The organism is Micromonospora sp. DT178 (genome assembly GCF_049841695.1).
Lineage (GTDB): Bacteria > Actinomycetota > Actinomycetes > Mycobacteriales > Micromonosporaceae > Micromonospora.
The window spans coordinates 161,590-218,093 of record NZ_JBNCKV010000011.1 but is presented as its reverse complement, the minus strand read 5'-3'; the positions used below and the strand labels follow the sequence as shown (position 1 = coordinate 218,093).

General features: G+C 73.6%; 53 protein-coding genes (1 of these 53 running past the window's edge). 29 read left to right on the top strand and 24 right to left on the bottom strand.

Annotation, left to right across the window (positions count from 1 at the left end; translation table 11 throughout):
• The 3 genes from ACLQ22_RS21870 to ACLQ22_RS21860 form a co-directional block, all read right to left on the bottom strand.
• On the bottom strand, positions 1–1,239 hold the 5' portion of the coding sequence (locus ACLQ22_RS21870) for a DUF4127 family protein (protein ID WP_425693936.1). It extends 1,185 nt beyond the left edge of the window; only the first 1,239 of its 2,424 coding nucleotides appear in the window; the start codon lies at positions 1,237–1,239; its stop codon lies beyond the left edge, outside the window.
• Positions 1,240–1,338: 99 nt separating this feature from the next.
• On the bottom strand, positions 1,339–2,931 hold the full coding sequence (locus tag ACLQ22_RS21865) for a hypothetical protein (protein WP_425693935.1): 1,593 nt from the start codon (positions 2,929–2,931) through the stop codon (positions 1,339–1,341).
• Positions 2,928–4,631, bottom strand: a complete 1,704-nt coding sequence (locus ACLQ22_RS21860; protein WP_425693934.1) for a DUF4127 family protein — start codon at positions 4,629–4,631, stop codon at positions 2,928–2,930. Before ACLQ22_RS21860 ends, ACLQ22_RS21865 begins: the two co-directional genes overlap by 4 nt.
• A 185-nt stretch (positions 4,632–4,816) precedes the next feature.
• On the opposite strand from ACLQ22_RS21860, the gene ACLQ22_RS21855 reads away from it, so the two are divergent.
• Positions 4,817–5,881, top strand: a complete 1,065-nt coding sequence (locus ACLQ22_RS21855) for a LacI family DNA-binding transcriptional regulator (protein ID WP_425693933.1) — start codon at positions 4,817–4,819, stop codon at positions 5,879–5,881.
• A 102-nt stretch (positions 5,882–5,983) separates the two neighbouring features.
• Here the strand turns inward: ACLQ22_RS21855 and ACLQ22_RS21850 are convergent, their stop codons facing one another.
• The 4 genes from ACLQ22_RS21850 to ACLQ22_RS21835 form a co-directional block, all read right to left on the bottom strand.
• Entirely contained in the window at positions 5,984–7,255 is a 1,272-nt protein-coding gene (locus ACLQ22_RS21850) for a glycoside hydrolase domain-containing protein (RefSeq protein ID WP_425693932.1), read from the bottom strand.
• 103 nt (positions 7,256–7,358) lie between these two features.
• Complete coding sequence (locus ACLQ22_RS21845) at positions 7,359–8,819, bottom strand: SDR family NAD(P)-dependent oxidoreductase (protein ID WP_425693931.1); 1,461 nt, start codon at positions 8,817–8,819, stop codon at positions 7,359–7,361.
• A gap of 259 nt (positions 8,820–9,078) precedes the next feature.
• Positions 9,079–10,122, bottom strand: a complete 1,044-nt coding sequence (locus ACLQ22_RS21840; protein ID WP_425693930.1) for a fatty acid desaturase family protein — start codon at positions 10,120–10,122, stop codon at positions 9,079–9,081.
• Between the two features lie 339 nt (positions 10,123–10,461).
• Positions 10,462–10,662 (bottom strand): hypothetical protein, encoded by a 201-nt coding sequence (locus tag ACLQ22_RS21835; protein WP_121398217.1) that lies wholly within the window; start codon positions 10,660–10,662, stop codon positions 10,462–10,464.
• 374 nt (positions 10,663–11,036) lie between these two features.
• Here ACLQ22_RS21835 and ACLQ22_RS21830 point away from each other — a divergent pair, with 374 nt between their 5' ends.
• On the top strand, positions 11,037–12,119 hold the full coding sequence (locus tag ACLQ22_RS21830) for an ice-binding family protein (protein ID WP_425693929.1): 1,083 nt from the start codon (positions 11,037–11,039) through the stop codon (positions 12,117–12,119).
• Positions 12,120–12,270: 151 nt separating this feature from the next.
• Here ACLQ22_RS21830 and ACLQ22_RS21825 read toward each other — a convergent pair whose 3' ends face one another.
• From ACLQ22_RS21825 to ACLQ22_RS21805, 5 genes are all read right to left on the bottom strand, one after another.
• Positions 12,271–13,749 (bottom strand): glycoside hydrolase family 130 protein, encoded by a 1,479-nt coding sequence (locus ACLQ22_RS21825; RefSeq protein WP_425693928.1) that lies wholly within the window; start codon positions 13,747–13,749, stop codon positions 12,271–12,273.
• On the bottom strand, positions 13,746–14,750 hold the full coding sequence (locus tag ACLQ22_RS21820; protein WP_425693960.1) for a glycosyltransferase: 1,005 nt from the start codon (positions 14,748–14,750) through the stop codon (positions 13,746–13,748). The genes ACLQ22_RS21825 and ACLQ22_RS21820 overlap by 4 nt, the downstream gene beginning before the upstream one ends.
• Positions 14,751–14,794: 44 nt before the next feature.
• On the bottom strand, positions 14,795–15,934 hold the full coding sequence (locus ACLQ22_RS21815; protein WP_425693927.1) for a glycosyltransferase: 1,140 nt from the start codon (positions 15,932–15,934) through the stop codon (positions 14,795–14,797).
• Positions 15,935–16,135: 201 nt separating this feature from the next.
• The gene (locus tag ACLQ22_RS21810; RefSeq protein ID WP_425693926.1) at positions 16,136–17,149 is read right to left on the bottom strand and encodes a glycosyltransferase family 4 protein; all 1,014 of its coding nucleotides are present in this window, start codon (positions 17,147–17,149) and stop codon (positions 16,136–16,138) included.
• Positions 17,146–17,964 carry a DUF5994 family protein gene (locus ACLQ22_RS21805; protein ID WP_425693925.1) on the bottom strand — a complete coding sequence of 273 codons (819 nt, stop codon included), beginning with the start codon at positions 17,962–17,964 and terminating at the stop codon, positions 17,146–17,148. Before ACLQ22_RS21805 ends, ACLQ22_RS21810 begins: the two co-directional genes overlap by 4 nt.
• Before the next feature lie 543 nt (positions 17,965–18,507).
• Between ACLQ22_RS21805 and ACLQ22_RS21800 the strand changes: the two genes are divergently transcribed.
• From ACLQ22_RS21800 to ACLQ22_RS21785, 4 genes are all read left to right on the top strand, one after another.
• Positions 18,508–19,056 (top strand): TetR/AcrR family transcriptional regulator, encoded by a 549-nt coding sequence (locus tag ACLQ22_RS21800; protein ID WP_425693924.1) that lies wholly within the window; start codon positions 18,508–18,510, stop codon positions 19,054–19,056.
• Positions 19,053–19,430 (top strand): DMT family transporter, encoded by a 378-nt coding sequence (locus ACLQ22_RS21795; RefSeq protein WP_425693923.1) that lies wholly within the window; start codon positions 19,053–19,055, stop codon positions 19,428–19,430. The genes ACLQ22_RS21800 and ACLQ22_RS21795 overlap by 4 nt, the downstream gene beginning before the upstream one ends.
• Positions 19,427–19,756 carry a DMT family transporter gene (locus ACLQ22_RS21790; protein ID WP_425693922.1) on the top strand — a complete coding sequence of 110 codons (330 nt, stop codon included), beginning with the start codon at positions 19,427–19,429 and terminating at the stop codon, positions 19,754–19,756. Before ACLQ22_RS21795 ends, ACLQ22_RS21790 begins: the two co-directional genes overlap by 4 nt.
• A 138-nt stretch (positions 19,757–19,894) precedes the next feature.
• Positions 19,895–20,638, top strand: coding sequence for a glyoxalase (locus ACLQ22_RS21785; protein WP_425693921.1), 744 nt, complete (start codon positions 19,895–19,897; stop codon positions 20,636–20,638).
• A gap of 159 nt (positions 20,639–20,797) precedes the next feature.
• Here ACLQ22_RS21785 and ACLQ22_RS21780 read toward each other — a convergent pair whose 3' ends face one another.
• A complete protein-coding gene (locus tag ACLQ22_RS21780) occupies positions 20,798–21,814 on the bottom strand; it encodes a methyltransferase (protein ID WP_425693920.1) in 1,017 nt (338 codons plus the stop codon).
• A 239-nt stretch (positions 21,815–22,053) separates the two neighbouring features.
• On the opposite strand from ACLQ22_RS21780, the gene ACLQ22_RS21775 reads away from it, so the two are divergent.
• Positions 22,054–23,154: a calcium:proton antiporter gene (locus ACLQ22_RS21775; protein WP_425693919.1), complete on the top strand. Its 1,101-nt coding sequence runs from the start codon at positions 22,054–22,056 to the stop codon at positions 23,152–23,154.
• A 154-nt stretch (positions 23,155–23,308) separates the two neighbouring features.
• A complete protein-coding gene (locus ACLQ22_RS21770) occupies positions 23,309–24,058 on the top strand; it encodes a neutral zinc metallopeptidase (RefSeq protein ID WP_425693918.1) in 750 nt (249 codons plus the stop codon).
• Positions 24,059–24,073: 15 nt separating this feature from the next.
• On the opposite strand, the gene ACLQ22_RS21765 is transcribed toward ACLQ22_RS21770, so the two are convergent.
• A complete protein-coding gene (locus ACLQ22_RS21765; RefSeq protein WP_425693917.1) occupies positions 24,074–24,622 on the bottom strand; it encodes a hypothetical protein in 549 nt (182 codons plus the stop codon).
• 184 nt (positions 24,623–24,806) lie between these two features.
• On the opposite strand from ACLQ22_RS21765, the gene ACLQ22_RS21760 reads away from it, so the two are divergent.
• Positions 24,807–25,460, top strand: a complete 654-nt coding sequence (locus ACLQ22_RS21760) for an HAD family hydrolase (RefSeq protein ID WP_425693916.1) — start codon at positions 24,807–24,809, stop codon at positions 25,458–25,460.
• A gap of 48 nt (positions 25,461–25,508) precedes the next feature.
• Here the strand turns inward: ACLQ22_RS21760 and ACLQ22_RS21755 are convergent, their stop codons facing one another.
• From ACLQ22_RS21755 to ACLQ22_RS21735, 5 genes are all read right to left on the bottom strand, one after another.
• Positions 25,509–28,058: an ABC transporter permease gene (locus ACLQ22_RS21755; protein WP_425693915.1), complete on the bottom strand. Its 2,550-nt coding sequence runs from the start codon at positions 28,056–28,058 to the stop codon at positions 25,509–25,511.
• Positions 28,058–28,825, bottom strand: a complete 768-nt coding sequence (locus ACLQ22_RS21750) for an ABC transporter ATP-binding protein (RefSeq protein ID WP_121398229.1) — start codon at positions 28,823–28,825, stop codon at positions 28,058–28,060. Before ACLQ22_RS21750 ends, ACLQ22_RS21755 begins: the two co-directional genes overlap by 1 nt.
• Positions 28,826–29,166: 341 nt before the next feature.
• Entirely contained in the window at positions 29,167–29,853 is a 687-nt protein-coding gene (locus ACLQ22_RS21745) for a response regulator (protein ID WP_425693914.1), read from the bottom strand.
• A gap of 25 nt (positions 29,854–29,878) precedes the next feature.
• On the bottom strand, positions 29,879–31,075 hold the full coding sequence (locus ACLQ22_RS21740; protein ID WP_425693913.1) for a sensor histidine kinase: 1,197 nt from the start codon (positions 31,073–31,075) through the stop codon (positions 29,879–29,881).
• A gap of 281 nt (positions 31,076–31,356) precedes the next feature.
• Positions 31,357–32,268 (bottom strand): RecB family exonuclease, encoded by a 912-nt coding sequence (locus ACLQ22_RS21735; RefSeq protein ID WP_425693912.1) that lies wholly within the window; start codon positions 32,266–32,268, stop codon positions 31,357–31,359.
• A 225-nt stretch (positions 32,269–32,493) separates the two neighbouring features.
• Here ACLQ22_RS21735 and ACLQ22_RS21730 point away from each other — a divergent pair, with 225 nt between their 5' ends.
• The 3 genes from ACLQ22_RS21730 (at position 32,494) to ACLQ22_RS21720 (ending at position 35,213) form a co-directional block, all read left to right on the top strand.
• The gene (locus ACLQ22_RS21730; protein ID WP_425693959.1) at positions 32,494–33,552 is read left to right on the top strand and encodes a site-2 protease family protein; all 1,059 of its coding nucleotides are present in this window, start codon (positions 32,494–32,496) and stop codon (positions 33,550–33,552) included.
• A 41-nt stretch (positions 33,553–33,593) separates the two neighbouring features.
• Positions 33,594–34,559: a tRNA (adenine-N1)-methyltransferase gene (locus ACLQ22_RS21725; protein WP_121399290.1), complete on the top strand. Its 966-nt coding sequence runs from the start codon at positions 33,594–33,596 to the stop codon at positions 34,557–34,559.
• An 81-nt stretch (positions 34,560–34,640) separates the two neighbouring features.
• Entirely contained in the window at positions 34,641–35,213 is a 573-nt protein-coding gene (locus tag ACLQ22_RS21720) for a hypothetical protein (protein WP_121398234.1), read from the top strand.
• A gap of 85 nt (positions 35,214–35,298) precedes the next feature.
• Here ACLQ22_RS21720 and ACLQ22_RS21715 read toward each other — a convergent pair whose 3' ends face one another.
• The gene (locus ACLQ22_RS21715; RefSeq protein ID WP_366643547.1) at positions 35,299–35,595 is read right to left on the bottom strand and encodes a ferredoxin; all 297 of its coding nucleotides are present in this window, start codon (positions 35,593–35,595) and stop codon (positions 35,299–35,301) included.
• Between the two features lie 177 nt (positions 35,596–35,772).
• On the opposite strand from ACLQ22_RS21715, the gene arc reads away from it, so the two are divergent.
• The 9 genes from arc (at position 35,773) to ACLQ22_RS21670 (ending at position 44,674) form a co-directional block, all read left to right on the top strand.
• Positions 35,773–37,554: a proteasome ATPase gene (gene arc / locus ACLQ22_RS21710; RefSeq protein WP_366643546.1), complete on the top strand. Its 1,782-nt coding sequence runs from the start codon at positions 35,773–35,775 to the stop codon at positions 37,552–37,554.
• 166 nt (positions 37,555–37,720) lie between these two features.
• On the top strand, positions 37,721–39,238 hold the full coding sequence (gene dop, locus ACLQ22_RS21705; RefSeq protein WP_121398237.1) for a depupylase/deamidase Dop: 1,518 nt from the start codon (positions 37,721–37,723) through the stop codon (positions 39,236–39,238).
• A gap of 106 nt (positions 39,239–39,344) precedes the next feature.
• Positions 39,345–39,560, top strand: a complete 216-nt coding sequence (locus tag ACLQ22_RS21700; protein WP_067366797.1) for a ubiquitin-like protein Pup — start codon at positions 39,345–39,347, stop codon at positions 39,558–39,560.
• A 267-nt stretch (positions 39,561–39,827) separates the two neighbouring features.
• Positions 39,828–40,268 carry an endonuclease VII domain-containing protein gene (locus ACLQ22_RS21695; protein ID WP_425693911.1) on the top strand — a complete coding sequence of 147 codons (441 nt, stop codon included), beginning with the start codon at positions 39,828–39,830 and terminating at the stop codon, positions 40,266–40,268.
• Entirely contained in the window at positions 40,187–41,026 is an 840-nt protein-coding gene (prcB, locus tag ACLQ22_RS21690) for a proteasome subunit beta (RefSeq protein ID WP_199729334.1), read from the top strand. The genes ACLQ22_RS21695 and prcB overlap by 82 nt, the downstream gene beginning before the upstream one ends.
• Before the next feature lie 61 nt (positions 41,027–41,087).
• A complete protein-coding gene (prcA, locus tag ACLQ22_RS21685) occupies positions 41,088–41,909 on the top strand; it encodes a proteasome subunit alpha (protein WP_121398240.1) in 822 nt (273 codons plus the stop codon).
• A 455-nt stretch (positions 41,910–42,364) separates the two neighbouring features.
• Positions 42,365–43,723 carry a Pup--protein ligase gene (gene pafA / locus ACLQ22_RS21680; protein WP_121398241.1) on the top strand — a complete coding sequence of 453 codons (1,359 nt, stop codon included), beginning with the start codon at positions 42,365–42,367 and terminating at the stop codon, positions 43,721–43,723.
• Between the two features lie 68 nt (positions 43,724–43,791).
• Entirely contained in the window at positions 43,792–43,977 is a 186-nt protein-coding gene (locus ACLQ22_RS21675) for a hypothetical protein (RefSeq protein ID WP_121398242.1), read from the top strand.
• A 148-nt stretch (positions 43,978–44,125) separates the two neighbouring features.
• Entirely contained in the window at positions 44,126–44,674 is a 549-nt protein-coding gene (locus ACLQ22_RS21670) for a carboxymuconolactone decarboxylase family protein (RefSeq protein WP_425693910.1), read from the top strand.
• A 120-nt stretch (positions 44,675–44,794) separates the two neighbouring features.
• On the opposite strand, the gene ACLQ22_RS21665 is transcribed toward ACLQ22_RS21670, so the two are convergent.
• Both ACLQ22_RS21665 and ACLQ22_RS21660 read right to left on the bottom strand, forming a co-directional pair.
• Entirely contained in the window at positions 44,795–45,880 is a 1,086-nt protein-coding gene (locus ACLQ22_RS21665; protein WP_425693909.1) for a DUF3866 family protein, read from the bottom strand.
• A gap of 63 nt (positions 45,881–45,943) precedes the next feature.
• Entirely contained in the window at positions 45,944–46,900 is a 957-nt protein-coding gene (locus tag ACLQ22_RS21660; protein ID WP_425693908.1) for a cation diffusion facilitator family transporter, read from the bottom strand.
• 126 nt (positions 46,901–47,026) lie between these two features.
• Here ACLQ22_RS21660 and ACLQ22_RS21655 point away from each other — a divergent pair, with 126 nt between their 5' ends.
• The 8 genes from ACLQ22_RS21655 (at position 47,027) to ACLQ22_RS21620 (ending at position 52,821) form a co-directional block, all read left to right on the top strand.
• A complete protein-coding gene (locus ACLQ22_RS21655; RefSeq protein WP_425693907.1) occupies positions 47,027–48,025 on the top strand; it encodes a helix-turn-helix transcriptional regulator in 999 nt (332 codons plus the stop codon).
• Positions 48,022–49,077: a helix-turn-helix transcriptional regulator gene (locus ACLQ22_RS21650; protein WP_425693906.1), complete on the top strand. Its 1,056-nt coding sequence runs from the start codon at positions 48,022–48,024 to the stop codon at positions 49,075–49,077. Before ACLQ22_RS21655 ends, ACLQ22_RS21650 begins: the two co-directional genes overlap by 4 nt.
• A gap of 10 nt (positions 49,078–49,087) precedes the next feature.
• Positions 49,088–49,336 (top strand): DUF5320 domain-containing protein, encoded by a 249-nt coding sequence (locus ACLQ22_RS21645; RefSeq protein WP_121398246.1) that lies wholly within the window; start codon positions 49,088–49,090, stop codon positions 49,334–49,336.
• A gap of 208 nt (positions 49,337–49,544) precedes the next feature.
• Positions 49,545–49,871, top strand: coding sequence for a Sec-independent protein translocase subunit TatA (gene tatA, locus ACLQ22_RS21640; protein WP_425693905.1), 327 nt, complete (start codon positions 49,545–49,547; stop codon positions 49,869–49,871).
• Between the two features lie 17 nt (positions 49,872–49,888).
• Positions 49,889–50,839, top strand: coding sequence for a twin-arginine translocase subunit TatC (gene tatC, locus ACLQ22_RS21635; RefSeq protein ID WP_425693904.1), 951 nt, complete (start codon positions 49,889–49,891; stop codon positions 50,837–50,839).
• A 335-nt stretch (positions 50,840–51,174) separates the two neighbouring features.
• Positions 51,175–51,300 carry a hypothetical protein gene (locus tag ACLQ22_RS21630; protein ID WP_425693903.1) on the top strand — a complete coding sequence of 42 codons (126 nt, stop codon included), beginning with the start codon at positions 51,175–51,177 and terminating at the stop codon, positions 51,298–51,300.
• 180 nt (positions 51,301–51,480) lie between these two features.
• Positions 51,481–52,086, top strand: coding sequence for a response regulator transcription factor (locus ACLQ22_RS21625; RefSeq protein ID WP_425693902.1), 606 nt, complete (start codon positions 51,481–51,483; stop codon positions 52,084–52,086).
• A gap of 156 nt (positions 52,087–52,242) precedes the next feature.
• Entirely contained in the window at positions 52,243–52,821 is a 579-nt protein-coding gene (locus ACLQ22_RS21620; RefSeq protein ID WP_425693901.1) for a response regulator transcription factor, read from the top strand.
• Positions 52,822–52,844: 23 nt separating this feature from the next.
• Here ACLQ22_RS21620 and ACLQ22_RS21615 read toward each other — a convergent pair whose 3' ends face one another.
• The gene (locus ACLQ22_RS21615) at positions 52,845–54,656 is read right to left on the bottom strand and encodes an ATP-binding cassette domain-containing protein (protein WP_425693900.1); all 1,812 of its coding nucleotides are present in this window, start codon (positions 54,654–54,656) and stop codon (positions 52,845–52,847) included.
• On the bottom strand, positions 54,653–56,383 hold the full coding sequence (locus ACLQ22_RS21610; protein WP_425693899.1) for an ABC transporter ATP-binding protein: 1,731 nt from the start codon (positions 56,381–56,383) through the stop codon (positions 54,653–54,655). The genes ACLQ22_RS21615 and ACLQ22_RS21610 overlap by 4 nt, the downstream gene beginning before the upstream one ends.
• Positions 56,384–56,504 lie beyond the last annotated feature (121 nt).

Sequence of the window (56,504 nt, the reverse complement as noted above, 5' to 3'; positions counted from 1 at the left end):
GGTCCGGCTCGCCTGCAACAGCGCCGCGCGGACCACCGACTGGGAGATCGACAGACCGATGTTCCAGCCGGACCACCCGGCCAGTTCCCCGAAGCGGACCCGGGGGGCGAGCAGCGTACGTAGCTCGCCGTCCACCTTTCCGGCCAGCGCGTCGTCACCGACCGCGACGAGCCGGCCCCGGGCCACCGCGTCGTGGATCCGGTCGGCGAAGGGTTCCAGGTCTCCGCCGCCGGCGGTGTTCGCCATCAGCAGGATGTCGGCGTCGGGACCGTCCGAGCGTCGGGCGCCGAGGGTACGCACGTACTCGTCGACCAGGGTGGCGTAGGGGACGTCCTGGTAGGGCGCCACCCACTTCTCGCCCGGGGTGCGGGACCACTCGACGTCGACCGTCGGGGCGGCGCCGAGCCGCTCGGTGACGTGCTTGGCTACCAGCAGCGCGCCGAGGATGTCCGCGCCCGGATAGATCCTGACCCGGTCCTCGACCCCGAGCTTCGCCGCGAGCGCCGCCAGGGCCGCCTTCTCCAGGCGGTGCGGGCCGTGCTCGGTGGCGTCGTCCTGGCCCAGGATCAGGTAGTCGATGGTGCCGTCGGCGACCCGCTGGACCATGTCCCGGTTGATCTGGTGGTCCCGGGCCCGGGCGCAGAGGAAGTCCGCCTTGATCTCCTCGGGGATCTCGCTGGCGACCTGCTCGTACTCGGCCCGGCGCTCCTCCTGGCCGAGGTTCTCCACCTGGTCCATCAAGACGGCCCAGCGCCGGATCGGGCCGGAGTGGACGCCCGGGTAGCTGCTGGTCGGCTCGATGGTGAGGCGCATGATCACGTCGAACGCGTACAGGGGCTTGTCGGGGTTGCTCCGCTTCACCTCGTCGAGCACGGAGAGCCGCCGCCGGGCGTCGGCCAGGCTGGTCTGGCAGGTCCGGGAGGCGACCAGGCCGCCGTAGGCGAGCATCGGGGCCGCGACGACCGAGCCGTCCGCGTCGGCGGCGGCCTTGCGCCACCAGGCGCCGACCGCGTCGGCCTGACCGTAGGTGAAGTACTCGCCGAGCAGGTCCTTCGGGGGTGTCAGCGCCTCGTGCCCGCCGGCCTCGGCGACCGCCACCGGCGTGTGCGCGGTGAACGGCCGGTCGTCCAGCGGTACGACGGCGAGCCGGCCCAGGTTCGCCGGCGCCGCGGCGGCCGCGGCCGGGGAGCCCGGTGGGGCGACCGCGAGGGTGAGGGTCACCGCGGTCGTGGTGATCATGCTGAGGGCGCGGGATGTCAGTCGTCTGTCGCGACGCATCGGTTCACTTTCGTCGTGGTGGTGGTGCACGGGGTCATCGGACGGCGCTCGGTGGCGCGGTCACCGGGTGCCGGCGTATCCGACCGCCTTGAGGATGCCGAGGCCGTTGTGGGCGACGGGGAGGGTGCCCCGGGTGCCCTTGCACAGCTGTTCGGTGGTGTCGCTGTCACCGTCGAGGTCGTCGGCGTCCCGGGCGGGCAGGAACATCGCGGCCAGCGAACGGTCGAGCAGGGCGTAGAGGGCGTCCTGACGGTCCGCCTGCTGCAACCGTTGGTAACCCGCGGCGAACTTGGCTGGCACCACCTGTTTGCGCAGCTCGGCGAGGATGCCGAAGCCGACGATGTCGTAGTACTTGGCCTCGGCGTTCTCGTTGGGCGGGGTGAGGCGGAAGAAGCCGCCGAAGGACAGGTGCGGGTCGTAGTCCCGCGCGTCACCCGACGGCGTCGGACCCTGGTTGTCCGGCGGGTAGTACGGGTCCACGGCGCCGGCCGCGGTGTCGTCGACGCAGTCGAGCGGGTCGCTGGCCGAGGCGGTGTGCCAGCCCGGGAGGCTGGTGTACGTGGTGTAGAGGCTTGTCACGGCGGCAGCCGCGGCACTGGCGCCGTGGAGCTGGCGTTCGTGGTCGTAGAGTCCGGCCAGCCCGTACTCGATCATGTCGGTGCCCAGGGTCCCGCCCGCGATCTGGCCGTCGGTGTAGGCGCAGGAGCCCTTGCGGTGCCACCGGTTGTCGCGGCAGTCCGCGCTGTACGCGCTCTGCGCGACCACCCGGTTCTGGCTGGTGGTGGGGGAGTCGAAGTCGAAGGTGTACCAGTCCGCGCCGAGTTGGAGTCCCGTGCCGAGGAACTGCCGGGCGGTGGCGGCCGACTGGCCGTACCGGTCGTCGGGCGGCGCCACGGCCGTCTCCAGCCGTTGCAGGAACGCGATCGCGGTGAGGTTCCAGGTGGACATCGTCGAGTAGAGGTTGCTCCAGCTGGAGATCTGGTCGACGTAGCCGCCCGGCGGGGTGGTGGGCTGGCCGAGCCCGTCGACGAACGGATGCACGCCGTAGGCCTGGTAGTAGGCGCGCGGGTCCTGCATCCGCAGCAGGAACTCGCCGATGCCGGTGGCGGCGTCGAGGTAGGCGGCGGCGCCGGTCGCCTCGTGGGCGGCCAGCAGCGCCTCTCCGCACGCCGCGTTGCCGAACGAGGTGAAGTAGCGGATCTGGCCGTCCGGGGTGCTCGCCACCGCGTCGTCGAAGATCTTCGGCGCGTTCGGGTCCTTGGGTAGCCGGTGGGCGAGCACCGCGCCGGCGAACTCGTCGACCAGCCCGGTCTCCACGCTCGACAGCGACCGCTGCTCGTACGCCGCCCGTTGGTCCAGATAGACCGAGATGAACTGCAGCGAGGTGCAGGCGGCGGTGCTCTGCCGCGGTCCGCCGATGGTGCACGGACTCGCCGTGGTGCACGCCCGGCCGGCTATCACGAGTTGGTCGCCGTGGACGTGTTCGATGTCCCGGCGCAACCCGTTGCGGACCCCGTCGTACGACGCCACGAGCCAGTCGAAGTAGCTGTCGACGAGGGGGACGGCAGCGGAGGCGGCGGCCGGCGCGGTCGGGACCGGCAGCGCGACGCCGACGACGAGCGCGGCCAGCAGCGCGGCCGCCCGCGCCCTCACCGTGGCCCCCCGTCCGGGGTCAGGACGATCCGGGGCTCGGCGGCGATCTCGCCGGTGCGGTTCCACGGCAGGTGGAGGTGCCAGGCGTCGAGCCGGTCCACGCGGGCCGTCACCGGCGCCCGTCCGTCGCTGCCCAGGGCGAGCGTGGCCCCGGCGAACTCGTCGGCGAACAGCTTCTGCGCGTGCGGGGTGGTGTTGTCGACCGCGTACGCGTTGATCTCTTGGAAGTGCGTCGCGATGTTCTGCGGGTCCGGCTCGCCCAGCGCGGACGCGTAGGCGGTGGTGGCCGCGCGGACGTCGTTGCGGTACGAATCGGTCTGCACCAGTTCCGAGACGGACAGTTCGATGCTGGCTCGGGCCGCGTCGTGCAGGAGGGCCCGCCGGGCGGCCAGGACCGGCTCGCCGAGGGTGCCGGGCGCACCGGGCGGCAGGTCGCCGCGGACCGAGCGCTGCCGCAGCGCCCAGCGGGACGTCGCCTGGGCAAGGCTGATCCCGACGTTCCAGCCGGAGTAGCCGGCCAGCTCGACGTACCGGATCCGGCCATTGAGCAGGGACAGCAGACGCCGGTCGGAGTGCCCGGCGACCGCGTCGTCGCCCAGGGCCACGGGGCGTCCGGCCCGCACGTGGGCGACCAGGCGGTCGGCGAACGGCGCCACCGACGCGGAACTGCCACCCGTGTTGGCCATCAGGACCAGGTCGGCGTGCTCCGGCCGGTCCACGACCGTGCCACCGAGGATGTCGACGTAGCCCTGGATGAGCCGGGCGTACGGGATGTTCTGGTAGGGGGCGGTCCAGGTCTCGCCCGGCGCCCGGGAGTACTCGACGCTCACCCGGGGGCGCACGTCGGCGTCCCGGACGGCGATCTTGGCGATGAGCAGGGCGGCCACCACGTCGGCACCCGGATAGATCACCACCCGGTCGCCGACGCCCAGCTCGGCGATGCGGGCGGCGAGTGCCTGGGACTCGGGTCGGTGCAGGCCGTGGCCGGTGGCGTCGTCCTGGCCCACCACGAGGAAGTCGAAGATCCCTTCGGCCGCCCATTCGATCATCGTCAGGTTGAGCCGGTGGTTGCGCGCCCGGGTGGCCAGGTAGTCGTCGCGCACGTCGGCCGGGATCTGGGACTCCAACGCGTCGAGTTGCGGGCGCTTCTCCACCATGGCGAGGTTGTCGACCTCGTCCTTCACCGTGGCCCACGCCCGCAGCTCGTTGCGCCACGGCCCCTCGGGGGTGAGCCGCATGATGGTGTCGAAGGCGTAGAGCCGCCGGTGCGGGCGGCGCCGCCGGACGGCCCGTACCGCCGCCAGCCGGGCGAACGCCTCGGCCTCCGGTACCGAGCTGTTGCGGGAGTTGAGCAGTCCACCGTAGGCGAGCATCGGTAGGGCGACGACCAGCGCGTCGGCCTGGGTGGTGGACGAGGTCAACCACCGGCCGACGGCGCGGCCGTCGCCGGGGGTGAAGTGCCGACCCAGGGCCTCCCGGGGCGGTAGCACGGTGTCGTAGCCGGCGCCGGTGGCGATCTGTTGCGGGGCGTACCAGGTGTAGGGCCGGTCGTCGAGCGGGACCAGGGCGATCCGGCCGAGCCGGGGGGTCTTCGGCCGGGCGTGCGCCGGGGATCCGAGGGCGGCGAGGCCGGTGAGGCCGGCGACGGTGAGGCCGGCTGCCCGAAGAAGGCCGCGGCGGGACAGGGGGTGATCAGGCATGTCGGCTCCTTGCGTTGCCGGGGGATGCGCTGAGTCTTGGATCAACAAGAACCCCGGGTCAAGACCGCCGGAGCCCGTAATACGTATTACTCTCGCTGGTCGCCCTTGACACCGGTTCTGCGGGCCGGGCAGCATCCACGGCGACAATCCTCGATACGCGACGCTTCAGAAGGTGGCCGATATCCGTGTCCGCAGGGCGGGGCAGGCTGACGCAGCACGAGATCGCGCGGATGGCCGGGGTCAGCCAGACGACCGTGTCACTCGTGCTCAACGACCGGTGTGAGGCGGCCTGGCGGATCGCCCCGGAGACCCGGGAACGGGTGCTGCGCGTCATCCGCGAGACGGGCTACGTCGCCGACCCGCTCGCCCGGCGGCTGCTGCGACAGCACAACCAGATCCTGGGCGTGTTCACCTACGAGTCGGTGTTCCCGAGCACCAGCGCGAACTTCTACCACCCGTTCCTGTCCGGCATCGAGGCGTGCGCGGAGAGCATCGGGTGCGACCTGCTGCTGTTCACCAGCGCCCCCGTGAGCGGCGGCAGCCGGCGGATCTTCCACGACAACAACCGCATCCGGCTCGCCGACGGATGCGTACTGCTCGGTCGGGAGATTCCCCGCGACGAGCTGGCCCGGATGGTCGCCGGCGACATGCCCTTCGTGTCCGTCGGTCGACGCGACGACGCCCATCTACCCTCCGGTGAGGGGGGTCCGGTGCCCTACGTGGGCGCGGACTACGCCCAGGCCACCGCCGCCCTCGTCCGCCGCGCCGTCGACCTCGGACACCGGGTGCTGGCGTACGTCGGCGCCGGTGCGGGCGCGGAATCCGCCACCGACCGGCTCGCCGGCTTCACCGCCGCGGTCCGGGAGACCGGAGTGGACGGTCGACACGAGCAGGTCGGCGGCAGGACCTCGGCGGAACTGCTCGACGCACTGCGCCCGACCGGAGTCACCGCCGTCTTCTGCGAGGAACTGGTCGAGGCGGCGGCGGTGGCCGAGGCGGCGCGGGCCCGAGGCCTGTCCGTGCCCGGTGACCTGTCCCTGGTGGCCCTCGGTGATCCCACCCGTCAGGCCGATACCGACCTCGACTTCACGGGCTTCCACATCGCGCGCAGGGAGATGGGCTGGCAGGCCATCGAGGTGCTCGACGACATCCTGCACGGCCGGAGCAGCGAGCACCAGCGCCTGCTGCCCTGCGAGCTGGTCGAGGGCGAGACCCTCGGTCCCCCGAGCCCGGCGACCGGTCGTCCCTGAGCACCACAGGGCGCGGGGGAGGGTGCGGGAGGTGACGCCGGGCGGCGCGGACGACCCTGTCGGGGGACGCCGCCCGGACCACGTCGACCGGGAGACGGGGGCTCAGGCCCGGGTGATCCGAACCGCGTCGGCGACCACGTAGCCGCTGCCGCTGGTCCAGCGGCTCACCCCGACCTTGTTGCCGTCGCCGGCCGCGAGCGTGAAGACGCCGATCGACACCCAGCGCCCGCCGTTGACGCGCTGGTCGACCGTCACCGACTGGTTGCCCGAGGCGGTGGCGACGAGGTAGGGCGTCTGGCTGTTGTATCCGAGGTCGGCGGGGTACCAGACCGAGATCTCGTAGGTACCCGTCGCCGGGATGTTCGCCCGGTACCAGGCGACGTCGCTGGCCGAGGTCGGGTTCGCGAACCGGTAGTCGGTGCCGAAGCGCTGCCCGGAGTACGACGACGTGCTCCAGTTGGCGCCCGCCGTGAACCGGCCGGACGTGGTGTTGTCGATCGTGGTGGTCCACTGCTGCGGGGGCGGCTGCTGGGACGTGCTCACATCCAGGTAGTTGCGGTCGATCTTCATCGTCACGCCGCCCCAGGTCTCCGTCACGTCCCCGGCGTACTGGTGCAACCGCTGGTGGTTCGCGTAGTAGGCGTCGGAACAGTAGCTCCCGGCGTCGGTGTCGGCCACGCCGTTCCACCAGGCGATCCAGATCTGGTCCAGCCTCGTGTAGCTCGGGTTGTGGTACTCCAGGCAGACGTCCCGGATGCCCGAGGATCCGCTGGAGTACATGCCGGCCAGGTAGCCCTTGGTGTGCAACCGCTCGACCCACCCGGACAGGAACGACAGCACCGCGGCGCGGCACGACGCGGTCGTCGGGTAGTGCTCGATGTCGTTGTAGATGGTGCTGCCGGCGCCGATGCCCAGCGCCTGCGCGGCGTTGGCGGCGCTGTCGGCGGCGGTGCGGCCCTGCGAGCGCGCGGTGCCGGGATCGGCGGACATCTTCGGCGCGCGGGTGCCGCAGGGCGCCTGGTAGCCGAGCTCGATGGGGATGAGGCGCCAACCGTTGGCGGTCTGGTTGGTGACCCAGGTCGCGGTCAGGTTGGGCTGCGCGCAGGTCCGACTCGCGCCGCTGATGTAGATGCCCACCGCGCGGTACGGCGAGCTGGCGCGCCACGCGTCCATCGCCGACTGCGACGGGGCGGTGCAGGTGTCGAAGCCCTTACCGACGAAGGTGCCGGGCTGCGGACCGACCGCCGACACCGCCACGGACTGCGCCTGCGGCTGGGGGGCCGGCGCCGACTCGGCCACGGCCGCCGAGCCGAGCGCGATGGTGAGCCCCGCCGCGGTGGCGAGGCCCATCAGCCATGTGGTGGTCCTTCTCATCCCGGTCTCCCTCGAAGGATTTCTTGCACGAGGTTGAAGTCAGTGAAGAACTTTTACACACGCATCGAAGGTTGGCAATAGTGGCCAATTGGTGAACGCGCCGTTACCAGGCGCAGGGCGCGTAGTCCTTGAGGAAGCAGCCGTACAGGTCCTCGCCCTGCTCGCCGCGGACGATCGGGTCGTAGACCCGGGCCGCGCCGTCGACCAGGTCCAGCGGGGCGTGGAAGCCGGCGTCCGCCAGCCGCATCTTCGTCGGATGGGGCCGCTCGTCGGTGATCCAGCCGGTGTCGACGCTGGTCATCAGGATGCCGTCGGTCAGCATCTCCTGGGCGCTGGTGCGGGTCAGCATGTTCAGCGCGGCCTTGGCCATGTTGGTGTGCGGGTGCCCCGGCCCCTTGTAGCCGCGCCCGAACTGGCCCTCCATCGCCGAGACGTTCACCACGTACTTGCGGCGGGCCGTCGCCGCGGCCATCGCCGGCCGCAACCGGCTGACCAGCACGAACGGGGCCGTCACGTTGCACAGCTGCACTTCCAGCAGCTCCACCGGGTCGACCTCGTGCACCCGCTGCACCCAGCTGTTGACCGGGTCGAGGTCCGGCACCAGACCGCCGGCGTCGATGGCGGTGGCCGCCGCGATCCGTTCCGGCGAGGCGGAGCCGCTGGTCAGCGCGAGCGCGGTGAGCGCGTGCGGGGTGAGCGGGGTCGACTGCGGCGAGGCGGTCAGGCCGCCCGCCGGATCGCCCCGGCCGGCCGGCTTGGCGAATGTGACGACCTCCGGCAGGGGGCCCTCCGGCAGGGCCGCCGCCTCCGCGGCGACGAGCTGCGCGTACGCCCCGGGGCTGCGCCGCACGGTCTGCGCCGCGTTGTTGATCAGGATGTCGAGGGGGCCCTGTTCGCTGACCGAGTCGGCGAGCGCGATCACCTGGGCGGGGTCGCGCAGGTCGATCCCGACGATCCGCAGGCGGTGCAGCCAGTCCCCGCTGTCGGGCATCGCCGCGAACCGGCGTACCGCGTCGTGCGGGAACCGCGTGGTCACCGTGGTGTGCGCGCCGTCGCGCAGCAGCCGCAGCGCGATGTACATGCCGATCTTCGCCCGGCCGCCGGTGAGCAGCGCACGGCGGCCGGTCAGGTCGGTGCGGGCGTCGCGGCGCTCCCGGTTCAACGCGGCGCAGGGCGGGCAGAGCTGGTGGTAGAAGGCGTCCACCTCGCGGTAGCGCTGCTTGCAGATGTAGCAGCCGCGCGGGTTGTGCAGGAAGCCGGCCGTCGTGCCCTCGGTGGGGGAGGCGAGCGGGATCCCCTGGGTCTCGTCGTCGATCCGGCCCGGCGCGCCCGTGGCGGTGGCGGCCGTCACCGCGCGGTCGGCCGCCGCGATGGCGTCCCGCCGTTCCTCGCGGCGGCGCTGCTTGATCACCTTGTAGAGCCGCGCGGTGGCCCGCTGCACCCGTACCACGTCGGGGTGGTCGGGAGGCAGGTCCTCCAACGCCTCGAAGACGCTGAGGCAGGTCTCCAGCTGGGTCCGGTCGATGCCGTTGTGGCCGGTTTCCGTGATGTTGTCCGCCGTCATGCCGTCGCTGTCTCGTCCCGTTTCCGCGCCGTGTCTTCCCGGCCCACGCCAAGTCCGACCCGGAACTGTACGTCACCGCACGGGTGCCGGCGCATCCCGCGCCCGCCGACCGGCCCGGGACCGACCCTCGGAACGCGGCCCGAGGAACGCGCGGTGGACCCGATGGCACGCGCGTGCGTGATCGGCGTCCCCGACCCGCCGGTAGGGCGGGGCCGTCGGCGGCGTCCGGCGCGGCGGGACCCGGCGAGCGGCCCGCGCCTCAGCCCGGGCCGGCGTCGTCGGCCGGTCGGCCCGATCCGACCGCGTGCAGGTGCCCCAGCACCTGGCGCCACGAGCGCGTCAGGCTGGTCTCGTGGTAGGGGATCTCGTGGTCGGCGCAGAACTGGCGGACCAGTGGCCGGGCGCGACGGAGGTTGGGTCGCGGCATGCTGGGAAAGAGGTGGTGCTCGATCTGATAGTTCAGGCCGCCGAGCAGGGCGTCGACGAACCAGTTGCCGCGCACGTTGCGGGAGGTGAGCACCTGGCGCCGCAGGTAGTCCAGCCGGTCGTCGGCGGCGAGGATCGGCATGCCCTTGTGGTTGGGGGCGAAGGCACTGCCGAGGTAGAGGCCGAGCAGGCCCTGGTTGACGAGGACGAACGCGACGGCCTGCGCCGGGCTCAGCACGAGGATCGCGGCCCCGAGGTATCCGACGGTGTGCGCGGCCAGCAGCGCGGCCTCCACGGGACGCCGCCTGATCCGGCTCGCGCCGACGAGGGCCTTGACGCTGTTGGCGTGCAGGTGCAGGCCCTCCAGCAGCAGCAGCGGGAAGAACAGGTACGCCTGGTGACGGACCACCAGCGCACCGGGCCCGCGCTGCTCCCGCGCCTGCCCGCGGGTGAACGACAACGGCCGCACGACGATGTCCGGGTCGTGGCCCTCGGTGTTCGGGTGCGCGTGATGGCGGTTGTGCTTGCCGACCCACCAGCCGTAACTGAGGCCGATCAGGAGGTTGCCGTGGATCAGGCCGACCAGGTCGTTGGCGCGACGGGTGCGGAAGACCTGGCGGTGGCCGGCGTCGTGACCGATGAACCCGGCCTGCGCGAAGACCACCGCGAGGACGGCCGCGACGGCCAGTTGCCACCACGACTCGCCGAGCCACCCGAACAGCGCCCAGGTGCCGACGTAGCACCCGCCGAGGGTGCCGATGCGCAGCGCGTAGTAGCCGCGCCGCGGATCGAGGAGTCCCGCCCGCCGGATCAGGCGCGACAGTTCCGCGTACTGACTGCCACCGTGACGTCGGGTGTCGAGGGTCGCATCGCTCATCGTCGCGGCTCCGTGCGCGTGGCGTTCTCGGCCTGTCGTCGTCGGACAGGCGGTCCTTCAGGGCGAGTGAGGTCGGGCGTGTGGGGACGAGGCTCTGGCGCGGGACTGGTCGGAGCGGTGGTGAGCAGCGGGCCCGCGTCGGGGCCGACCGTGACCTGCTCCCGTGGCCCGGCGGCCGTCCCGGTCGCGGCGGGGCGGCGCACCCGTCCGCCCCGATCCGCGCGGACGGGACGGGGGGCGGCGCGCCAGGGCGCACGCATCCGGGGTGTCGGGCGGGCGCCGCCCGATCACGCCGGGCCGGCGCCGTGCCGGCCCGGGCGCGGGGCGGCGCTCCCGTCCTCACCGCGCCGCGGCCGCCGGTGGCGCCGTCTGCTTGTCCCGGGCGACCGCGCCGCCGGGGACCGGTAGCCCGCCGGTGCCCGCGTCGGCGAACGCGCTGTCCCGCAGGGCCGAAAGATCACCGGCCGCCGCGTCGTTGACGGCGCGCCGGCGCCGGGCCCGTACGACGGCTGCCGCCGCCACCATCGCTGCCAGCGACATCGTTGCCGCCTGTAGCAGCGGCACCCTCCTGCTGCGTCGACGCCTCATCGCGCACTACCCCTCTCGGTTCTGAGTCCGACCTTGTTCACATCGTGGAGACACCACGGCGGCGGCGAGGGGCGATTCGGCGCATTCGACACGGTCGGGTGTTCAGCCTGTGGCGCCGCCGGGCCGAGCCAGAACTCCTCACCGGTCGATGGGCGAGGATTTCGGGATTTCCGGCGCATTTACGCCTTCTGCGTGCAAAAGTCCGATTACCTAATATTGCACGTGTGTGACTTCGGCGCGCTCAAGCGACAGTGCCGGCCGGAGACGCACCATGAGAGGGCAGCATCGTGACAGTCACCCGAATCCGTCATCTTCGGCGCGCGGCCATGCCGGCGCTCGCAGCCGTCGCCGCCGCCACCGCGGCCGTCGCCGTGCTGATCGTCAGTGGCACCGGCGCCAGCGCGGCCGAGGCGCCGGTCGGCCTGGGCACAGCGGCGAACTTCTCCGTACTGGCCGGCTCGGAGGTGACCAACACCGGTGACAGCTTCCTGGCGCAGAGCCTCGGTGTCCACCCCGGCAGCCAAGCGACAGGCTTCCCGCCGGGCACCGTCGCCGGCGAGATCCACCTCGCCGACGACGTCGCCCTGCAGGCCAAGAACGACCTGACCACCGCGTACAACGACGCCGCCGGTCGGACTCCCTTCACCAACCGGCCGGCGGAACTCGGCGGCGCCACGCTCACCCCGGGGGTGTACCGGATCGGCGCCGCGCAACTGACCGGCCAGCTGACGCTCAACAGTCAGAACGACCCGGCGGCGGTGTTCATCTTCCAAATCGCCTCCACCCTCATCACCGCCGCGAACAGCAGCGTGGTGTTCATCAACGGCGCCTCGCCCTGCAACGTCTACTGGCAGGTGGGCAGCTCGGCGACGCTCGGCACCGGCACCCGGTTCGTGGGCAACATCCTGGCCCAGACCTCGATCAGCATGAACACCGGCGCGACCCTCCAGGGCCGGGCCCTGGCCCAGACCGGCGCCGTCACCCTCGACACCAACACCATCAACACCCCCGTCTGCCTCCAGCCGACAGGAAGCCCGACCACCACCCCCACGGGCACTCCGACCGGTCAGCCCACCGGCACTCCGACGGGGACCCCGACGGGCACTCCCACGGGCACTCCGACCGGTCAACCCACCGGCACCCCGACCGGCACCCCGACCGGTACTCCCACGGGCACCCCGACGGGCACCCCGACCGGTCAGCCCACCGGGAGCCCCACCGGCTCGCCGACGGGACAGCCCACGCGAACGCCGACCTGGGTCCCGACCCCGAGCCGTACGCAGCTGCCGGTGACCGGTGCTAGCGGCGGTGGTGCGCTCGTGCCCGTCCTGACCGGCCTCGGCAGCCTCGCCGTCGCCACCGGCGCGAGCCTGCTCTTCCTCTACCGCCGCAGGACCTCCGAGTCCTGACCGGGCAGACCCCGGCGGCCGCTCACCGGCCGCCGGGGTCGGCACGGCTCAACCAGGTGGGTCCGACACCGACGCGCACCGTCCTGACCCGCCTCTGTCAAAAGAAGGTGTGAGACCGGCCGGCCGGCGGTGCGCTCAGGCCGCTCGGCACTCAGCCGGACCGCTGCCCGACCATCGCGTCGACGAGCGCGTCCAGGGGTACGGTGGCGAAGCCGACCCGGGCGTCGCTGGCACCGTACGGCAGCCAGAGCAGCTCGTCGTGGAGCAGACCGCCGCAGGAGTAGACGACGTTGGGCACGTACCCCTCGCGCTCGGTGTCGTCGGGGGCCAGCAGCGCCCCGGGCAGCTCCGCGATCACCCGCTCCGGGCGGTGCAGGTCGAGCAGCAGCGCCCCGATGGCGTAGCGGCGCATCGGGCCGACGCCGTGGGTGAGCACCAACCAGCCCGCCGCGGTCTCGACGGGCGACCCGCAGTTGCCCACCTGGATCAACTCCCAGCTGCGGCGCGGCCCGTGCAGCGGCACGGGGGCCTGCCAGGTGCCGTCATCGGCCAGGACGGTCAGTCCGATGGTCTCGCCGTCGGAGCGGCAGAGGGCCAGGTGCCCGCCATGGACGGTCCGGGGAAAGAGCGCCATGCCCTTGTTCCGGGCGCCCGGTCCGCGCATCGGGTCGATCCGGAACCGGCTCAGATCGTCGCTGGCCAACCTCCGGGCGGCGATGCGTCGACCGTCGTAGGCGGTGTACGTCGCCTGGTAGGTCGCGACGCCGGCGTCGTCGACGAACCTGACGAACCGGGCGTCCTCCATGCCGTTGCTCTCCGCCGCCGTGGCCGGCCAGAGCACCCGCTCGTGCAGGAGGGTGTCGGCCGGGAAGGCGACGGCGTAGCTGGCCGCGGAGATCCGGCGCAGCTGTTCCAGGGTGTCCGGGGTGGTGTGGCGGTAGAACAGGTCGGGCGGCAGGGCGGCCAGTACCCGTTCGAAACCTGCCTCGTCGTACTGCTCCGGCAGGGCGGCCAGCACGGTGGCGCAGACCTCGTTGTCCCAGCCCTCCTCGCGTAGCCCGGCAGCCAGCAGGTCCCGTCGGTGTCGGACGTGGCCGCGCCGGCCGCTCACCAGCGGTCCCGACCGCCCCTGCACGGCGAGGCGACTGCCGGGTCCCAGCACGGCGCTGGCGAACCCGACGGAAGAGAGGTGGCCCTCACCGATCTGGCGCAGGCTGACCGCCACCCGCAGCTGCCCCGGGCGCAGCGCCGACTGGTCGGGGTGGGACACCATGGACGGGTTGCACAGCGCCGCGGCCTCGACGGCGTACTCGTGGCTGAAGTAGGCGCCGACCAGCAGCCGGGCGGCGGGGGAGAGCTGCCGGGTGCGGGCGACCCGGTGCCGGACGAGTTCGTAGTGGTGCCGGAAGGTGCCCTCCAGGTCGCGGTGCCGGTCGCCGAAGTCGTGCAGGGTCTGTCGGAGCAGGACGTGGGTCTCGTCCGTGTCGAGGTCCGCGATCCGGTCGACGAGGTCGTGCGCGCGGGTGTGCGCCACGGCGGCGTCCTCACCCGGGACGAAGAGCTTGACGACGACCCGCCGGGGATCGGGGGTGAGGGTGAGGCTCTGGCGGGTGGCCAGGATCCCGGTCACGACCACTGCCGGGCGTGCTGCATGGTGGAGATCAGCGCCAGGGTCGACTCGGCGCCCTGGTTGAAGTTGGGGCCGTGCGGGGTGAGCCCGTCGTAGCCGCCGCCGGTCGCCGGGTCCCACATCGCCATGCCGAGGTCGTTGTTTCCCAGGAACCATCCGACGGCCCGCCCGAGCCCGATCCTCCAGGCCGGGTCGCCGGTGATCGTGGCGGCGGTCGCGCACGCGTCGGCGAGGGCGGCGACCTCGATGGGTTGCTGGTCGTGGCGTGGACGAGCGCCGTCGCGCCGCCAGCCGCCGACGGGTACGACCGAGAGCCGCCCGTTGCGCACCTGGACCTCGCACAGCCAGGTCAGCATGCGCAGCCCGTCGGCGAGCAGCGCGGCGTCTCCGCGTAGCTGGCCGGCGGCGATGACGACCTCCGCGAGGGCGCCGCTGGCGTAGCTGAGCCGCTGCTGCGGCCACGGCCAGCGCGGATCGGGGCCGACGGGGCCGACGGCGCCGGCGGCGTCGTCGAGCAGCGTCCCCGCCACGGCGTGCCCGGGATGGCGGCGCAGCACCTCGGCAGCGCCCAGGCCGGCGAAGGCCATGGCGTGCGGTGCGGCCGAACGTCGGGCGGCGCCGCGGCTGAAGGCCACGAGCGCCTCGGTGCGGATCCAGTCGGCGGGGTTGCGGGCGGCGGCCGTCCCCAGCCCCCACAGCGCACGCCCCCACCAGTCACCGAGACCGGGCTGGTCGGTCCAGCGCCGGTCGTGGCCGAGGCGGTTGTGGAAGGCGCCGCGACCGTCCTGGGCGTGGGTCAGGAAGGCCAGGTAGCGCTCGGCCAGCCCGAGCACCTGCGCCGACGGCTCCGGCTCGCGGCTGACGACCAGCAGACCCCGGGCGACGTCGTCGGTGCAGTAGCCGTGTTCCCGACGGACGATGGCGTGCCGGGCGTGCTCGAAGAGGCCGGTGTCGTCACTGAGCCGGGCCAGGTGGGTGAAGCTCGGCGCGGGTGCCGGCATCCCGGTGCCGTGGCCGCCGTCGCCGGCCCGGTCGCGCGACGTGGTCACGCCGCTGCCGGGGTGACCCGGGGCGACCGTCCGGCGATGAGCCGTCCGGCGAGGGCCTCGTACCGCGCCGCCACCGCCGGCCAGCGCAGGTCCGCCACGATCGGTCGGGAGCGGCCGGCGAGGTTGGCGGACAGGCCGGGTTCGGTGAGGATCCGCCGGATCGCGGCCGCCAGCGCCGTCGGGTCCCGATGGGGTACGACCAGACCCGGGCCGCCGGTGAGCAGCTCGACGGCGTGCGGGAAGGGTGTGGCGACGACGGGGACGCCGGCGGCCACCGCTTCGATCAGGACGCCTGAGGTCACCTGTTCGGCCGAGTCGTAGGGCAGCAGCACCACGTCGGCGGAGCGCACCAGCGCCCCGAGGGTGGCCTCGTCGTGGTACGCGGCCTGGTAGTCCACGGCGTGCGCGACGCCGAGTTCGGCGCCGAGGCGGTGCAGGCCGGCCCGGTACGCCTCGCCCTGGTGCTCGATCACCTTCGGATGGGTCCGACCGGCGACGGTGTACGTGGGGGTCGGTTCCAGGTCCTGCAACCGGGCCAGCGCCCGCAACGCCCACTCGATCCCCTTGCCGGGCCCGAGCAGTCCCCAGGTGAGCAGGTGCGGTCGGGTCCGCCGCGGGGTGGGCGCGCCCACGGCGTCGGCGGCGCCGTGCGGGATCACCGACACCTTCGCCGGGTCCACCGCGTAGCCGACGAGCAGCCGGTCGCGGGCGGTGCCGGTCATCGTGACGACCGCGCCGGCGGCGGCCACGATCTGCTCCAGCAGGGTCTTCTGCCGGGCCGAGGGCTGACGGAGCACGGTGTGCAGGACCACGATGCTCGGCACGGTGAGCCGCCGCATCAGCGGCAGGACGTCCTCGCCGTCGGTCCCGGGGTAGATGCCGTACTCGTGCTGCACCACGGCCACGTCGAAAGCGTTGAGCGCCGTGGCCGCGCCCCGCCAGCCGGCCGCGTTCCGCGTCGACCAGGTGTGCACCACGGAGGGATCCGGGCGCTGGTCGTCACCGGGGGCGGTGACCCGCACGACGCCGCCCGGCGGGCCGCCGGCGGTGAGATGGGCGGTGAGGGCCGAGTTGAAGGTGGCCAGTCCGCAGCGGGTCGGCGGGTGGGTGCTCAGGAAGCCGTAACGGGTGGACATCGGGTGCCGTGCCTTCCGGTTGTCGGCCGCCACCGAGGGAACGGGGCGGGCCTCACGAGGTAACGGCGCGCGTCGGCCGACGTGGACGGCCGACGGAACGGGTTCAGGGGGCGGCCGCCGCGTCAGCGGGGGGTGGGGCCGGCGGTGAACCTGGATCGAGTGGAGCCGGATTCGGAGCGAATTGTCGGCATCTGGACAGTGTCAGCGTTCCGGTCGACCGATGAGGTCGTCGTAGACGGCCAGGTAGTCGGCGACCATCCGGTCGGCGCCGAAGCGCTGCCGGGCCCGTGCCCGGCAGGCGGCGCGGTCGATCGCCACCACCCGGCCGACGGCCTCGACGGCCTGCGCGACGGTCCGCACGAGCAGGCCCGTCACCCCCACGTCGACCACCTCGGGCATCGACCCGCGGGCGTACGCGACGACCGGTGTTCCGCAGGCCATCGACTCCACCACGGACAGGCCGAACGGTTCGTCGAAGGCGACGGGGTGCAGCAGCGCGGCGGCGCCGCCCAGTACCTCGCCGCGGCGCCGTGGGCCCACGGCGCCCAGGAAGGCGACCCGCTCGCCGTCGACGTGCGGCTCCACCTGCTCGCGGAAGTACCGCTCGTCCTGCACGATGCCGTAGATGGTCAGCGGCCGGCCGGCCCGCCGGGCGATCTCGATGGCGGTGTGGGTGCCCTTGTCGGGGTGGATCCGGCCGAAGGCCACCAGCCCGGGACCGGGATCCGGGGTGAACGGCAGTCCGTCCAGGTCGACCCCGTGGTAGACGGTGGCGAGGTAGTCGAGTCCGCGGACCCGGTCGGCGTCGGAGATGGAGACGTAGGCCGAGCGGCCCTTCTCGTAGGCCGGCAGGATTCCCGCGCCGGAGAAGCCGTGCACGGTGGTCAGCAGCGGGGCGTCGCAGTGCTCGGCGAAGGCCAGCGGCAACCAGTCCAGGTGACTGTGCACGAGGTCGAACTCGGCGGAGCGGGCCAACGCGTGAGAGACGTGCATCGCCTCCCAGACCCGCCCGTCCATGCCCTGATCCTCGGCGTAGCCGCGCGGGCACACCCCGTCCAGGGTGGCGGAGGTGATCGAGTCCAACGTGGCGAAGAGCGTCACGTCCACGCCCCGCGCGACGAGGCCTTCGGCGAGGAGGCCGGTCACCTGTTCCCACGGGCCGTAGTGGCGCGGCGGCGTCCGCCAGGCCACCGGGCCCAGCAGGGCCACTCTCACCGCGCGGTCGACTCGCCCAGTTCGGTGAGGTCGAGACGCAGGGTCGCGAGCAGCCCGGCGTGCCGGGTGGTGTCGACCTGCGCGGGCAGTTCCCGCTCGACCCAGTCGGCCCTGGTGTGCTGGCCGCGTCGACGCAGTGCGGCCACGATCGTGTTCCGGGAGATCGTCATGGTCTGCTCCTTGGTGGCGATGGTCGGAAGGTCTCCGGTGTGCCGCTGCCTCGGCGGGGGCGCTGTCGGTGCGGGCGCCGGCGCGGACATCCCGGCCGACTCGGCGTCGGTCGGGTGGGAAGCGACGGCGGCAGGGGCCTCGGGGGTGGTGCGGAGTCGGCCGCCCTCGCTCTCCCAGCTGTGCCTGTCCGCGCTGTCGGTCCTCGCGTCGGACGTCGTTCCCGCGGCGACGAGCAACTGCGGGGAGTGGACCAGGTTGCCGGCGGTGGCGGCGAGCGCCATCGCCGCCTCGGCCAGTCCCGCCGGGGTCTCCGGCGGTACGACCAGCAGGTCGACGCGGTCGTCGTTGCGGCAGATCGCGGTCAGCAGGGTGGCGGGCTGGCTGGTGAAGTAGCCCAACCGCAGCACCCTGCCGTCGACCGCCAGGTGGCGCGGGTTGCCGTCCCAGGCGTCGGCGTTGAGGACCAGCCGGACGATCGGGCCGTGCAGCAGGTCGATGGCGAGGACGAGGCCGGGCAGTTCCGCGAGCGGGTCTGTCGATCGGGGCCACCAGCCGCCGTCGAGCAGCGTGCGTGTGGACCGGGTCGGTTCGATCCGCAAACGCGGCGTCGACGGGGGAGCGAGGGCGTGGGGCGATGGCGTCATGTCGGATCCTCATCGCCGTGACCGCGGCGTAGCGGTGGGGTCGTGCGTCAGGTCGCGTCGTGCGGCGGCAGGGCACCCGGTTCGTCGACCCCGTCCGGCCGGTTCGCCCGCCCCGATCAGGGGCGGCGCTGCGGGTCCTCGTCGCTGCGGGTCGCCTACGGCTGTGGCCGGGTGCGGGCGGTGCGGGTCACCGTGGTGCCGACCCGGGCGCCCGTACCGTGGCACGGGTCGACGGCACCGTGGGCCGTCGGAAGGTGAGAACTGTGTCCCGGGCGGTCGGTCGTGCCACCGCGGATCGGGTGCGGACCTCGCATGCCTTCGGTGGGAGCCGGCGTGGCAGGCACCTCAGGAGTGGGATGTCGTCGTTTCCGGGATGGCCCCAGCCTACGCCTGTTCGGGCCGGTCTGCGCTTCACCGCCGTTGCGGTGGTGAAAATCCGCCAGGTTGGTCAGCGCGGTCGGATCCTCGGCCGCCCGGCTTCCTGTTCGTGATCGTGCTCGCGAACGCCCGGTTACTTTACCGTCCGGACGGTAAAGTAACCGGATGCGACCAAGCCAGCGAACCGTCATCCTCGAGGCGGCCATGACCCTGGTCTCCGCCGAGGAGGGCGCGAACATCACCCTCGACGCCGTCGCCCGGCAGGCGGGGATGACCAAGCCGGGACTGATGTACCACTTCCCGACCCGCGACGCCCTCCTGCTGGCGATCGTCGACCACGCCGCCGGCCGGGTCGAGGACGCGATGCTCGCCACGCTCGCGGTGCCGTTCGACCGGGCGACCCCCGCCGCGCGGATCCGGGCGTACGCGCGCGTCGCGTACGGCGGCGACGCCAGCCGCGCGGAGTACGCGGTCGCCGCGGAAGCCGCCTACCGGCCGGCGCTGTCGGGGCCCTGGATCGGGCGGCTAGCCAAGTGGTTCGACCTGCCAGCGGACCTGCCACCGGCCACGCGCGCCCGGCTCACCCTGGCCCGGCTGGCCGCCGACGGCCTCTGGAGCGCGTCAGCCACCGGCCTGTTCCCACCCGAACCGCAGGACCGCGACGCCCTCGTCGCGCTCATCGAGGACCTGACCGCGGAAGGCGACGACTCGTGAAGCAGTGGCTGTACCTCGCCGGAGCCATCGGCCTGGAGGTGAGCGGGACCCTCGCCCTGCGGGCGGCCAACGACCACGCCGCGTGGATCGCGCTGGTCGTCGTCGGCTACACCCTCTCCTTCGTCCTCATCTCACTGGTCCTGCGCGAGGGCATGGCGATCGGCGTCGCGTACGGCATCTGGGCCGCCAGCGGGGTCACCCTCGCCGCGCTGCTGGCCGCGCTGCTGTTCGGCGACGCGCTGACCTGGGTGATGGGGCTCGGCTTCGCCGTCATCGTCGCCGGCGTCCTGCTCGTCGAACTCGGCTCCCACCAGGCGGAACCGGGACACACCTCGCCGCCCGACGTCCACCACGAGCCCCAGGGGGCACGATGAGCTGGGTCTTCCTCGCCGCCGCGATCGCCTTCGAGGTAACCGCCACCATGGCACTGCGTGCCTCCGAGGGTCTGCGCAGAAAGGCATGGGCGCCCGTCGTCGTCGGCGGCTACGTGACGTGCTTCGTCTTCCTCAGCCTGGCCCTGCGCGCCGGCATGGCCGTCGGCGTCGCCTACGGCGTCTGGGCCGCGGCCGGCATCGCACTGACCGCGGTCATCGCGCGGCTCGCCTTCGACGACCCGCTCACCAAGGTCATGATGCTCGGCATCGGTCTCATCGCCGCCGGCGTGCTCCTCGTCGAACTCGGCGCCCAGTCGGCGCACTGAGCCCACAACTCGACCCTCGGGCGTCATCCCGGCGAGGCCGGTCACGCCCGTCCTCGCCCGGCCCGGGGGCGTGCGGGGCGCCGCGCACGTTGGCACAATGGCCGGGCTGTCGACCCGGACGGGGAGTGGGTGCCGACGATGACCGAGGACCACGTCCAGCCGAACGAGACCACGGTGCCGCTGCTGCACTGCGTGTCGGCGGAGGAGACCCTGGCGTTCTGGCGCGCGCTCGGGTTCGAGGTCACCTACGAGCAGACGAAGCCGTACGTCTACCTGGCGTTCCGGTGGAGCGGGTTCGAGCTGCACTACGGCGGCGCACCGAGCGGCGTGGACCCGTCGGCCGAGAACACCGGCGGTTGCCTGGTGATGGTCGACGCGGTCGCGCCCTACCACGCGGCGTTCAGCGAGGCGATGCGCCGCACCCACGGCAGAGTGCTCGCCAAGGGGCGCCCCCGGATGACCCGTTACCGCCCCGGCGCGTCGCGGTTCAGCGTCGTCGACCCGTCGGGGAACACCATCATCTTCATCCAACGCGACGAGCCGGCGGAGCTGGAGTACGGCGGTTCGAAGCAGCTGCGGGGGTTGACCCGGGTCCTCGACAACGCGCGGATCCTGCGCGAGTTCAAGAGCGACGACCTGGCCGCCTTCCGGGCGCTCAACTCGGGGCTGCGTCGGCACGGCGACGCCGCGCCGGCCGTCGAACAGGCGTTGGCGCTGGCCGGGCTGATCGAGCTGTCGGTCGCGCTGGAGAAGCCGGAGCTGGTGCCCGACTGGGGCGCTCGGCTCACGGCACTCCCGTTGACCGCCCCGGAGCGTGAGCGGGTGCGGCAGGCGGTCGCCGAGCCCGCCGTGCTCGGGCCGTGGTTGCCGGACCCGGACTGACGTCCCTCGCCGAGCGGCGTCTCCGGACCGCCCGGATACCACCGGCGCCGACGAGCCGGCCGACCGCGCCCGCCGACCAGCACGCCCGTGGCCGGGCGAGGCGGCGGAACCGGGGCGGCGAGGTCGTCGGCGCCGGAGCCGGAGCGGGCACGCCGGCGGTCAGGCCCGGCGGGCGACCACCGCTCCGTTGGCGCCCGGGGCGTCGAACGGCACGGTGCGGACGTCGACGAAGCCGGCGTCGGTGAGCCAGGCCGTGTACTCGGCACCGGAGTAGTTCCTGCCGCCCTCGGTCTCCACCAGCATGTTCATGCCCATCAGAGCCGCCTCCGGCGGACCGGTGCGCTCGTCGTTGAGCAGCAGCTCGCAGATGACGACCGCCCCACCGGGCGGCAGCGCCGCGTGGCACTTGGCCAGCAGCGCTCGATTCGTCGGCTCGTCCCAGTCATGCAGGATCATGCTCAGCAGAATGACGTCGTGCCCGTCCGGCAGCGCCGGGTCGGCCAGGAAGTCGCCGCCGACCGTGCCGATCCGCCCGCTCATGCCTTCCGCCGCGATTCGCTCCTCGGCGCGGACGCACACGTGCGGCAGGTCGAGGATGGTCGCCCGCAGATTGGGCAGCCGGCGGCAGAACTCGATCGGGAACGCCCCGGCCCCACCGCCGACGTCGAGCAGCCGGGCGTGTGCGCCGAAGTCGTACGCGTCGGCCAGCGCGCGGGCGGTGAAGCTGGAAGTGGAGAACATGGCGTCCCAGAACTGCGCCAGCATCTCCGGGTCAGTGGTATCGAACATCGACTGCTGGGCCTGCGGGTCCCAGGTGAGGGGCCGGTCGGTGCGCAGGGCTTCGCCGATGCGGTGCCAGGGCAGGTAGGTCCGCAGGTCGGAGTAGCGGATCTGTGCACCGAAGTAGTAGGGGCGGCCTTCGACCAGGAACTGTTCGGCAAGGTCGGAGTTGCCGTAGCCGTCGCCGACCTTCTCCAACAGGCCCAGTGACGCGGACGCGGCCAACAGCAGATCCGCCGGGCGTTCGGCCAGCCCGAACTCGGCGGCGGCCTCGCCGACCGTGAGGGTCCGCCCGTTCGCGAGGCGGTTGAAGAGGCCGAGTTCGACGCCGACAGCGAGGGTCTTGAATCCCCAGACGCCGGCCACCAGACGCATGAGAGGTGTGGGACTGATCATGGAGACATGGGACCACAGGACGTCCGTCCACGATGGACCGACCCCGGCACGCCCGCGACCGTCGGTGCGCACCAACCGCACACCGGTGGCCGCGCAGCGCCTGGCGTCGTGGGGGTCGCCCGTGCGGAGGTGCTGACGGCGGCGTGTGGACCAGCGTGGCCGGGCCCATCGTCGCCCGACCCGCGCCCACTCCCGCCGGTCGGGGGTCAGATGATCGTTGCCTCTGGAAAGGTTGGGGCATGGCCGCGCTGTTCCGCACCCGTCTGACCGACTGGACCGTCGTCACCCCGCTGCTGGCGATCCTGGTGTTGATCCTGACCTGGGGGCGCGACCTGTCCGGCCCCGTCGTGGTCGTGGTGGCCGTGTTGCTGGCCGGCGCGGTGCTGGCCGCCGTGCACCACGCCGAGGTGGTGGCCCACCGGGTGGGGGAGCCGTACGGCTCGCTCGTGCTCGCCGTGGCCGTCACCGTCATCGAGGTCGCCCTGATCGTCACGCTCATGATCAGCGGCGGCGAGAAGACGCAGTCCCTCGCCCGCGACACCGTCTTCGCCGCCGTCATGATCACCTGCAACGGCATCCTGGGGCTGTCGCTGCTGATCGGGGCGCTGCGCCGCCGGGTGGCGGTCTTCAACTCGGAGGGCACCGGCGGCGCGCTGGCGACCGTGACCACCCTCGCCGTGCTGAGCCTCGTGGTGCCGACCTTCACCACCAGCCGGCCGGGCCCGCAGTTCACCCCGGCACAGCTCGCCTTCGCCGCCGTGGTCTCGCTCGCCCTCTACGGCCTGTTCGTCATGGTGCAGACCGGCCGCCACCGCGACTACTTCCTGCCCGTCAACAGCCAGGGACGGGTGCTCGGCACGGAGGCGCACGCCGAACCGCCGTCGGACCGGGCCGCCCTGCTCAGCCTCGGCCTGCTGCTGGTGGCCCTGGTCGCCGTGGTGGGCGACGCCAAGTCGGTGTCGCCGGCGATCGAGTCCGCCGTCGCCGGGGCGAACCTGCCCCCGTCGTTCGTCGGCGTGGTCATCGCGCTGCTGGTGCTGCTGCCCGAGACGATCGCCGCCGCCCGGGCCGCCCGCCGCGACCGCGTGCAGATCAGCCTGAACCTGGCCCTGGGCTCGGCCATGGCCAGCATCGGGCTGACCATCCCGGCGATAGCGCTCGCCTCGATCTGGTTGGAGGGCCCGCTGCTGCTCGGCCTGGGCGGCACCCAGGTGACCCTGCTCGCCCTCACCGTCGTCACCAGCGTGCTGACCGTGGTGCCCGGGCGGGCCACCGTGCTCCAGGGCGGCGTGCACCTGGTGCTGCTCGCGGCCTTCGTCTTCCTCGCCGCCAGCCCCTGACCGTCCGCCGGCCAGCCGCCACCACCCGCCGGCGCCCACGGCAGCCCCGGCGTGGACGACCGCGCCCCCGTGCGGCGGCACCGGTCCGTGCCCCGGCATGACGGACCCGTCGCCGGGGTACTGGACGCCGCAACGCCGACGCCGGGGAGGCACTGTGACGACGCGCGTGGGACGCCGACCGCGAAGCTCGCTGGCCGGCCTCGTGGTGGCCCTCGTCGCGGCGGCCGGGTGCGTGGTCGGCGGGGTGTCCGAACCCGAGGGACAACAGCCCGCCCCGCAGCGGCCCGACACCCCGGCCTCGCCGGGCGCCGCGCAGACCCGGGCCGACGGCACCACCAGCGTCGAGGAGTTCCAGCAGGACGTCGCCGACGCGAAGACGATCGCCGAGCGGTACTGGGCCGCGCAGTTCCAGGCCTCGGGGGAGCGGTTCCGCCCGATCCGCCGCGTCATTCCCTACCAGCGGGCCGGCGAGGTCTCCTGCGGCGGGCAGGCGCTGCCGCGCAACAACGCCGTCTACTGCTCGGCCGGGGACTTCATCGCCTACGACGTGAACTGGTCGGTGGGCGCGTTCCGCCAGGTCGGCGACGCGTTCGTGTTCTACCTGCTCGGCCACGAGTACGCGCACGGCATCCAGGCCCGGCTCGGCATCCGCTACTCCTACACCATCCAGCAGGAGCTGCAGGCCGACTGCATGGCCGGGGCGTACCTCGGCGACTCGGTGCGCTCGAAGGCGCTCCGGCTCGACGACGGCGACCTGGAGGAGTTCCGCGAGGGGCTGCTGGCCGTCGGCGACGCCCCCGACCAGCCGTGGTTCGCCGAGGGCGCGCACGGCACCGCCGAGCAGCGCACCGAGTCGTTCTTCCGCGGCTACGAGCGCTCCCTGGGCGCCTGCGACCTCACCTGAGCCCGCCGGGCAGCGCTAGTTCCACCACTGCCGCACCCACACCGCCGCGCCGCCGCCGTTGTCGCCGAGGTTCGGGTCGTTGAAGGAGAAGACGAGCCGCGACGGCTCCCCGGCGTTGTAGTAGAGCATGCAGCGGCTGTCGGCGCCGACCGGGAACCACCGGCCCGAGCCGTAGAACAGCCCGGTGCTCAGCACCAGCATGGACCCCGACGTCACCTTCGCGATCAGCGCGTACCGGGGGGCGTCCGGAGCGGGCCAGCCGCTGCCGGCCAGCGGCAGCTCGCCGGAGATCGACTTCTGGGTGCCCCAGTGGTCGATGCGGACCTTGCCCAGGGCGGTCACCCGGAACACGTCCCGGTCGACCATGCCCACCGGGGAGGGCCACGTGGTGTGCACGTTGCCCGGCGCGAACCAGTCCCGCTCATCCTCGTGCTGGGGGGTCTCCAGGTCGTAGCACCGATCGAGCGGCAGGCTCGCCGCGGCGGCCGGCCCCGCCGGCCAGACCGCGGCGGCGGCGGCCAGCAGGATCACGGTGCACCGGGAGACCAGGGATCGGACGCGCATGGCGACCTCCGGGCGAGGGGCCGCCGTGCCGGCGGCCGGTTGTCCCCGAGTCTCGCGCCCGCGCGCAACCCGTCGGCCAGGTCACCCCGCGGCACCGGGGCGCGCGCCGGCGGCGTGCCGGCTGAGAGGATCCCCGGGTACGCATCCGAGGGAGGACCCGCTGAACAGCCACCACCCCGCCGCCGTGCTCTTCGACATGGACGGCACCCTGGTCGACAGTGAGAAGCTGTGGGACGTCGCGCTGCGCGAGCTGGCGGCGGAGTACGGCGGCACCCTCTCCGACCCGGCCCGCAAGGCGATGATCGGCTCCAGCATGGCCGCGTCGATGCGCATCCTGCACGACGACCTGGGCCAGCCGGGGCGCGACCCACAGGCCAGCGCGGCGTGGATCAACGCCCGGATCCTGGAGCTGTTCCGCACCGGGCTGCGCTGGCGTCCCGGCGCGCTGAACCTGCTGCGGGCCGTCCGGGCGGCGGGCATCCCGACGGCGCTGGTGACCTCCAGCGGCCGGCCCCTGGTGGAGGTGGCGCTGGACACCCTCGGGCGGGACAGCTTCGACGCGGTCGTCTGCGGCGACGAGGTCGAGGCGGCCAAGCCGCACCCGGAGCCGTACCTGACCGCCGCCCGGCTGCTCGGCGTGCCGATCGCCCGCTGCGTGGCGATCGAGGACTCGCCGACGGGGGTGGCCAGCGCGCTCGCCGCCGGCGCGGCGGTGCTGGCCGTACCGGCGGAGGTGCCGATCGGGCCGCTGGACGGCGTACACCAGCTGGAGAGCCTGACCGGCGCGGACCTGGAGCTGCTGGCCGCCCTGCTCGGCGCGCCACCGCCCGACGCCTGACCGACGAAGGGCCCCGCCGGTCGGCGGGGCCCTCGTCGTGCGTCGGGATCAGTCGTGGGCGATGGCGCCGAGCACGTTGATCCGGGCGGCCCGCACCGCCGGGAGCGCCGCGGCGACCACCCCGACGATCGCGGCGAGGCCGAGGAAGATCCCCATCTGGGTCCAGGGCAGCACCAGGTCGGTGATGCCCTCGTCGCGCAGCGCCTCGACCACGGCCGCGCCGAGGCCGGCGCCGACGACGACGCCGAGCAGCGCGCCGAACACCGAGATCACCACCGCCTCCACGGTGATCATCCGCATGGTCTGCGAGCGGCGCAGGCCGATGGCCCGCAGCAGCCCCAGCTCCCGGGTGCGCTCCAGCACCGACAGCGCCAGGGTGTTGATGATGCCGAGCACGGCGATCACGATGGCCAGCGCCAGCAGGATCTGGATCATCGTGAGCAGGCCGTCCAGCTGACCGGTCTGCTGCTCGATGAACGCCTCCCGGTCGGCCACCGACACCTCGGGGGAGTCGGCCAGCAGCGCCTCGATCTGCGGCTGCACGTCGGCCACCCGGGTGCCCGGCGCCAGCTGGATGAAGCCCTGGATCGGCTGCGGGATGGCGAAGCCGCTCGCCGCCTCCGCCGGCAGCACCACCGGGTTGGTCAGCTGGGAACTGGCGTAGATGCCGGTCACGGTGTACGTCCGCGCCTCGCCCCGGGACGTCTGCACCGGCACCTTCGACCCCACGGAGAGGCCGCGCGCCGTCGCGGTGTCGGAGCTGACCAGCATCCCGTCCGGCGCCAACCGGTCGATGTCGCCGGCGGTCGGCTCGGCCCCGAAGATCTGCCGCAGCGCGGCGACGTCGCTGCTCGCCGCGACCCAGGTGCGCTCGCCGCCGACCATCGCCAGGTCGCCGTACTCGCCGTCGGCCAGGCGCACCCCCGGGATCGCGGCGGCCTTCTTGAGTACCTCCGGGTCGAAGCTCGGCGGCCGGGGACCGCTCTGCGCCCCGGCGATCACCAGCTCCGCCTTCAGGCTGTCCTGGGCGAGCCCGCCGATGCTGCTCTTCGCCGAGTCCAGGATCACCGTCACCCCGGTGACCAGGGCGATGCCGACCATCAGCGCGGCGGCGGTGATGGCGGTGCGGCGCGGGTTGCGCCCCGAGTTGAGCCGGCCCAGCTTGCCCGGCACCGACCAGGCGAAGATCGCGCCGAGCAGGCTCACCACCGGCCGGCTGATCAACGGCGTCAGCAGGGCCACGCCGATGAAGGCGAAGAGCACCCCACCGAGGATGGTGGCCAGGGTGTTGCCCCCGGCGTTGCCGGTGAGCCCCAGTGCCAGCAGCGTGCCACCCACGGCCGTGACGATCGCCCCGGCCACGGTGACCTTGGTCAGCGGACGGTCGGGGGTGGCCACGTCCTGCATCGCCGCGATCGGCGGGATCCGCGACGCCCGCAGCGCCGGCAGCAGCGCCGCCACCACGGTGATCACGAGGCCGACGGCGAACGCACCGACCACGGCGGACAGCGGCACGCCGATCCCCGCCAGGGTCAGCCCGCCGGCGAACGTGCTGAACAGGTACGCCAGCAGCGCGCCGATGCCGATGCCCGCGCCGAGGCCGAGCACCGAGGCGACCAGGCCCACCGCGACGGCCTCCAGCACCACCGAACCGATGATCTGCCGGCCGCTGGCCCCCACGGCGCGCATCAGCGCCAGTTCCCGGGTGCGCTGCGCCACGATGATCGAGAAGGTGTTGAGGATCAGGAAGGTGCCCACCAGCAGCGCCACCGCGGCGAAGCCGAGCAGGATCCGGTTGAAGAAGGACAGCGCCTCCTTCATGCCGGCCGCCGCGTCCTCGGACAACTGCGCACCGGTCTTGACCTCGAAGTCGGCGCCCACCGCGGCGGCCACGGCGTCGCGCAGCGCCTCGTCCGACGTCCCGCCGGCGGCGGTGACCGAGATGTTGCTGAAGGTGTCGGGCGCGCCGAGCATCAGCCGCTGCGCGACCGGCGTGGTGAACATGATCTCGTTGGCGCCACCGATGGAGTCCCGGCCGCCGCTGTAGCCGAACACGCCGACGATGGTGAACTCCTGCTTGGGCTGCAGGGTCAGCACGCCGACCCGGTCGCCGACCTTCACCTTGCCGGCCACCGCGAGCGCCTTGTTGATGACGATCTCGTCGTCGGCCTGCGGGGCCCGCCCCTCACGCAACCGCACCAGGTCGCTCTCGCCGGTCCAGTTCTCGCCCAGCTGCGGCGGGCCGAACGAGGCGACGACCTTGCCGTTGCCGCCGATCAGCCGCGCCCCGTCGACGCCGACGATGCCGGTGGCCTCGGCCACGCCGGGCACCGCCCGGACCTTGTCGAGGGTGGCCGCCGGCACGGGCGCGGCCACCGGCATGCCCTCCGCCTCGCCGACGTCGATCTTCGGCTTGGCGGCCACGTTGACGTCCACGCCCTCGTACGCGTCGGCGAAGATCGCGTCGAACGAGCGGCCGAGGGTGTCGGTGAGCACGAACGCGCCGGAGACGAACATGACGCCCAGCACCACGGCCAGGCCGGAGAGGATCAGCCGGACCTTGCGGGCCAGCAGGCTCTTCAGGGTCGCGCGGAACATCAGCGCCCCACCTCGGCGGGGGTGTCCAGCTTCTTCATGGTGTCCAGCACCGTGTCGGCGGTCGGCTCGATCAGCTCGGAGACGATCTGCCCGTCGGCGAGGAAGACCACCCGGTCGGCGTACGCGGCGGCGGTCGGGTCGTGGGTGACCATCACGATGGTCTGCCCGTGCTCGCGTACCGAGTTGCGCAGGAAGTTCAGCACCTCCGCGCCGGCCCGCGAGTCCAGGTTGCCGGTCGGCTCGTCGGCGAAGATGACCTCGGGCCGGGCGACCAGCGCCCGGGCGCACGCCACCCGCTGCTGCTGGCCGCCGGAGAGCTGCGCCGGCCGGTGGTCCAGCCGGTCCCGCAGCCCGACCGTGGCGATCACCGTGTCGTACCAGGCCGGATCCGGCTTGCGCCCGGCGATCGACAGCGGCAGCAGGATGTTCTCCTTGGCCGTCAGCGTCGGCAGCAGGTTGAACTGCTGGAAGATGAAGCCGACCTTGTCGCGGCGCAGCTTCGTCAGGCCCGCGTCGCCCAGACCGGTGACCTTCGTGTCGCCGATCGACACCGTGCCACGGGTCACCGAGTCCAGGCCCGCAAGGCAGTGCATCAACGTCGACTTGCCCGAGCCCGAGGGCCCCATGATCGCCGTGAACCGGCCCCGCTCGAACTCCGCGCTGACCCCCCGCAGCGCGACGACCTGCGCCTCGCCGCTGCCGTACACCTTCCACACGTCGCTCGCCCGGGCCGCGGCCTGCGCCTGCTGGCCTACCGTCGCGGTCACGTCATCTACCTCTTCCGTCTGTCTTCGGTCCGCGCCGCCCCCGCTGGTCCGGCGCGGCAGTCCCATCATCTGTGCTCGCCGGCCCCGATCCGTCCGACTCCGGTCGGAGCCGTGGCGGATTTCGCGCTGCGGGTGCCCCCCAATGCCGACTCAGGGTTGCCCCTGAGTGGGCGGCCGGTCGAGGGCTTTTCCGCCCGGCCGGGACCGATCCTGCACAGTGACGCCGCGTCAGGGTCAACCACGCGGCGACGTCTCCGGTCACGGTAGGTGACGGCGACAACCGCACCGCCGTGCCGCGGCGCATCCCCGGGTACGCCGCCCGCGCCGTCGGCGACGAGGCGCTACGCCCGCGGACGGACCAGGCCCGACTCGTACGCCAGCACCACGGCCTGCACCCGGTCGCGCAGCCCCAGCTTCGTCAGCACGTGCCCGACGTGGGTCTTGATGGTGGTCTCGCTGACCGACAACGCCCGGGCGATCTCGGCGTTGGACAGCCCCCGCGCCACGTGCACGAGCACCTCCCGCTCCCGCTCGGTCAGCGCGCTCAGCGTGCGGGGCGGCGCGGCCGCGGGGTCGGGCAGCGCGTCGGCGAACCGGTCCAGCAGGCGCCGCAGGATCCGCGGCGCCACCACCGCGTCCCCGGCGGCCACCGTGCGGATCGCGGCCACCAGGTCGTCGGCCGGCACGTCCTTGGCCAGGAAGCCGCTCGCCCCGGCCCGCAGCGCCCCCACCACGTACTCGTCCAGGTCGAAGGTGGTCAGGATCAGCACCCGCACGGGCAGCCGGGCGTCGACGATGGCCCGGGTCGCGGCGACCCCGTCCATCCGCGGCATCCGGATGTCCATCAGCACCACGTCGGGCAGCAGCCGGCGGGACAGCTCCACCGCCTCCAGGCCGTCGGCGGCCTCGGCCACGATGTCCAGGTCGTCCTCCGTGCCCAGCACCATCCGGAAGCCCGTACGCAGCAGCGGCTGGTCGTCGGCGAGCAGGATGCGTACCGGCCGTGCCGGCACCGTCGCCTCGGTCACCTGATTCCCCCGTCCCGATCCCCGGTCACGCCGCCGCGCCCCGGGACTCCACCGGGATCCTCGCCGACACGCGGAAGCCCCCGCCCGGCCGCGCCCCGGTGCGCAGAACACCACCGTAGAGGGCGACCCGCTCCCGCATCCCGACCAGGCCGTGCCCGATCCGGTCGCCGTCGGGCGCGGGGCCGCGCCCGGTGTCGGCGATCTCCACGTCGACCGTGTCCCCGTCGAAGCGCAGCAGCACCTGGGCGGTGGCCGCGCCGGCGTGCTTGAGCGCGTTGGTCAGCGCCTCCTGGGTGATCCGGTAGAGGGTCAGCGCCACTCCCTCCTCCAGCGTCACCGGGGTGCCCTCGACCCGCAGGGTCACCGGCAGGCCGGCCTCGCGCACCTGCTCCACGAGCGCCTCGATACCGGCGAGTCCCGGCTGCGGGGCCAGGTCGGCGGCCGGCTCGGCGTCGGTACGCAGCACGTCGAGCAGCCGGCGCATCTCCCGCAGCGTCGCCCGGCTGGTCTCCTCGATGGTGGCGATCGCCCCGTCGGCCGCGCCCGGGTCCCTCGGCAGTACGCGACGCGCGCCCGTGGCCAGCACCCCCATCACGCTGACGTGGTGCGCCACGACGTCGTGCAGCTCGCGGGCGATGCGGCGGCGCTCGTCGGCGACCGCCCGCTCGGCCAGCGAACGCTGGTTCTCCTCGGCCGCCCGGGCCCGCTCCCGCAGCGCCTCCGTGGAGGCCCGACGGGCGTGCACCGCGCGTCCCACCGAGTATGAGACCGCCCCGACCAGCAGGTTGTTGAGCACGAGGTAGGCGGGACTGACGTTCGCCAGCAGCTCGTCGGGTGGCGGCGTGAGGGCGCTGGTGGCGCCGACCGACACCCACAGCACCAGCGCGGCCACGGCCGCCGTACGCGGTGGCCCGGCGGCGGCCGCCGTGTAGGTGAGCACCATGAAGGTCATGCCCTGCGTGGTCGGCGTGGGGCCGAGCAGGAGGGGCACCGCCAGGGTCGCCACCGCCATCGCGACCGCCGCCCACGGCGCCACCCGCCGCCACGCCACCGGCACGGCGCAGACCACGCTCCAGCCCAGCGCCGGCAGCAGGCGCCCCGGCCAGTAGTCGCGGGGAGTCAGCGCGATGAGCACCACCTCCGCCACGACGAGCCCGCCGGCGAGGAGCGCGTCCGCGGCGAGGGGGTGCCGGCGCAGCCACGCCCGGGGGCCCGAAGTCATACCGCGACGCTATCCGGCGTCGCGGCCGATTGATCGTCGCCGGCGGTGAGCCCGGCCTCCTCCCTCAGGAGGAGTCCAGCTCATCCCCGCCGGAGCGAACGACCGCGCGAGGCCACGCGCCGGATGGGCCTCGCACGAGCGGCCGCGCGAGGCCGCTCGTCACGTGGGCCCGGCACGACCGGCCGCGTGGCCCCAGCGGCAGACCGGCCGAATCGACGGCGGTCTCACCGCGGACCCGCCGCCGACCGGCGGGGGACCTCACCGGGGTGCCGGTCAGCCGGTCACTCGTCGGCGCCGGGAGGCGTCGGGCGGGACCGGGCGTCGCGCAGCGGATCCGGTGCCGCCTGCGTCGGGAACGGCGGCGGGGTGCCCCCGAAGGTCGGGCAGAGCGCCTGGTGGCTGCACCAGTCGCAGAGCCGGCTCGGTCGGGGGCGGAAATCCTGCTGGGCGGTCGCCTGCTCGATCGCCCGCCACAACGCCACCACGGTGCGTTCGAAGCGCAGCAGCTCGTCGGCGTCCGGCGTGTAGTCGCAGACCTCCGAGTCCTTGAGGTAGAGCAGCCGCAGCACCCGGGGGACCACGCCCCGGGTGCGCCAGAGCACCAACGCGTAGAACTTGAGCTGGAACAGCGCCCGGGCCTCGAACGCCTCGCGCGGCGCGCCGCCGGTCTTGTAGTCGACCACCCGCAGCGCCCCGTCGGGCGCCACGTCGAGCCGGTCGACGTAGCCCCGGATCAGCAGCTCCTCGTCGACCACCGCCGAGATCAGGCTCTCCCGCTCGGCCGGCTCCAGCCGGCGCGGGTCCTCCACCGCGAAGTAGCCCTCCAGCAGCCCGGCGGCGGAGCGGAGGAACTCGGCCGCCGCCGCGGCGTCGCCGTCGGCGAACAGCGCCGCCAGCTCGGGCTGCTCGGTGACCAGCCGGTCCCACTGCGGGGCCACCAGGTCGCCCGCCGCCGTCGGGGTGCGCCCGGCGGCCGGCAGGTCGAACAGCCGCTCCAGCACCGCGTGCACGAGCGTGCCCCGGGCCTGCTCGACGGTCGGCCGCTCGGGCAGCCGGTCGATGCTGCGGAACCGGTAGAGCAGCGGGCAGGTCTTGAAGTCCGCCGCCCGCGACGGCGACAGCGAGGCCCGCACCGTCGCCGGGACCTCGGCCGGGGTCGGGGAATGCTGCGTGGTCACCGGTTCCGCCGTCATGCCCGGAAGGTTAGGGCACCGGTGTGACACCACCGCCGTCGCCGCACCGGCGCATGATCGCCGCGCCCCGCCGGCGCGTGGTCCCGTCGCCGCGCCGGCGCATGATCTCCGCCGCGTAGCATCGATCCGATGGAGCAGACGAGGCGACCGCGCCGCCGGCCCGACGCGCGGACCGGCCTGACCGTGGGCCGGGTGTTCGGGGTGCCGCTGCACCTCAACGGCTCGATGGTGCTGCTCACCCTGCTGGTGACGGTGCTGTACGCCGAGTTCGCCCGCCGCCAGCTCGACCTGTCCCAGCTCGCCGGCTACCTCATCGGCTTCGGCTTCGTGGTCTCCCTGCTCGGCTCGGTGCTCCTGCACGAGCTCGGCCACGCCCTCACCGCCCGCCGCTACGGCATCGGTGTGCGCGGGATCACCCTGGAGCTGCTCGGCGGATACACCGAGATGGACCGCGACGCCCCGACGCCCCGGATCGACCTGCTGGTGTCGCTCGCCGGCCCGGCCGTCTCCGCCGTGCTCGGCGTGCTCGCGGTCGCCGCCACCCTCGCCCTGCCCGACCGCACCCTGGCCAACCAGCTCGCCTTCCAACTGGCGGTCAGCAACGTCATCGTCGCGCTGTTCAACATCCTGCCGGGCCTGCCGCTCGACGGCGGCCGGGCGCTGCGGGCGGCGGTCTGGGCGGTCACCCGCGACCGGCACCGCGGCACCGAGGTCGCCGGCTGGGTGGGACGCGTCGTCGCCGTCGGCACCGCCGCGCTGGTCGCCCTGCTGACCCTCACCCGTGACCTGGCGCCGCTGGCGCTGCCCCTGATGCTGCTCGTCGCGTTCACCCTGTGGCGCGGCGCGGGGCAGTCGATCCGGATGGCCCGGATCAGCCGCCGCTTCCCGCTGATCGACCTGTCCCGGCTGGCCCGGCCGGTGCTCGCCGTGCCCACCGGCACGCCGCTGGCCGAGGCGCACCGCCGGCGCGCCGACGGGAGCACCCCGGGCGCCGCCCTCGTGGTCACCGACACCGCCGGCCGGCCGGTCGCCCTGGTCGACCCGGCGGCGGCGGAGGCCGTACCCGTGGAGCGCCGCCCCTGGCTGGCCGTCGACGCGGTCGCCCGATCCCTGGCCAACCTGCCCGCGATGCCGGTCGGGCTCGACGGGGAACGCGTGATGGAGACCGTGCAGACCCACCCGGGCGCGCAGTACGTGGTGACCTCAGGCGAAGATGTCGTGGGCATTCTGCACATCGCGGATCTGGCTCAGCTCCTCGAACCTCAACGGAAGATGAACACGTGACCGCAACAACCCCCGCCGCCCCGGCCGACCCGGGCACCCCGGTGACCGCCGACACCCCGGCGCTGCCCCCCGTGCACCGTGGCCCGTTCCGGATCGGCGACCGGGTGCAGCTGACCGACCCCAAGGGGCGGATGCACACGGTCACCCTGGAGCCGGGCAAGGCGTTCCACACCCACCGCGGCATCCTGGAGCACGACGCGCTGATCGGCCTGCCCGACGGCAGCGTGGTCACCACCACCGGCGGCGGCACCGCGTTCCTGGCCCTGCGGCCGTTGCTGTCGGACTACGTGCTCTCCATGCCGCGCGGCGCCCAGGTGATCTACCCGAAGGACTCCGCCCAGATCGTCGCCATGGGCGACATCTTCCCCGGCGCCAAGGTCCTGGAGGCCGGCGCCGGCTCCGGCGCGCTGTCCTGCTCGCTGCTGCGCGCGGTCGGCACCGGGGGCGAGCTGCACTCGTTCGAGGTGCGCGACGACTTCGCCCAGATCGCCCGGCGCAACGTCGAGGCGTTCTTCAACGGGCCGCACCCGGCGTGGCACCTGCACGTCGGCGACGTCGCCGGGTGCGCCGAGACCGGCTTCGACCGGATCATCCTCGACATGCTCACCCCGTGGGAGACCCTCGACATGGTCGAGCGGGCACTGGTGCCCGGTGGCGTGTTCATCGGCTACGTCGCCACCACCCCTCAGCTGTCCGAGCTGGTCGAGGCGCTGCGCGAGCGCGGCGGCTGGACCGAGCCGCGGGCCTGGGAGTCGCTGGTGCGCGACTGGCACGCCGAGGGCCTGGCCGTGCGACCGGACCACCGCATGATCGCGCACACCGCGTTCCTCGTCTCCGCGCGTAAGCTCGCCCCCGGCGTCACCGCACCGCCGCGGCGCCGCAAGCCCAGCAAGGGCGCCGAGGCGTACGCCGAACGCCGCCAGGCGCTGCGCGAGGCCGAGGCCGCCAGGCAGGCGGCGGCCGCCTCGGCGCAGCAGGCGGCCGCCGAGGACACGGAACGGCCGTGACGGCGCGGCGGGGCGACGAGGAGTGAACGGACGGATCCCGCCCGTCGGCGCGTGCCGGCGGGCCGGGCACGGGGAGGTGGCATGAGCCGGCCCGGCTTCGGCGGGGGTGACCTGCCGGCGGTGTTCCCGGACTGGTCGCCCTACCAGGACCTCGAATCGGCGGCCCGGGCGTACCTGCGCGACCCGGACGTCGCGCTCGAGGCGCTCGGCGGGGTGCTGCGCGGCGCTTCGGTGCTGGGCTTCACCCTGGAACGCTTCGTCAACGAGGTCAACGGGGTGTGGCAGGAGGTCGTGGTCTGCGACGGCAGCCGCCTCGTCCTCTGGCACGGCGAGGACGTGCCGCCGGAGGACGGGCCACCGGGGTCGATGACCTCGTCGCTGCGGGTGGTGCCGGTCTCCACGGTGACCGAGGTCGGCTGCCGGCGCCGACTGACCCGCGCCGACGACGGCGGGATCAGGGTCGACAGCATCGATGTCTATCTGCTGCTCACGTCGCTGGACGAGGCGCCGCCCAGCGACGAGGCGGTGGGCGCGCCCCGGCACGACGCGCTGCGCTTCGGCAAGACCCTCGACGACGGCGGCGCCGGACAGATCGCCCGCCTGGAGGAGTTCGCCCGCCTCGTCGCCTCGGTGGTCGGCCGCCCGATGCTCTGAAGCCGTACGCCCGGGTGGGCCGCGCCGAGCGGGGTTCCCGGACGTGTCGTCCTCCCGCGCCCGACGGCGCGGGAGGACCGGGCCGTCAGTCCTCCTCGGCCTCCGGACCGGCCACCTCGACGCCGTCGCTGCCGCGCACCACGTGGATGCACTCGCCCGGGCACTCCTTCGCCGAGTCGATCACCTCGAGGCGCAGGTGCTCCGGCACGTCGACCCGGCTGCCCGGCGCCATCCGCAGCTCGCCGTCGGGGCCCTTGACGTACGCCAACCCGTCGACGTCGAACTCGAAGACCTCGGGCGCGTACTGCACGCAGAGCCCGTCGCCTGTGCAGAGATCCTGGTCAACCCAGACCTGCAACTCGTCCGTCACGACCTCCGCCACGGCGCACCCCCCATGTTCTCCCGTCCCACGCCCCGACGGTACCCGAACGCCCGTACCGGCCCCCCGGGCCACCCTTCGCGATCAAGGTTCGGTGACGAGCGCGTTGCGTGGGACCGAATCGGCCTCATAGCGGCTAGTGTTAGGGCAGAACGTTCAAGCCCCCCGGGGAGGTGGGACGTGGCACGCAGCGACGACGCGGACTCGCGCGCCGCACGGTGGGAGAAGGAGGCCCACGATCTCTCCACGCAGGTCGCGTTCCTTCAAGAGGAACTCGCTCTGGTGCGGCGCAAGTTGACCGAAAGCCCCCGACACGTCCGGCAGCTCGAAGAGCGGCTGGCGGCCACCCAGGCACAGTTGGCGCGGCTGACCGAGAACAACGACCGGCTCGTGAGCACCCTCAAGGAGGCTCGCGCGCAGATCGTGACGCTCAAGGAGGAGATCGACCGCCTCGCGCAACCGCCGAGTGGTTACGGCGTCTTCCTTGCGCGGCACGACGACGGCACGGTGGACGTCTTCACCGGCGGACGCAAGCTCCGTGTCGCCGTCTCGCCCTCGCTGGACGTCGCCGAACTGCGGCGCGGCCAGGAGGTCCTGCTCAACGATGCGCTCAACATCGTCGACGCGTTCGGTTTCGAGCGGGTCGGCGAGGTGGCGATGCTCAAGGAGATCCTCGCGGGTCCCGACGGCGGCCCGGGCGACCGGGCTCTCGTGGTCTCGCACTCCGACGAGGAGCGCATCGTGCACCTCGCCGATACCCTGATCGGTGCGCCGATCCGGGCCGGCGACTCGCTCATGATCGAGCCCCGCTCGGCGTACGCGTACGAGCGGATCCCGAAGAGCGAGGTCGAGGAACTGGTCCTGGAGGAGGTGCCCGACGTCGACTACACCGACATCGGTGGCCTCCACTCGCAGATCGAGCAGATCCGCGACGCGGTGGAACTGCCCTTCCTGCACGCCGACCTGTTCCGCGAGCACCAGCTCCGCCCGCCGAAGGGCATCCTGCTCTACGGTCCGCCCGGCTGCGGCAAGACGCTGATCGCCAAGGCGGTGGCCAACTCGCTGGCGAAGAAGATCGCCGAGCGGGAGGGAAAGGAGAAGCACACCAGCTTCTTCCTCAACATCAAGGGCCCGGAGCTGCTCAACAAGTACGTCGGCGAGACCGAGCGGCACATCCGGCTGATCTTCCAGCGGGCCCGCGAGAAAGCCGGCGAGGGCACCCCGGTGATCGTGTTCTTCGACGAGATGGACTCGATCTTCCGGACCCGCGGCTCCGGCGTCTCCTCCGACGTGGAGAACACGATCGTCCCGCAGCTGCTCAGCGAGATCGACGGCGTCGAGGGGCTGGAGAACGTCATCGTCATCGGCGCCTCCAACCGGGAAGACATGATCGACCCGGCGATCCTGCGCCCCGGCCGACTCGACGTCAAGATCAAGATCGAGCGGCCGGACGCCGAGGCGGCCAAGGACATCTTCTCCAAGTACATCCTCTCCGGGCTGCCGCTGCACCCGGACGACCTGGCCGAGCACGGCGGCGACCCCCAGGCCACCGTCGCGGCGATGATCGACGCGGTCGTGCTGCGGATGTACTCGGAGACCGAGGAGAACCGCTTCCTCGAGGTCACCTACGCCAACGGCGACAAGGAAGTCCTCTACTTCAAGGACTTCAACTCCGGCGCGATGATCCAGAACATCGTCGACCGGGGCAAGAAGATGGCCATCAAGGAGTTCCTCACCTCCGGACGCAAGGGCCTGCGCCTGCAGCACCTCCTCGACGCCTGCGTCGACGAGTTCCGGGAGAACGAGGACCTGCCCAACACCACCAACCCCGACGACTGGGCCCGGATCTCCGGCAAGAAGGGCGAGCGGATCGTCTACATCCGCACGCTCGTCTCCGGCGGCAAGGGCGCGGAGGCCGGCCGGTCCATCGAGACCGCCAGCAACACCGGCCAGTACCTCTGACGGACACCCGCACGGGGCCCGTGACGCGACGCGTCACGGGCCCCGTCCCGTCCGCGCCCGCCTCTCCGCCCCCGTCGCCCCGGTCCGCCGCGCCCCCTTCCGCCGCGCGGCCGACTACGCTCGACGTGACGGGGGACCGGGTCGGGCGAGCGAAGCGGGTAGGTCGATGAGCGTAAGACGGATCATGGGCACCGAGGTCGAGTACGGCATCTCCGTTCCCGGCCAGGCCGGGGCCAACCCCATGGTCACCTCCTCCCAGGTGGTCAACGCCTACGGGGCGCGCCCGGAACTCAACCGGGGTGGCCGCGCCCGCTGGGACTACGAGGAGGAGTCGCCGCTGCGGGACGCGCGCGGCTTCACCTACTCCGGCGCCGCGTACGACCCGGCCGAGGCACTCGCCGACGAGGACCTCGGGCTGGCCAACGTGATACTCACCAACGGCGCACGCCTCTACGTCGACCACGCCCACCCGGAATACTCCACACCGGAGGTGACCAACCCGCTGGACGTGGTGCGCTGGGACAAGGCGGGGGAGCGGGTGATGGCCGAGGCGGCCCGCCGCGCCGCCACCATCCCCGGCACCCAGCCGATCCACCTCTACAAGAACAACACCGACAACAAGGGCGCCAGCTACGGCTCGCACGAGAACTACCTGATGCGCCGGCAGACGCCGTTCGCCGACATCGTCGCGTACCTGACGCCGTTCTTCGTGACCCGGCAGATCGTCTGCGGCGCCGGCCGGGTCGGCATCGGCCAGGACGGCGGGCAGAGCGGCTTCCAGATCTCCCAGCGTGCGGACTTCTTCGAGGTCGAGGTCGGCCTGGAGACCACCCTCAAGCGGCCGATCATCAACACCCGCGACGAGCCGCACGCCGACGCCGACAAGTACCGCCGGCTGCACGTCATCATCGGCGACGCCAACCTGTCGGAGATCTCCACCTACCTCAAGGTCGGCACCACGGCGCTGATCCTCACGATGATCGAGGAGAAGGCGCTCGGCCCCGACCTCGGCATCGCCGACCCGGTCAGCGAGCTGCGCGCCGTCAGCCACGACCCGAGCCTGACGCACCGGATGCGGCTGCGTGACGGGCGGCGGCTGACCGCCCTGGACGTGCAGTGGGCCTACTACGAGCGGGTCCGGTCCTTCGTGGACGACCGCTACGGCACCGACGCCGACGAGCAGACCCTCGACGTGCTCGCCCGCTGGGAACGCGTGCTGGACAGGCTGGGCCGCGACGTCATGCTCTGCGCCGACGAGCTGGACTGGGTGGCCAAGCTGCGGCTGCTGGAGGGCTACCGGGAGCGGGAGCAGCTCGGCTGGGGCTCGCACAAGCTGCAACTGGTCGACCTCCAGTACTCCGACGTCCGCCCGGAGAAGGGCCTCTACCACCGGCTGGTCTCCCGGGGCGCGATGAAGACGCTGCTCGACGACGAGCAGACCCGCACCGCGATGACCGAACCGCCGGAGGACACCCGGGCCTACTTCCGCGGCCGCTGCCTGGCCCAGTACGCCTCCGAGGTCGTCGCGGCCAGCTGGGACTCGGTCATCTTCGACGTCGGCCGGGAGTCGCTGGTGCGGGTGCCGATGATGGAGCCGGAGCGTGGCACCCGCAAGCACGTGGGCGCGCTCTTCGACCGCTGCCCCAGCGCGAAGGACCTGTTGGAGACCCTCACCGGCGGCTGAGGCGTCGTCGACGGATTCCCGCCGTGCGCCGAAGCCGGCGCGCGGCGGGCTTTTCGTCGCCTCCGCGAGGTAAGTTGATCGCAGGGCGATCGTGGAGGAGGCAGCAATGGCCACTCGTGACAGCGGCGGGCAGTCGCAGTCGGGCAAGTCGCGTCAGGGCGAGGAGATCGAGGACGTCACCACGGAGGCGAACCCGGAGGTCGCCGAGCGGCACGCCGAGATCACCGAGGATGTCGACGACCTGCTCGACGAGATCGACTCCGTCCTCGAGGAGAACGCCGAGGAATTCGTGCGCGGTTACGTGCAAAAGGGAGGTCAGTGACTATACCAGGACGAAACGGACATGTCACTTCCCTCTGACGACCGGGACGGGCGCCGGCGCTGCCGTGACTGTGGGGACTGGAAGCCGCTCGAGGATTTCTGTGCGAGCAGCAAACGGCCCAGCGGTCGCGGCAGCTACTGCAAACCGTGCTTCAACCAGCGGTCCAAGGCCAGCTACGCCAAGCGGGTCAGAGAGACGCACGGGCGGGACGTCAAGCCCATACGGGAACTCCCGGAGGGGCATCGGTTCTGCGCTGACTGTGGGGCGGTGAAACCGGCGACCGACTTTCCCCGTAACCGGTCCGACAGCACCGGCTATGCCACCTACTGCAAGCCCTGTCACAACGCCAGGACCAGCGAGACCAAGCAGCGCCTGTACGGGGGGAACCGCGAGTACCACCTGCGGCGGCGCTACGGCATCGGGGAGAAGGAGTTCCAGGAGCTCCTGGCCGAGCAGTCCGGCGTCTGCGCGATCTGCGGCACGCCGGATCCCCAACATCTCGACCACGATCATCGCACCGGGTGGGTGCGCGGGATATTGTGCTTCAACTGCAACGGTGGTCTCGGCCAGTTCCGTGACGATCAGTCGCGGCTGGCCGGGGCGATCACATATCTGAGAGGAACCACGTGGCAGCGGGCTTTGATCCATCCGGGCGTCTACCAGATGTGTTCACCAACGCGGGGACGTCCTCCTTCACCTCGTTCCTGAGCAAGGTGGCCCCCGAGATGCTGCCCGGCCGCCGGCCGCTGCCGCCGGGCATGGCCGCCGACATGGCGCCGCACGCGACGACCATCGTGGCCATCTCGGCCGCCGGCGGTGTCGTGATGGCCGGCGACCGGCGGGCGACCATGGGCAACCTGATCGCCCAGCGCGACATCGAGAAGGTGCACCCGGCCGACGCGTACTCCCTGGTCGGCATCGCCGGCACGGCGGGTATCGGCATCGAGCTGATGCGACTGTTCCAGGTGGAGCTGGAGCACTACGAGAAGATCGAGGGCGCGATGCTCTCGCTCGACGGCAAGGCCAACCGGCTCGCCTCCATGATCCGTGGCAACCTGGGCGCCGCGATGCAGGGTCTCGCGGTGATTCCGCTCTTCGCCGGCTACGACCTGGCCGCGAAGGACCCGGCGCGGGCCGGCCGCATTTTCAGCTTCGACGTCACCGGTGGCCCCTACGAGGAGACCGGCTACGACGCGATCGGCTCCGGCTCGCTCTTTGCCCGGTCGGCGCTGAAGAAGCGCTTCCAGCCGGGGCTCTCCATCGACGAGGCGGTGCGACTCGCGGTCGAGGCGCTCTACGACGCGGCCGACGACGACACCGCGACCGGCGGCCCGGACCTGATCCGGCGGATCTACCCGGTGGTGATGACGGCGACGGCGGAGGGCACCCACCGGCTCAACGACGAGGAGATGTCGGCCATCGCCGAGAGCGTCGTCTCCGGCCGGATGGAGAACCCGGGCGGTTGATCCGCTCCCGCCCGCACCAGTCAGCAGCCGTCAGCACAGCGCCCTAAGGAGAACCGCCGCCGTGGCCATGCAGTTCTACGCCTCGCCCGAGCAGATCATGCGCGACCGCTCCGAGCTGGCCCGCAAGGGCATCGCCCGGGGCCGCAGCGCGGTGGTCCTGAGCTACGAAGGCGGGGTGCTCTTCGTCGCCGAGAACCTCTCCAGCGCCCTGCACAAGGTCAGTGAGATCTACGACCGGATCGGCTTCGCCGCCGTCGGCCGCTACAACGAGTTTGAGAACCTGCGCCGCGCCGGCGTGCGGATGGCCGACCTGAACGGCCTCAGCTACGACCGGCGTGACGTCACCGGCCGGGCCCTGGCGAACGCCTTCGCGCAGACCCTGGGTGCCATCTTCACCGAGCAGTCGAAGCCGTTCGAGGTGGAGATCTGCGTGGCCGAGGTCGGCACCACCGCCGAGGACGACGAGCTCTACCGGCTCACCTACGACGGATCCGTCAACGACGAGCCGGGCCGGATGGCGATGGGCGGGCAGGCCGAGGCGATCACCGGCGTGCTGAAGTCCCACCACCGTCCGGACATGTCGCTGGGCGAGGCGGTGAAGGTCGCGATGCAGGCGCTGAGCAGCGTCGGGGGAGAGGGCGGCGCCGCCCGGACCATCGCCGCCAACCAGTTGGAGGTGGCGGTCCTGGACCGTCGCCGGGTGGGGCGGACGTTCCGCCGTATCACCGGGGCCGCGTTGACCGCGCTGCTCGACGGCGACAAGGCCGAGGAGCCGGTGTCGGCCCGCCCGGAGACGCCGACCTCGCCGACCGAGGAGGCGAAGAAGCCCACCACGTCGGCCGGCTCGGCGGACCTGGAGGGCCGGGACACCCCCGAGGCGTAGCGGGGCACGCGCCGGGAGGACGGTCCGGGCGTGGAAGACGCCCGAACCGTCCTCCCGGGCCCGGCCTGCCAGCGGGTCGGGCCCGGTCCGCGCGTCGCGCAACCACCGGGCCGGCGCCGCCGACGTCCGACGTTCCCGGGCGTCGCAGAGGCCTTCCGACGTCGACGTACGGGACCGGCCGCCCGTGCCCTGATGCCGCCGGCCGTCCCATCCGGCACCCCAACGGTGCGTCCCGCCGAGGGTCCAACGGGGACGCTCCGCGCGGTAGGGCGGCGTGGCGGCGCCCCCACCCGGCGGGCGTACGGTGAGCGGCCGTGGCCATCCCGCGCCTCGTGACCGCCGCGCGCTCGCCGGGCCTGTCGCTGCGGTGTCCGGGGCCGACCGTCGTCGATCCCGTGCGAGACGGGCGCGGTGTGCGCTGCCCATCTGGGGCCTCGGGCGGCTAATGTCTCATCATGGAGCGGCGAATCTTCGGCCTCGAGACCGAGTACGGCGTCACCTGCACCTACCGTGGGCAGCGGCGGCTGTCCCCTGACGAGGTCGCCCGGTACCTCTTCCGCCGTGTGGTGTCGTGGGGCCGGTCGAGCAACGTTTTCCTGCGCAACGGCGCCCGGCTCTACCTGGACGTCGGCTCGCACCCGGAGTACGCCACCCCGGAGTGCGACTCGGTGGTGGACCTGGTCGCGCACGACCGGGCCGGCGAGCGGATCCTGGAGGGTCTGCTCATCGACGCGGAGAAGCGGCTGCACGACGAGGGCATCGCGGGCGAGATCTATCTGTTCAAGAACAACACCGACTCGGCCGGCAACTCGTACGGCTGCCACGAGAACTATCTGGTGTCGCGGCACGGGGAGTTCGGCCGGCTGGCCGACGTGCTGATCCCGTTCCTGGTCACCCGGCAGCTGATCTGCGGCGCGGGCAAGGTCCTGCAGACGCCGCGCGGCGCGGTCTACTGCCTCTCGCAGCGGGCCGAGCACATCTGGGAGGGCGTCTCGTCGGCGACGACCCGGAGCCGGCCGATCATCAACACCCGCGACGAGCCGCACGCGGACGCGGAGCGCTACCGCCGGCTGCACGTCATCGTCGGTGACTCCAACATGAACGAGGTCACCACGCTGCTCAAGGTCGGCACCGCCGACATCGTGCTGCGGATGATCGAGGCCGGGGTGGTGATGCGTGACCTGACGCTGGAGAACCCGATCCGGGCGATCCGCGAGGTGTCGCACGACATCACCGGCCGGCGCAAGGTGCGGCTCTCCTCCGGCAAGGAGGTCAGCGCGCTGGAGATCCAGCAGGAATACCTGGCCAAGGCGACCGAGTTCGTGGAGCGGCGCGGCGGCGACCAGACCGCCAAGCGGGTGGTGGAGCTGTGGGGCCGGGTGCTGCGCGCGGTGGAGACCGGCGACCTGGAACCGGTGTCGCGGGAGATCGACTGGGTGACCAAGCTGCGGCTCATCGAGCGCTACCAGCGCAAGCACGACCTGCCGCTGTCGCACCCACGGGTGGCCCAGATGGATCTGGCCTACCACGACCTGCGCCGGGGCCGGGGCCTCTACGGGCTGCTGGAGCGGCGCGGCGAGGTGGACCGGGTGGCGACCGACCCGGAGATCTTCGAGGCCAAGGAGACCCCGCCGCAGACGACCCGGGCCCGGTTGCGCGGGGAGTTCATCCGGCACGCACAGGAGAAGCGGCGCGACTTCACCGTCGACTGGGTGCACCTGAAGCTCAACGACCAGGCGCAGCGCACCGTGCTCTGCAAGGACCCGTTCCGGGCGTACGACGAGCGGGTGGAGCGGCTGATCGCCAGCATGTGACGGTGCGGCCGGCCCGGTGCGGTGCTGACCGCCGTCCGGGCCGGCCGGGCCGGTAGGCTGACCGCGCCATGACGACTTCCGAACCTCCCGAGAGCGGCCGCCAGCGACAGAACTGGGCCGAGCGCCGCCGCGAGAAGATCCGCGCCGAGATCGAACGCAACCGGCGCGGCGAATACACGGTGCCCACCTGGGTGCTGGCGCTCGCGCTGGTGTTGATCGTGGGCGCCTGGCTGGCCCTGATCTTCCTGTCCTGAGCCGTCCCGGCGCCGTTCCTGCCGACCCGGCAACTCCGCACAATCGAAGTTGTGCCGGCTGCGGCGAAGCTGGCACAGTCGTGCCCGTTCGACTTTGTCGGGTGACCGGCCGCGCACGCTGCGTGGTCGTGGCAGGGAGGGTGACCGCATGGCACACATCGACCTCGGCCTCGACGAGCGGGCGCATCCGGGCATCAGCGGCCCGATGCGGTTTCGCCCCGAGACGGCCAAGCCGCTCAACGAGCTGGCGGAGACGCTGCTGCGCGCCCCGCACCCGACGCTGACCCCGGGGGAGCGGGAGCTGATCGCGGCGTACGTGTCGGGGCTCAACGAGTGCCGGTTCTGCTGCGCGTCGCACTCGGCGTTCGCGGCGGCGCAGCTGCCCTCGGGCATGCGGCTCGTCGACCAGGTCCGTGCCGATCCGGCGACCGCCGAGGTCAACGACAAGTTGCGGGCGTTGCTGGAGATCGCCGGTGCCGTGCAGCGCAGCGGCCGGGACGTGACGGCGGAGCTGGTCAAGGCCGCCCGGGTCGCCGGCGCGACGGATCTGGAGATCCACGACACGGTCCTGATCGCGGCCGCGTTCTGCATGTTCAACCGGTACGTCGACGGGCTGGGCACGCTGGCCCCGGAGGACCCGGCGGTGTACGAGCGGACCGCCGAGCACATCGTGCGCCACGGCTACAGCGCGATCTGACCGGACCGCCGCCGGGCCGACCTGCGCCCCGCCCGCCTCGAAGCCGACCCCGCCCGTCCGCCGAAGCGTCGACCCCGCCCGCCCGAGGGCGTCGCGGGGGCACCCCGGGGGCCGGGCGGCTCAGGACAGCAGGCGCGCGGCGTGCCGGCCGGCCGCGGCGGCGGCCAGGAAGTAGGCGTGGTCGGCGTCGAGGCCCCGGCCCATGGTGGACAGCGGCACCGGCGCGGCCCGCAGCGCGGCGTCGAGCCCGTCGGTCGGCACCCGGACGACGGTGTGCCGCGCCGTGAGGGGCGCCAGTGCCGCGTCCACCTCGCCGGCCAGCGCCGGGGCCAGGCCGTCGGGCACGACCAGCTCGGCGGGGGCGAGGGCCACCCGGCCGTACGCGGTGAGGCTGTGGTGCGACACGCCGCGGTGGCGGGGGCGGGGGTCCGCGTCGGAGATCCGCAGCGAACCGATCGGGCGCCCGCCCAGCGTGGCGACGGCGTTGACGGCCTCGCCGACGGCCACCCCGGAGAAGCCCCACCGGGTGCCGGTGCCCAGGTTGCCCGGCCCCTGGGCGACGATCGCCACGTCGGCGCGCAGCACGTGCCGGGCGGCCAGCAGACCGCTGTGCACGGTGCTCGCCTCCAGGTCACCGCCGAACGCCTGGCCGACGGTGACCGTGCCGACGAGGTGGTCGCGCAGGGCGGCGAGGGTGCGGGAGAACCAGGCCGGCAGTGCCCCGCCGTCGGTCAGCAGGTACGCCACCCGGGCGGCGGGGGCGTCGGCGTGGATGCCGGCCAGGACGGCCGGCAGCGCGGAGTGCAGGTCGGCGGTGACGACGGGCAGGCCGGCCAGGTCGTCGGCGGCTGCCATGACCTCCCGGTGCGGGGAGGCCTCCTCGTCGACGCCGAGCAGGATCGGCTGCAGCGGGGTGTAGCGGGCCTTGACGAGGTGGCCGGCGTCGCGGCTGTCGAGGGCCTGCGGCGGGTCCGGGGGCAGCCGGTCGGGCAACGCCACGACCAGGGCGTACCCGCCGGTGCCGAGGCCCATCAGCAGCGCGCCGGCGTTGAGCAGCACCCGGTCGCCGGGCTCGGGCCGGCCGACGAGGGCGGGGTAGGCAAGGGCGCGTACGGTGCCGCCGTCGGACAGGTCGACATCCAGTTCCACCGCCCCGGTCCACTGCCGCCGCAGCGCCGTCACCGTTCCCGACCGCCATCGCACCATGCCCGGCACGCTAGCGTCGCCGCCCGGAGCGGGCGCGCCCGGGGCGGCACGGCCGGTCGGCGGTCAGCCGCCGGGGCCGCCGGGTTCCGGGGCGTCGCCGCTGCGGGTGGGGTCGAGGAAGACGTACCGGATCTGCGGGTGGCGGGCGGTGAGCCGCCGCTCGGCCTGGTCGGCGGCGGCCTCGATGGTCGCGCCGCTCGCCTCGTCGTCGAAGTCCACCTTCGCGGCGACCAGGACGTCGCTCGGGCCGAGCTGCATGGTCAGCAGGGTGTCGATCCGCCGCACGGCGGGCAGGCCGGCGAGTTCCTCGCTGATCTCGCCGCGCAGCCGTTCGGGCACCGCCCGACCGACCAGCAGCGAGATGTTGTTGTGGGCCAGGACGGCGGCCACCACGAGCAGCAGCACGCCGATCAGGACGGAGGCGGCGCCGTCGAAGAACTCGTCACCGGTGAGCTGGGACAGGGCCACCCCGGCGGCGGCCAGCACCAGCCCGATCAGGGCCGCGCTGTCCTCCAGGAACACCGCCTTCAGGGCAGTGTCGGAGGTCAGGTGCAGGAACCGGCGCGGCGTGGTGCGCCAGCGCCGTGACTCGGTGCGGACCTGGCGCACGGCGCGGGCCAGCGAGACCGACTCGATGGCGAACGACACCGCCAGCACGACGTAGGTGACCAGGTAGTCGCCGCTGTGCTCGTGCACCAGGATGGTGGTGACGCCGTGGGTGATGGCGAAGCCGGCGCCGGCGACGAACGTGAACAGCGCCGCGAGGAACGCCCAGACGTAGCTCTCTTTGCCGTACCCGAACGGGTGCCGGGCGTCGGCGGGCCGCGCCCCGCGGCGCAGCGCGAGGTACAGCAGCACCTCGGTGGTGGTGTCGGCGACGGAGTGCACGGCCTCGGAGAGCATCGCCGCCGACCCGGAGATCACCCCGGCGACGAGCTTGGCCACCGCGATGGCGAGGTTGGCGGCCCCCGCGACCACGACGGTGCCGACGCTCTCGGTCCGCACCTCCGGCTGGGTCACCACGTCACTGTAGGGTCGTCGGCGGCGCTCCGCCCGGCGAGCAGCGTTCGGGCCGGTCGCGACGCCGGGCACGTCCTGCCCGCGTGGGTGCACGGGCGCGGCGCGCGGGCTGCTAGCGTCTACCGCGTGTCGCGGACCCGCACCGAACGCCTGGTCAACCTGGTTATCTGCCTGCTGTCCACACGACGGTTCCTGACCGCCGCGCAGATCGCCGCGACCGTGCCCGGCTACGAGCACGATCCGGACGACGCCCGTGACCACGAGGCCTTCCAGCGCAAGTTCGAGCGGGACAAGGCCGAGCTGCGTGAGCTGGGCGTGCCGCTGGAGACCGGGACGGCGAGCGTCTTCGACGCGGAGCCCGGCTACCGGATCGCCCACCGGGAGTACGCGCTGCCGGACATCCCCCTCGAACCGGACGAGGCCGCCGCGGTCGGCATCGCCGCCCGGCTGTGGCAGCACGCCGGCCTGGCCGCCGCCGCCTCCTCCGGGCTGGCGAAGCTGCGCGCCGCCGGCGTCGACGTGGACCCGCAGGCCACGCTGGGCCTGGAGCCGATGGTGACGGTGGACCCGGCGTTCGCGCCGCTCACCGCGGCGGCCCGGGACCGGCGCGAGGTCAGCTTCGACTACCGGGTGCCCGACCGCGACGACTCCACCCGCCGCCGCCTCCAGCCGTGGGGCGTGGTCTGCTGGCGGGGCCGCTGGTATGTGGTCGGGCACGACCTCGACCGCGAGGCGACCCGCTGCTTCCGGCTGTCCCGGGTGGTCGGCACGGTCCGGGCGACCGGCGCCCCCGGGGGCTACGAGCCGCCGGCCGGGGTCGACCTGATCAGCCACGTGGCCCGCTGGTCGGGGCCGACGGAGCGCACCGGGCGGGCCACCGTGCTGGTCGCCGCCGGCCGCGCCGCCGGGCTGCGCCGCTGGGCGGTCGACGTCACCGCCTGCCCCGACGGCGACCGGCTCGTCCTGCCCTACGCCGACGCGGACGTCCTCGCGGGCCAGCTCGTCGGCTACGGCCCGGACGTGCGGGTGCTCGATCCGCCGGAGGTGCGCGACGCGGTGATCCAGCGGCTCAAGGAGATCGCCGCCCGGCACGACGACCTCGTGGTCGCCGGGGGTGTCCGGTGACCCGGCCGGCCGCCCGGGGCGGCTCCCGCACGTCGGCCGACCGGCTGGCCCGGCTGCTGAACCTGGTGCCCTACCTGCTGGCCCGGCCCGGCATCGAGCTCGCCGAGGCGGCCGGGGACCTGGGCGTCACCGAGCGGCAGCTGCGCGAGGACCTGGAGCTGCTCTGGGTGTGCGGGTTGCCCGGTTACGGCCCCGGTGACCTGATCGACATGGCCTTCGACGGCGACCGGGTGACGATCACCTACGACGCCGGCATCGACCGGCCGCTGCGGCTCACCCCGGACGAGGCCCTCGCGTTGGTGGTGGCGCTGCGGATGCTCGCCGAGACGCCCGGGGTGACCAACCGGGAGGCCGTCGAGCGGGCGCTGGCCAAGATCGAGCACGCGGCCGGCGACCTGGTGGCGGCGCCGGTCGAGGTCCGGCTGCCCGCCGACACCCGCCGGGTGGCGGAGCTGCGGGCGGCCGTCGAGAGCGGCCGGGCGCTGCGCATCACCTACTACACGGCCGCGCGGGACGAGACCACCGACCGCGTCGTCGACCCGCTGCGGATGCTGATGGTCGGCGGGCGGGCGTACGTGGAGGCGTGGTGCCGCCGGGCGGAGGCGGTGCGACTGTTCCGGGCCGACCGCATCGACGCGGTCACCGAGTTGGACGAGCGGGCGGTGGTGCCGCCGCAGGCCCGCCCGCACGACCTCACCGAGGGCGTGTTCCGCCCATCGCCGGACCTGCCGCTGATCACCCTGCAGATCGGTCGGGGCGAGCGGTGGCTGACGGAGTACTACCCGTGCGAGCGGGTCGAGGCCGGCGACGGCGACCACTGGCTGGTGTCGCTGCGGGTCACCGACCTGGGCTGGGCCCGCCGGTTCGTGCTGGGCCTGGGCCCGGACGTGGCCGTGGTCGCCCCGGTCGAGCTGGCCGAGCAGGTCCGGGCCGCGGCGGTGGCCGCCCTCGACGCGTACGCGTCGCCGCCGCCACCCGTGCCCGTCGGCGGGGCGGACACGCCGCGGGCGGTGTCCCCGGCCGACCCGGCGGTGACCGCGGGCACGCAGTAGGCTGGCCGCCGTGGTGAAGTGGATCGTGCTCGCGGTGGTGCTGTTCGCGCTCGTCGTGTTCGCCCTGGCCCTGCGGCCGGTGCTGGCGCGGCTGCCCCGGCTGCGTCGCGCGGCCGTGGCCCTGCAACGCCGGGCGACCGAAGCGGAGGCGCTGCGGGAGACCGCCGAGACCCTCCAGGCGCGGGCGGAGGCTCTCCAGGAGCAGCTCGACACCACCCAGCGGCGGCTGGCCGTGATCAAGGCGAAACGCGGCGGCTGATCGGTCGGTGCCCGGTCCCTGCGCGATCCGGTCCGGTCGCACGCAGGAATGATCCTCCGGCAGATGGTTGACGGGACGTCCCGCGTTGGTCAAGACTTCACCGGCCGGGACGAACCACCACCACCCGGCGGGTGGCAGCGGCCGTCGGCGGACGTACGATGGGCTGCGGTACACCCCACACGACGACACAGAGCGACTGGAGCTTCCCATGGGTGCCCTCAAGCCGTGGCACATCGCCGTACTCGTGGTCGTGCTGATCCTGCTCTTCGGCGCGAAGCGGCTCCCTGACGCGGCCCGTTCGCTGGGCCGTTCGCTGCGGATCATCAAGGCCGAGACCAAGAGCCTGCACGACGACGACCGCGACCTCGCCGAGAAGGCCGACGCGCAGTCCGGCTACCAGCCGCTCCCGCCGCAGACCGTCCAGGGCCAGCCGTACGCGCCGCCGCCCGCCGGGCAGCAGCCGCACGTCGCCCCGCAGCAGCAGCCGTACGCACCCCCGGTCAACGACCCGGCGCAGCGCGTCCGCGACAACTGACCGAAGGGCCCGAGACCGTGGCCTTCGCCCTCAAGAAGCGCGGCCCGAGCAACTTCGAACGGGCCGCCGACGGCTCGATGACGCTCATCGAGCACATCCGCGAGCTGCGCACCCGGTTGTTCCGCGCCTCGCTGGCGATCGCGGTGGGGCTGATCGGTGGCTTCCTGCTCGCGCAGCCTGCGTTCAACCTGCTCAAGCAGCCGTACTGCCGGCTTCCCGGCATGATCGTCGACGGTGAGTGCCAGAACTTCCTGCTGCTCGCACCGACCGACGGGTTCGTCCTCAAGCTGAAGCTGGCGCTCTGGATCGGGTTGATCATCGGCGCCCCGGTCTGGCTCTACCAGCTCTGGGCGTTCATCGCGCCCGGCCTGCATCGGCACGAGCGCAAGTGGGCGTACGTCTTCGTCGCGATCGCGGCGCCCCTGTTCGCCGCCGGCGCGGTGCTGGCCTACCTCGTGGTCGACAAGGGTTTGGCCTTCCTGCTGGAGGCCGGCGTCACCGGCACCGACACCCAGCTGGAGGTGACCCGGTACATCTCGTTCGTCACCAGCATGATCCTGCTCTTCGGGGTCGCGTTCGAGTTCCCCCTCACCCTGCTGATGCTCAACTTCACCGGGGTGGTGAGCGCCCGCCGGCTGCTCAGCTGGTGGCGGGCCGTGGTCTTCATCTGCTTCGCGTTCGCGGCGATCGCCACCCCCGATCCCGGGCCGTTCGGCATGACCCTGCTGGCGCTCTGCCTGTCGCTGCTCTACTTCGTCGCCGTCGGGGTGGCGTTCCTCAACGACAAGCGCAGGGGACGTGGCAAGGAGGTCTACGCGGGCGTCGGCGACGACGAGGTGTCGCCGCTGGAGTTCGACCCCGACCCGGTGGAGGCCGGGCAGCGGGTGGACGCCAGCGCGCCGATCACCGCCCCGGAGCCGGTCGCCGCGCCGGCGCCGATCGAGCGCCGCTACGACGACATGACCTGACCGGCCGGTCGTCCCCGTCGACGAACGGAACAAGCCCTCCTTCACCGGGGGGCTTGTTCCGTTGCCGCCCCGGTGCGTACGGCACCGCGGAACGGCCCCTAACGCACGGCGCGTCAGCCGTCAGCACCCAGTCGGCAATCCGTCACGTGACACCCACGAGCTGCAATCGGGTAAGCAGATCTTTACGATGTGTCGACGTGTCCGACGAGGGAGGTCGCTGTCCAGTGCGTCGCCCGACGTGTCGTCGTCCACCCGTCACCGGCCCGGAGGCCACCTCCCCGCCGACGCGGCCCGGGGTGCCCGTCGCCCGGTTCCTCGTGCGGCGGGGAGCTGCCGTGGGGACCGGCGTCCTGACTGTCGCCCCGCCCCGCGAGCCGGCCGCCGCCGTGGACGGGGCCGCCGTCGCCCCGGCGGCGGCCCCGGGTGACCGGTCTGCCGGGGTGAGTGCCCGCCCCGGCTGAGTCCGGGCGGGCCCGCCCGCGCGGTCGTCCGGTCCCTCCGCCCCGGGCCGGGCCACACGGATGTCCCGCCGTCGATCGTCGTAGTCGCGCTTCATGATCCAGCCGTTCCGTCCGGCCGGCCTGCGCAGTCCCGTGAACGGGACCGCTCGCCGCCCCCGCACCCCAGATCGGAGCCACGCGTTGATCCGCGTCGTCGTTGTCGAGGAGATGGGCCTGCTGCGTACCGCGCTGTGCGCGGCACTGTCGAGCGAGGAGGACATCGAGGTCGTCGCCGAGGTGACCGGGGTGGCGGAGCTGCCCGCCCTGGTGCGTCGGCACCGGCCGGACGTGGTGCTGGTGGACCTGGCGCCGGACGCCCCGGACCCGGTCGAGGTCGTCGCCGAGACCACCGGGGCGATGCCCGACACCGCCGTGCTGGCCATGGGCCGCCGGTGGAGCCAGCGGATCGTCGGGGACCTGCTGGCCGCCGGCGTACGGGGCCTGGTGGGCAAGGACGCCTCCCTGGAGGCGCTGGTCGGCGCCGTCCGGGAACTCGCCGCCGGAGGCAAGGTCATCGACGCCGCCGCCGCCGTGACGGCGCTGCGCCCCGCGTCGAGCCCGCTGACGCGCCGGGAGGTGGAGGTGCTGCGGGTGGCCGCGGAGGGCCTGCCGCTCAAGGAGATCGCCCGCCGGCTCTACCTGGCGCACGGGACGGTGCGCAACCACCTGTCGGCGATCATGCGCAAGACCGGTGCCCGCAACCGGATGGAGGCGGTGTGGCGCGCCCGCCGCGACGGCTGGATGTAGCGGGCCGGGCGCGCCCGGCCGGCCGGGAGGTGCCGGCGCCGGCCGCCCCCGTCCGGCCTGGACGATGGCGGGTCGCTCGCCGAGCGGAACCCGGCGGGGCGTGTTTGAATTCTGACGGTCCGTGATCTGTCTGACGACGCTCCGGAGGGGTCGACGTTGATCCGTACCCTGCTCGCTCTCGACGGCGCCCTGGTCCGTGGCGCCCTGTCGCTCGTGCTCGCCGCCGAGGCGGACATCAGCGTGGTGGCGGAACTGGACCGGGGCGACGCCCTGCCGCCGGCGGTCCGGACGCAGCGTCCCGACGTCGCGGTCGTGGACCTCGACCTCATCGGCGAGGCGGGCGTGGCGGGGCAGTGTCCGTTGCTGGTGCTCGCCGACCGGCGCCGCGCGCGCAGCCTGCACCGGGTCTTCGTGCCGGGGCGCACCGTCGGGATCCTCGGCAGCGACGTCTCACCGCACCGGGTGCTGGACGGCATCCGGCGCCTCGCCCGCCGCGAGTCGGTGGTCGACGCCGACCTGGTGATGGCGGCACTGAACCGGGACAGCCCGCTCACCTCGCGGGAGACGGAGATCCTCGACCTGACCGCGGCCGGTGCGCCGGTCGTGGAGGTCGCCCGGGCGCTCGGGCTCGCCCCGGGGACCGTGCGCAACCACCTCGGCCGGATCGCCCGCAAGGCGGGCGCGCGCACGAGGATCGAGGCCGTGCGGGTCGCCCGCGAGGCCGGCTGGATCTGACGCCCGGCGCCGCCCCGCGGCGGTCAGGAGCGGCCGAGCGGCACGCGGTCCGGCGGCGCCACGTCCTCCCAGTGTCCGACCAGCTCGCGGTAGGTGGGCGAGCGGATCAGCAGGTCGTCGTGGGTGCCGACGAGCGGCCGGTCGCCGTCGAACACCAGCACCCGGCGCGCCCGGGTCGCCGAGCTGATCCGGTGCGCGATCACCACCAGGGTGCCGCCCCTGCGGGCGAAGGCGTGCTCGACGGTCGCCTCCAGGGTCGGGTCCAGGTGACACGTCGCCTCGTCGAGGATCACCAGCGGCGCCGGGGCGAGGTAGGCCCGGACCGCGGCGACGAGCTGACGCTCCCCGGCGGAGAGGGCGGCCGGGTCGAGTTCGGCGTCGAGACCCCCGAGGCGGGCCACCAGGGGACCGGCGCCGAGGGTACGCACGGCGGCCAGGACCGTCGCGTCGTCGGCGTCGGGGTGCAGGTAGCGGAGGTTGTCGCCGACGGAACCGGTGCGCACGTACGCCTCCTGCGGCACCAGCACCCGCAGCCGGGCCAGCGCCTCCGGCGGCGTGCCGTCGACCGGTACGCCGGCCAGGTGGACCGTGCCCGACTCCGGTGCCGCCAGCCCGGCGACCAGCGCGGCCAGGGTGGACTTGCCGGCGCCGCTCGGCCCCACCACGGCCAGGTGCTCGCCGGCCGACACCGTCAGGGTGAGGTCCGCCAGGACGGGTCGGGCGTGCGGGCCGTACCGGAAGGTCAGCCCCCGCAGCGCGACCGCCGGCGGGGCGCCGACGGCAGCGGCGGACGACGGCGCCGGGCCGGCGGCGGCCGGTGGGGGGCCCGCCGGGGCGGCGACCGGCGGCGACGGGAGGGCGGTGGGCGGCCGCAGGTCGGGGGGCGGGCTGGTGCGCAGGATCCGGCCCAGCGTGACGGCGTAGCGCAGGCCGCCGCCGCCGACGCCCTGCACGACCGCGTGCAGGGCGGGTTGCAGCCCGGTGGTGACGTAGACCAGCGCCCCCAGCACGGCGCCGGCGCTCAGCCCCTGCCGGACCAGCCACGGCGCGGCCAGCACCAGCACCACCACGGGCAGCCAGCCGCCCACGCCGAGACTGAGGCTGCGCAACGCCGCCATCCGCGCGAGGGTCCGCTCCGCGTCGGCCTGCGCCGCGACCCGCCGCCCCACGTCGGACACCACGCGCTCCTGCGCGCCGCAGGCGACGACGTCGCGGTGCCCGGCCAGCGCCGACGCCGCCGCGCGACCCAGCCGCTCGCCGGCGGTCACCTGCGCCCGCTGGTGCGCCACCATGGCCGGCAGCGACGCCCCGAACACGGCCAGCCCCACCACCAGCGGGGCGGCCACCGCACCCGCCAGCGGCGGGGCCAGGGCGAGCAGGCCGAGCAGCGCGGCACCGGCGGTGAACAGGAACCCGCGGACCACCAGCAGCAGCCCGCCGAAGGTGTCCCGGACCACCTCGACCTGGTGGGTCAGCCGGGCCACGGTGGCGCTGTCCGCCCGGCCGCCGGCCCGGGTGGCGTCGCGCAGCGCCCCCCGCACCACCCGGGCGGCCAACTCGTCGCGGAACGGTTCCACCACGGCCCCGAGCGTGCGGTACACCTGTCCGGTGGCCGCCGCGCCCACCAGCACCGCCGCGGCGAGCCCGGCCAGCCAGGCCAGGCCGGTGCCGAACTGGCCGGCCAGGAAACCCCGGTCGACGGCCCGGGCCACGAGCACCCCGGCGAGCAACGCCGGCAGGGCCTCCACCGCCGACCAGGCGGCCAGCCGGCCCAGGGCCCGGCGGCGGGCCCGCAGCGCCGCCCAGGTGGTCCGGCGTACGCCGGGGCCGCTCATCGGGCGTCTCCGCCGGGCGTGAAGACCGCCCGGTAGGCCGGGTCGGACCAGAGTTGCCGGTGCGGCGCCACGGCCCGCAGCCGCCCGCCGTCGAGCCACGCCACCAGGTCGGCCGCCGCCGCCGTCGTCGCGCGGTGGGTCACCACGAGTCGGGTACGCCCGCCGGCGCCGGTCGCCACCGCGCGGGCGATCCGGTGTTCGGTGGCGGTGTCCAGGCTGGACGTGGCGTCGTCGAGGACGAGCAGCCGCTCGGCGGGGAACGCGCGGGCCAGCCCGAGGCGCTGCGTCTCGCCGCCGGAGAACGGCGCGTCGGCCAGCCGGGTGCGGAAACCCTCGGGCAGCCGGGCGACGACGTCGGCGACCTGCGCCGCCCGTGCCGCGGTCAGCACCGCCGGGGTGGCCGGGGCGGCGCCGGCGGGCGGTCGCGCCGAGTCGGCGGGCAGCCCAAGCCCGATCGCGTCGTGCACCGTCTCGCCGACCAGCACGGGCCGGTCGAAGGCGTGGCCGACGGCCCGGCGCAGCGTGGACGGGTCGAGCCGGCGCAGCGGCACCCCGTCCAGCAGCACCTCGCCGGCGTCCGGGTCGTGCAGCCGGCCGGCCACCGCGGCGAGGGTCGACTTGCCGGCGCCGGAGCGGCCGACGACGGCCACCGTGGCGCCCGCCGGGACGGTCAGGTCGATCCCGTCGAGGACCGGCCGCCCGTCCTCGGCGCGCACGCCGACCCCGCGCAGCCGCAGTTCACCCCGGCCGGGCGGCAGCGCCTCGGCGCCGTCGGGGCGTACCGGGTGGGCCAGCGGTTCGGCGATCCGGCCGGCCGCCGCGCGGCTGCGGACCAGCCGGTTCAGGGTGGCCAGCACCGCGCCCAGCCCGGCGCCGAGGGCCGCGTACTGCACGGCGGCGACGAGTTGGCCGGGGGTGAGCCAGCCGACGGTCAGCGCGTACCCGCCGACGGCCACGACGGCCACCTGAAGCAGCGGCCCGACGGCGGCGGTGCGGGCGCTCGCCCGGGCCAGCAGCCGCCAGCTGAGCAGTCCGTACCCGCGCAGTTCCGGCAGGGCCGCCAGCACCCGCTCGCGTTCCCGGTCGACGGTCGCGGCGGCGGCGATGGTGCGGGCGCCGCCGAGCGCCTCCAGCAGCCGGCCGGCGATCACGCCCAGCACCCGCTGGTAGCCGGCCACGGCGGCGGAGGCGTCGGTGACGAAGGCGCGCATGAGCAGCGCGAGCAGGGCCAGCCCGGCGAGAAGGGTGACGCCGAGCAGCGGTTCGAGCAGGGTGAGCGCGACGACGCTGCCGACCGGGGGGAGCAGCGCGACGACGCCCAGGACCACGGCGGTGCCGGCCTGCCCGGCGTCGGCGGCCTGCGCGGCGAGGCGGCTGACCAGGTCGCCCACCGGATAGCGGCGGACGGTGCGGACGTCGCAGGCGAACAGGTGGCGCAGCAGGCGTAGGCGCAGCCGCGCGGTGGCCCGGGCCGCGCCGTACCCGCTGGCCACGTCGGTGAGGATGTCGGTGGCCATGAGGACGGCGATCAGGCCGCAGGCGGCGGTCGGCCACCGGACGCCCCCGTCGCCGCCGACGGCGGCGTCGACCGCGAGCCCGAGGGCGGCGGGCAGGGCGAGTTCGGCGGCGGCGCCGGTGAGCGCCACCGCGCCGAGCAGGACCGTCCAGCCGCCGCCGTCGCGGACCACCCGCCGCAGCAGCTGGTCGGAGCCGGTCGGCGTCCGCATCGGTCCTCCCGCAGAAGACGTGCGGCCCTGGGCGGACACGTCCATCCGCCCAGGGCCTCGCGTGATGACCTGATCAGTTGCAGGTCGTGACGGACAGCGAGCTGTCGCCGCAGAGCAGCAG

What these genes read in the sequence shown, in the direction of transcription:
- ACLQ22_RS21860 (WP_425693934.1), bottom strand. Translation starts at nt 4,631, where the DNA reads ATGCCTGATCACCCCCTGTCCCGCCGCGGCCTTCTTCGGGCAGCCGGC.
- ACLQ22_RS21850 (WP_425693932.1), bottom strand. Translation starts at nt 7,255, where the DNA reads ATGAGAAGGACCACCACATGGCTGATGGGCCTCGCCACCGCGGCGGGG.
- ACLQ22_RS21845 (WP_425693931.1), bottom strand. Translation starts at nt 8,819, where the DNA reads ATGACGGCGGACAACATCACGGAAACCGGCCACAACGGCATCGACCGG.
- ACLQ22_RS21840 (WP_425693930.1), bottom strand. Translation starts at nt 10,122, where the DNA reads ATGAGCGATGCGACCCTCGACACCCGACGTCACGGTGGCAGTCAGTAC.
- ACLQ22_RS21835 (WP_121398217.1), bottom strand. Translation starts at nt 10,662, where the DNA reads ATGTCGCTGGCAGCGATGGTGGCGGCGGCAGCCGTCGTACGGGCCCGG.
- ACLQ22_RS21830 (WP_425693929.1), top strand. Translation starts at nt 11,037, where the DNA reads ATGCCGGCGCTCGCAGCCGTCGCCGCCGCCACCGCGGCCGTCGCCGTG.
- ACLQ22_RS21820 (WP_425693960.1), bottom strand. Translation starts at nt 14,750, where the DNA reads ATGCCGGCACCCGCGCCGAGCTTCACCCACCTGGCCCGGCTCAGTGAC.
- ACLQ22_RS21815 (WP_425693927.1), bottom strand. Translation starts at nt 15,934, where the DNA reads ATGTCCACCCGTTACGGCTTCCTGAGCACCCACCCGCCGACCCGCTGC.
- ACLQ22_RS21805 (WP_425693925.1), bottom strand. Translation starts at nt 17,964, where the DNA reads ATGACGCCATCGCCCCACGCCCTCGCTCCCCCGTCGACGCCGCGTTTG.
- ACLQ22_RS21800 (WP_425693924.1), top strand. Translation starts at nt 18,508, where the DNA reads ATGCGACCAAGCCAGCGAACCGTCATCCTCGAGGCGGCCATGACCCTG.
- ACLQ22_RS21790 (WP_425693922.1), top strand. Translation starts at nt 19,427, where the DNA reads ATGAGCTGGGTCTTCCTCGCCGCCGCGATCGCCTTCGAGGTAACCGCC.
- ACLQ22_RS21785 (WP_425693921.1), top strand. Translation starts at nt 19,895, where the DNA reads ATGACCGAGGACCACGTCCAGCCGAACGAGACCACGGTGCCGCTGCTG.
- ACLQ22_RS21780 (WP_425693920.1), bottom strand. Translation starts at nt 21,814, where the DNA reads ATGATCAGTCCCACACCTCTCATGCGTCTGGTGGCCGGCGTCTGGGGA.
- ACLQ22_RS21775 (WP_425693919.1), top strand. Translation starts at nt 22,054, where the DNA reads ATGGCCGCGCTGTTCCGCACCCGTCTGACCGACTGGACCGTCGTCACC.
- ACLQ22_RS21765 (WP_425693917.1), bottom strand. Translation starts at nt 24,622, where the DNA reads ATGCGCGTCCGATCCCTGGTCTCCCGGTGCACCGTGATCCTGCTGGCC.
- ACLQ22_RS21755 (WP_425693915.1), bottom strand. Translation starts at nt 28,058, where the DNA reads ATGTTCCGCGCGACCCTGAAGAGCCTGCTGGCCCGCAAGGTCCGGCTG.
- ACLQ22_RS21740 (WP_425693913.1), bottom strand. Translation starts at nt 31,075, where the DNA reads ATGACTTCGGGCCCCCGGGCGTGGCTGCGCCGGCACCCCCTCGCCGCG.
- ACLQ22_RS21735 (WP_425693912.1), bottom strand. Translation starts at nt 32,268, where the DNA reads ATGACGGCGGAACCGGTGACCACGCAGCATTCCCCGACCCCGGCCGAG.
- ACLQ22_RS21730 (WP_425693959.1), top strand. Translation starts at nt 32,494, where the DNA reads ATGGTGCTGCTCACCCTGCTGGTGACGGTGCTGTACGCCGAGTTCGCC.
- ACLQ22_RS21720 (WP_121398234.1), top strand. Translation starts at nt 34,641, where the DNA reads ATGAGCCGGCCCGGCTTCGGCGGGGGTGACCTGCCGGCGGTGTTCCCG.
- dop (WP_121398237.1), top strand. Translation starts at nt 37,721, where the DNA reads ATGAGCGTAAGACGGATCATGGGCACCGAGGTCGAGTACGGCATCTCC.
- ACLQ22_RS21700 (WP_067366797.1), top strand. Translation starts at nt 39,345, where the DNA reads ATGGCCACTCGTGACAGCGGCGGGCAGTCGCAGTCGGGCAAGTCGCGT.
- pafA (WP_121398241.1), top strand. Translation starts at nt 42,365, where the DNA reads ATGGAGCGGCGAATCTTCGGCCTCGAGACCGAGTACGGCGTCACCTGC.
- ACLQ22_RS21675 (WP_121398242.1), top strand. Translation starts at nt 43,792, where the DNA reads ATGACGACTTCCGAACCTCCCGAGAGCGGCCGCCAGCGACAGAACTGG.
- ACLQ22_RS21670 (WP_425693910.1), top strand. Translation starts at nt 44,126, where the DNA reads ATGGCACACATCGACCTCGGCCTCGACGAGCGGGCGCATCCGGGCATC.
- ACLQ22_RS21665 (WP_425693909.1), bottom strand. Translation starts at nt 45,880, where the DNA reads ATGGTGCGATGGCGGTCGGGAACGGTGACGGCGCTGCGGCGGCAGTGG.
- tatA (WP_425693905.1), top strand. Translation starts at nt 49,545, where the DNA reads ATGGGTGCCCTCAAGCCGTGGCACATCGCCGTACTCGTGGTCGTGCTG.
- ACLQ22_RS21615 (WP_425693900.1), bottom strand. Translation starts at nt 54,656, where the DNA reads ATGAGCGGCCCCGGCGTACGCCGGACCACCTGGGCGGCGCTGCGGGCC.
- ACLQ22_RS21610 (WP_425693899.1), bottom strand. Translation starts at nt 56,383, where the DNA reads ATGCGGACGCCGACCGGCTCCGACCAGCTGCTGCGGCGGGTGGTCCGC.